This window comes from Cupriavidus malaysiensis (assembly GCF_001854325.1).
GTDB lineage: Bacteria > Pseudomonadota > Gammaproteobacteria > Burkholderiales > Burkholderiaceae > Cupriavidus > Cupriavidus malaysiensis.
This window is the reverse complement of sequence record NZ_CP017754.1, coordinates 3953028-4008155: the sequence shown is the minus strand read 5'-3', so window position 1 is coordinate 4008155 and position 55128 is coordinate 3953028. Positions and strand designations below refer to the sequence as shown.

General features: G+C 67.9%; 55 protein-coding genes (2 of these 55 running past the window's edge). 32 read left to right on the top strand and 23 right to left on the bottom strand.

Annotated elements, in window-relative coordinates:
- Positions 1-482, top strand: the 3' portion of a protein-coding gene (gap, locus tag BKK80_RS18135) for a type I glyceraldehyde-3-phosphate dehydrogenase (protein ID WP_071015427.1). 517 nt of this gene lie to the left of the window's left edge; only the last 482 of its 999 coding nucleotides appear in the window; the start codon falls outside the window, past its left edge; it ends in the stop codon at positions 480-482.
- A 94-nt stretch (positions 483-576) separates the two neighbouring features.
- Here the strand turns inward: gap and BKK80_RS18130 are convergent, their stop codons facing one another.
- Positions 577-1179, bottom strand: a complete 603-nt coding sequence (locus BKK80_RS18130; protein ID WP_071015424.1) for a flavin reductase family protein — start codon at positions 1177-1179, stop codon at positions 577-579.
- A gap of 298 nt (positions 1180-1477) precedes the next feature.
- Here BKK80_RS18130 and BKK80_RS18125 point away from each other — a divergent pair, with 298 nt between their 5' ends.
- Positions 1478-2458 carry a LysR family transcriptional regulator gene (locus BKK80_RS18125; RefSeq protein ID WP_071015421.1) on the top strand — a complete coding sequence of 327 codons (981 nt, stop codon included), beginning with the start codon at positions 1478-1480 and terminating at the stop codon, positions 2456-2458.
- A gap of 103 nt (positions 2459-2561) precedes the next feature.
- Here the strand turns inward: BKK80_RS18125 and fur are convergent, their stop codons facing one another.
- Positions 2562-2993, bottom strand: a complete 432-nt coding sequence (gene fur, locus BKK80_RS18120; RefSeq protein ID WP_071015419.1) for a ferric iron uptake transcriptional regulator — start codon at positions 2991-2993, stop codon at positions 2562-2564.
- A gap of 186 nt (positions 2994-3179) precedes the next feature.
- On the opposite strand from fur, the gene BKK80_RS18115 reads away from it, so the two are divergent.
- From BKK80_RS18115 to BKK80_RS18075, 9 genes are all read left to right on the top strand, one after another.
- Positions 3180-3794 (top strand): outer membrane protein assembly factor BamE, encoded by a 615-nt coding sequence (locus BKK80_RS18115; RefSeq protein WP_071015416.1) that lies wholly within the window; start codon positions 3180-3182, stop codon positions 3792-3794.
- A gap of 113 nt (positions 3795-3907) precedes the next feature.
- Complete coding sequence (gene dapB, locus BKK80_RS18110; protein ID WP_071037896.1) at positions 3908-4705, top strand: 4-hydroxy-tetrahydrodipicolinate reductase; 798 nt, start codon at positions 3908-3910, stop codon at positions 4703-4705.
- Between the two features lie 184 nt (positions 4706-4889).
- On the top strand, positions 4890-7508 hold the full coding sequence (leuS, locus tag BKK80_RS18105) for a leucine--tRNA ligase (RefSeq protein ID WP_071070387.1): 2619 nt from the start codon (positions 4890-4892) through the stop codon (positions 7506-7508).
- A 35-nt stretch (positions 7509-7543) separates the two neighbouring features.
- On the top strand, positions 7544-8059 hold the full coding sequence (locus tag BKK80_RS18100; RefSeq protein ID WP_071015408.1) for an LPS-assembly lipoprotein LptE: 516 nt from the start codon (positions 7544-7546) through the stop codon (positions 8057-8059).
- A 28-nt stretch (positions 8060-8087) separates the two neighbouring features.
- The gene (gene holA / locus BKK80_RS18095) at positions 8088-9137 is read left to right on the top strand and encodes a DNA polymerase III subunit delta (RefSeq protein ID WP_071037898.1); all 1050 of its coding nucleotides are present in this window, start codon (positions 8088-8090) and stop codon (positions 9135-9137) included.
- 100 nt (positions 9138-9237) lie between these two features.
- Positions 9238-10518, top strand: coding sequence for a glutamate-5-semialdehyde dehydrogenase (locus tag BKK80_RS18090; RefSeq protein ID WP_071015403.1), 1281 nt, complete (start codon positions 9238-9240; stop codon positions 10516-10518).
- Between the two features lie 90 nt (positions 10519-10608).
- The gene (locus tag BKK80_RS18085) at positions 10609-11031 is read left to right on the top strand and encodes a CopD family protein (RefSeq protein ID WP_071070386.1); all 423 of its coding nucleotides are present in this window, start codon (positions 10609-10611) and stop codon (positions 11029-11031) included.
- 110 nt (positions 11032-11141) lie between these two features.
- Positions 11142-11747, top strand: a complete 606-nt coding sequence (locus tag BKK80_RS18080) for a 2-hydroxychromene-2-carboxylate isomerase (protein WP_071070384.1) — start codon at positions 11142-11144, stop codon at positions 11745-11747.
- Between the two features lie 126 nt (positions 11748-11873).
- Positions 11874-13118, top strand: a complete 1245-nt coding sequence (locus BKK80_RS18075) for a THUMP domain-containing class I SAM-dependent RNA methyltransferase (RefSeq protein WP_071015395.1) — start codon at positions 11874-11876, stop codon at positions 13116-13118.
- Between the two features lie 37 nt (positions 13119-13155).
- Here BKK80_RS18075 and BKK80_RS18070 read toward each other — a convergent pair whose 3' ends face one another.
- From BKK80_RS18070 to BKK80_RS18050, 5 genes are all read right to left on the bottom strand, one after another.
- A complete protein-coding gene (locus BKK80_RS18070) occupies positions 13156-14202 on the bottom strand; it encodes a response regulator (RefSeq protein WP_071070382.1) in 1047 nt (348 codons plus the stop codon).
- Positions 14203-14393: 191 nt separating this feature from the next.
- Positions 14394-15866 carry an NAD(P)(+) transhydrogenase (Re/Si-specific) subunit beta gene (locus BKK80_RS18065; protein ID WP_071015390.1) on the bottom strand — a complete coding sequence of 491 codons (1473 nt, stop codon included), beginning with the start codon at positions 15864-15866 and terminating at the stop codon, positions 14394-14396.
- A complete protein-coding gene (locus BKK80_RS18060) occupies positions 15863-16195 on the bottom strand; it encodes an NAD(P) transhydrogenase subunit alpha part 2 (protein WP_071015388.1) in 333 nt (110 codons plus the stop codon). Before BKK80_RS18060 ends, BKK80_RS18065 begins: the two co-directional genes overlap by 4 nt.
- A 197-nt stretch (positions 16196-16392) precedes the next feature.
- Positions 16393-16755 carry an aspartate 1-decarboxylase gene (gene panD / locus BKK80_RS18055; RefSeq protein ID WP_071015386.1) on the bottom strand — a complete coding sequence of 121 codons (363 nt, stop codon included), beginning with the start codon at positions 16753-16755 and terminating at the stop codon, positions 16393-16395.
- A 98-nt stretch (positions 16756-16853) separates the two neighbouring features.
- Positions 16854-17978: a Re/Si-specific NAD(P)(+) transhydrogenase subunit alpha gene (locus BKK80_RS18050; protein WP_071015380.1), complete on the bottom strand. Its 1125-nt coding sequence runs from the start codon at positions 17976-17978 to the stop codon at positions 16854-16856.
- A gap of 376 nt (positions 17979-18354) precedes the next feature.
- Between BKK80_RS18050 and BKK80_RS18045 the strand changes: the two genes are divergently transcribed.
- From BKK80_RS18045 to mnmA, 5 genes are all read left to right on the top strand, one after another.
- Entirely contained in the window at positions 18355-19158 is an 804-nt protein-coding gene (locus BKK80_RS18045) for a TorF family putative porin (RefSeq protein ID WP_071038541.1), read from the top strand.
- A 176-nt stretch (positions 19159-19334) separates the two neighbouring features.
- The gene (locus BKK80_RS18040; RefSeq protein WP_071015377.1) at positions 19335-19670 is read left to right on the top strand and encodes a hypothetical protein; all 336 of its coding nucleotides are present in this window, start codon (positions 19335-19337) and stop codon (positions 19668-19670) included.
- A complete protein-coding gene (locus tag BKK80_RS18035) occupies positions 19657-20625 on the top strand; it encodes a 4-hydroxy-tetrahydrodipicolinate synthase family protein (protein WP_084545607.1) in 969 nt (322 codons plus the stop codon). Before BKK80_RS18040 ends, BKK80_RS18035 begins: the two co-directional genes overlap by 14 nt.
- 74 nt (positions 20626-20699) lie before the next feature.
- Positions 20700-21191 (top strand): NUDIX hydrolase, encoded by a 492-nt coding sequence (locus tag BKK80_RS18030; protein WP_071016573.1) that lies wholly within the window; start codon positions 20700-20702, stop codon positions 21189-21191.
- Positions 21188-22267: a tRNA 2-thiouridine(34) synthase MnmA gene (mnmA, locus tag BKK80_RS18025; protein ID WP_071015375.1), complete on the top strand. Its 1080-nt coding sequence runs from the start codon at positions 21188-21190 to the stop codon at positions 22265-22267. Before BKK80_RS18030 ends, mnmA begins: the two co-directional genes overlap by 4 nt.
- A gap of 40 nt (positions 22268-22307) precedes the next feature.
- Here the strand turns inward: mnmA and BKK80_RS18020 are convergent, their stop codons facing one another.
- Complete coding sequence (locus BKK80_RS18020) at positions 22308-22922, bottom strand: glutathione S-transferase C-terminal domain-containing protein (protein WP_071015373.1); 615 nt, start codon at positions 22920-22922, stop codon at positions 22308-22310.
- A 365-nt stretch (positions 22923-23287) separates the two neighbouring features.
- Here BKK80_RS18020 and purB point away from each other — a divergent pair, with 365 nt between their 5' ends.
- The 8 genes from purB (at position 23288) to BKK80_RS17980 (ending at position 32081) form a co-directional block, all read left to right on the top strand.
- Positions 23288-24664, top strand: a complete 1377-nt coding sequence (purB, locus tag BKK80_RS18015) for an adenylosuccinate lyase (protein ID WP_071015369.1) — start codon at positions 23288-23290, stop codon at positions 24662-24664.
- 255 nt (positions 24665-24919) lie between these two features.
- On the top strand, positions 24920-25462 hold the full coding sequence (locus BKK80_RS18010) for a cytochrome b (protein ID WP_071015366.1): 543 nt from the start codon (positions 24920-24922) through the stop codon (positions 25460-25462).
- Between the two features lie 82 nt (positions 25463-25544).
- Entirely contained in the window at positions 25545-26129 is a 585-nt protein-coding gene (locus tag BKK80_RS18005; protein WP_071070380.1) for a YceI family protein, read from the top strand.
- A gap of 67 nt (positions 26130-26196) precedes the next feature.
- On the top strand, positions 26197-26787 hold the full coding sequence (locus BKK80_RS18000; protein ID WP_071015361.1) for a YceI family protein: 591 nt from the start codon (positions 26197-26199) through the stop codon (positions 26785-26787).
- A 387-nt stretch (positions 26788-27174) separates the two neighbouring features.
- Positions 27175-28575, top strand: coding sequence for a class I SAM-dependent methyltransferase (locus tag BKK80_RS17995; protein ID WP_071015358.1), 1401 nt, complete (start codon positions 27175-27177; stop codon positions 28573-28575).
- Between the two features lie 12 nt (positions 28576-28587).
- Complete coding sequence (locus BKK80_RS17990; RefSeq protein WP_071015357.1) at positions 28588-29925, top strand: sensor histidine kinase; 1338 nt, start codon at positions 28588-28590, stop codon at positions 29923-29925.
- Positions 29926-29958: 33 nt separating this feature from the next.
- Entirely contained in the window at positions 29959-31089 is a 1131-nt protein-coding gene (locus BKK80_RS17985) for a hybrid sensor histidine kinase/response regulator (RefSeq protein ID WP_071016571.1), read from the top strand.
- Complete coding sequence (locus tag BKK80_RS17980) at positions 31086-32081, top strand: response regulator (protein WP_071070378.1); 996 nt, start codon at positions 31086-31088, stop codon at positions 32079-32081. Before BKK80_RS17985 ends, BKK80_RS17980 begins: the two co-directional genes overlap by 4 nt.
- A 139-nt stretch (positions 32082-32220) precedes the next feature.
- Here BKK80_RS17980 and secF read toward each other — a convergent pair whose 3' ends face one another.
- The 5 genes from secF to queA form a co-directional block, all read right to left on the bottom strand.
- Positions 32221-33192, bottom strand: coding sequence for a protein translocase subunit SecF (gene secF / locus BKK80_RS17975; protein ID WP_071015351.1), 972 nt, complete (start codon positions 33190-33192; stop codon positions 32221-32223).
- A 65-nt stretch (positions 33193-33257) separates the two neighbouring features.
- The gene (secD, locus tag BKK80_RS17970; RefSeq protein ID WP_071015349.1) at positions 33258-35129 is read right to left on the bottom strand and encodes a protein translocase subunit SecD; all 1872 of its coding nucleotides are present in this window, start codon (positions 35127-35129) and stop codon (positions 33258-33260) included.
- Between the two features lie 223 nt (positions 35130-35352).
- Entirely contained in the window at positions 35353-35679 is a 327-nt protein-coding gene (yajC, locus tag BKK80_RS17965; RefSeq protein WP_071015346.1) for a preprotein translocase subunit YajC, read from the bottom strand.
- A gap of 209 nt (positions 35680-35888) precedes the next feature.
- Positions 35889-37019 (bottom strand): tRNA guanosine(34) transglycosylase Tgt, encoded by a 1131-nt coding sequence (gene tgt / locus BKK80_RS17960; RefSeq protein WP_071037905.1) that lies wholly within the window; start codon positions 37017-37019, stop codon positions 35889-35891.
- Between the two features lie 55 nt (positions 37020-37074).
- Positions 37075-38163 (bottom strand): tRNA preQ1(34) S-adenosylmethionine ribosyltransferase-isomerase QueA, encoded by a 1089-nt coding sequence (gene queA / locus BKK80_RS17955; RefSeq protein ID WP_071037906.1) that lies wholly within the window; start codon positions 38161-38163, stop codon positions 37075-37077.
- A 222-nt stretch (positions 38164-38385) separates the two neighbouring features.
- On the opposite strand from queA, the gene recG reads away from it, so the two are divergent.
- The 5 genes from recG (at position 38386) to ubiA (ending at position 43913) form a co-directional block, all read left to right on the top strand.
- Positions 38386-40551, top strand: coding sequence for an ATP-dependent DNA helicase RecG (gene recG, locus BKK80_RS17950; RefSeq protein ID WP_071070908.1), 2166 nt, complete (start codon positions 38386-38388; stop codon positions 40549-40551).
- Between the two features lie 134 nt (positions 40552-40685).
- Entirely contained in the window at positions 40686-41636 is a 951-nt protein-coding gene (locus tag BKK80_RS17945) for a LysR substrate-binding domain-containing protein (protein ID WP_071015342.1), read from the top strand.
- Positions 41637-42060: 424 nt separating this feature from the next.
- A complete protein-coding gene (locus BKK80_RS17940; protein ID WP_071070376.1) occupies positions 42061-42243 on the top strand; it encodes a hypothetical protein in 183 nt (60 codons plus the stop codon).
- A 114-nt stretch (positions 42244-42357) separates the two neighbouring features.
- Positions 42358-42843, top strand: a complete 486-nt coding sequence (locus BKK80_RS17935) for a Dps family protein (protein ID WP_071015337.1) — start codon at positions 42358-42360, stop codon at positions 42841-42843.
- A gap of 212 nt (positions 42844-43055) precedes the next feature.
- Positions 43056-43913, top strand: a complete 858-nt coding sequence (ubiA, locus tag BKK80_RS17930; RefSeq protein ID WP_071015334.1) for a 4-hydroxybenzoate octaprenyltransferase — start codon at positions 43056-43058, stop codon at positions 43911-43913.
- Positions 43914-44030: 117 nt separating this feature from the next.
- Here ubiA and proC read toward each other — a convergent pair whose 3' ends face one another.
- Positions 44031-44867 (bottom strand): pyrroline-5-carboxylate reductase, encoded by an 837-nt coding sequence (gene proC, locus BKK80_RS17925; protein WP_071015330.1) that lies wholly within the window; start codon positions 44865-44867, stop codon positions 44031-44033.
- A 62-nt stretch (positions 44868-44929) separates the two neighbouring features.
- Positions 44930-45637 carry a YggS family pyridoxal phosphate-dependent enzyme gene (locus BKK80_RS17920; RefSeq protein WP_071015327.1) on the bottom strand — a complete coding sequence of 236 codons (708 nt, stop codon included), beginning with the start codon at positions 45635-45637 and terminating at the stop codon, positions 44930-44932.
- 166 nt (positions 45638-45803) lie between these two features.
- On the opposite strand from BKK80_RS17920, the gene BKK80_RS17915 reads away from it, so the two are divergent.
- The 3 genes from BKK80_RS17915 (at position 45804) to BKK80_RS17905 (ending at position 48648) form a co-directional block, all read left to right on the top strand.
- Positions 45804-46850: a type IV pilus twitching motility protein PilT gene (locus tag BKK80_RS17915; RefSeq protein WP_071015324.1), complete on the top strand. Its 1047-nt coding sequence runs from the start codon at positions 45804-45806 to the stop codon at positions 46848-46850.
- Between the two features lie 81 nt (positions 46851-46931).
- A complete protein-coding gene (locus tag BKK80_RS17910) occupies positions 46932-48071 on the top strand; it encodes a PilT/PilU family type 4a pilus ATPase (protein WP_071070373.1) in 1140 nt (379 codons plus the stop codon).
- A 76-nt stretch (positions 48072-48147) separates the two neighbouring features.
- Entirely contained in the window at positions 48148-48648 is a 501-nt protein-coding gene (locus BKK80_RS17905) for a glutathione peroxidase (protein ID WP_071015318.1), read from the top strand.
- Between the two features lie 100 nt (positions 48649-48748).
- On the opposite strand, the gene BKK80_RS17900 is transcribed toward BKK80_RS17905, so the two are convergent.
- From BKK80_RS17900 to BKK80_RS17865, 8 genes are all read right to left on the bottom strand, one after another.
- Positions 48749-49438 (bottom strand): helix-turn-helix transcriptional regulator, encoded by a 690-nt coding sequence (locus BKK80_RS17900; protein ID WP_071015316.1) that lies wholly within the window; start codon positions 49436-49438, stop codon positions 48749-48751.
- 11 nt (positions 49439-49449) lie between these two features.
- Positions 49450-49830: a VOC family protein gene (locus BKK80_RS17895; protein ID WP_156811314.1), complete on the bottom strand. Its 381-nt coding sequence runs from the start codon at positions 49828-49830 to the stop codon at positions 49450-49452.
- Positions 49831-49915: 85 nt separating this feature from the next.
- Positions 49916-50638: an LrgB family protein gene (locus BKK80_RS17890; protein ID WP_071015311.1), complete on the bottom strand. Its 723-nt coding sequence runs from the start codon at positions 50636-50638 to the stop codon at positions 49916-49918.
- A gap of 2 nt (positions 50639-50640) precedes the next feature.
- The gene (locus BKK80_RS17885; RefSeq protein WP_071015309.1) at positions 50641-51006 is read right to left on the bottom strand and encodes a CidA/LrgA family protein; all 366 of its coding nucleotides are present in this window, start codon (positions 51004-51006) and stop codon (positions 50641-50643) included.
- Between the two features lie 254 nt (positions 51007-51260).
- Positions 51261-52505, bottom strand: coding sequence for a glycolate oxidase subunit GlcF (gene glcF, locus BKK80_RS17880; RefSeq protein ID WP_071015306.1), 1245 nt, complete (start codon positions 52503-52505; stop codon positions 51261-51263).
- 51 nt (positions 52506-52556) lie between these two features.
- The gene (gene glcE / locus BKK80_RS17875) at positions 52557-53651 is read right to left on the bottom strand and encodes a glycolate oxidase subunit GlcE (RefSeq protein WP_071015304.1); all 1095 of its coding nucleotides are present in this window, start codon (positions 53649-53651) and stop codon (positions 52557-52559) included.
- Positions 53652-53709: 58 nt separating this feature from the next.
- Complete coding sequence (locus BKK80_RS17870) at positions 53710-54627, bottom strand: ion transporter (RefSeq protein WP_071015301.1); 918 nt, start codon at positions 54625-54627, stop codon at positions 53710-53712.
- 7 nt (positions 54628-54634) lie between these two features.
- Positions 54635-55128: the 3' portion of an FAD-linked oxidase C-terminal domain-containing protein gene (locus tag BKK80_RS17865; RefSeq protein ID WP_071015299.1), read on the bottom strand. 997 nt of this gene lie beyond the right edge of the window; only the last 494 of its 1491 coding nucleotides appear in the window; its start codon lies off the right edge, out of view — the gene reads right to left on this strand; it ends in the stop codon at positions 54635-54637.

Genomic DNA, 55128 nt, shown 5'->3' with positions numbered 1-55128 from the left:
TGATGACCACCGTGCACGCTGCCACCGCCACCCAGAAGACCGTCGACGGCCCGTCCAACAAGGACTGGCGCGGCGGCCGCGGCATCCTGGAGAACATCATCCCGTCGTCGACCGGCGCAGCCAAGGCCGTTGGCGTGGTGATCCCCGAGCTGAACAAGAAGCTGACCGGCATGTCGTTCCGTGTGCCGACCTCCGACGTCTCGGTGGTCGACCTGACCGTCGAGCTGGACAAGGCCGCGACCTACGCCGAGATCTGCGCCGAAATGAAGGCCCAGAGCCAGGGCGCGCTGAAGGGCGTGCTGGGCTACACCGAGGACAAGGTGGTTGCCACCGACTTCCGCGGTGACGCCCGTACCTCGATTTTCGACGCCGAGGCCGGTATCGCGCTGGACGGCACCTTCATCAAGGTCGTGAGCTGGTACGACAATGAGTGGGGCTACTCCAACAAGGTGCTGGAGATGGTCCGCGTGGTGGCGAAGTAAGCATCATCGCCCCCGGGGCGGCCCATCGCGGCCGCCGTCCAACGAAAAACGCGCCCTCGGGCGCGTTTTTCGTTGGACGTGCCTGGCACGTGACTCATGTCCGGCCGGGCAGGGGACGCGCATCGATCGCATCACCGTCGAGCAGGAAATGTCCGCCGGCCACATGATGGATGGTGCGCAGCGCATCATGCCCTTCGAAATGCCAGCGGCCCTTGCTGAATACGCGGGCATCCGCCCAGGCCGCCACGACTTCCCCCAGGAACAGGTCGTAGCGCTGCTGGATGGCGGGCTCGGGCAGCAGGCGGCAGGCCAGCCAGGCCGCGCAGCCCTCCAGCAGCGGCGCGCTGGTTTCCGCCACGGCGAAGCTTGCCAGGCCATAGGTTTCGAACTTGTCGGCGCCGTCGCGCTCGACCAGTTCGCGCCCGCTGCTCGAACCGAGTGCCTGGGTCAGGTCGACCTGGGCGCGCGTGGGGACCTGGAGGGCGAACTCACCGCTGTCCTCCAGCAGCTCCCGCGTCCACGTGCTCTTGTCGAGCACCACGGCGACCTTGGGCGGGGCGAAGTCGAGTGGCATGGCCCAGGCGGCGGCCATGATATTGCGACGGCCTCCGGCTGCAGCACTGACCAGCACCGTGGGGCCATGGTTCAACAGTCGGTAGGCCTTGGCGAGTTCAACGGGGTGGCGGTGGCTGGGCATGGTGGTCGTCGGGCAGGGAGGGCGGCTGCCGGTCCGGGCTGGCGTGCCGCGCTTCGCGCATTATATTGCGCAGCGCCGGCAGGCGTCGGGGTGCCGTTCCAGACTTATGTCCGTAACAGAAAAGATATTATCCCTACCAAAGCAGGGTTTTCTCGACGTTCAGAATGCGAAATCCGCTTTCCGGAGTGGAAAATTCAACTTACACTGCCAGTGTTTACATTGATTTATTGATATCTGATGTGCAGCTCGTGTAAATGAGGCCGCCATCTGGAAAAAGGGAACCGAGCCGGGCACAACCATGGTGAACGTTGACACCAAGCTGCTGGTGATTTTCACCGAGCTGCTGAGCAAGCGGAACGCAACCTATGTCGCCGAAAAGATGCATATGACGGCGCCAGCGGTTTCGCATTCGCTGGGTCGTCTGCGCGAAATCTTCGACGATCCGCTTTTCATCCGTGTGCCGCACGGCCTCACGCCGACGCCACGCGCCCTGGAACTGGGGCCGAAAATCCGCGACATGCTGGACCTGTGGACCTCGATCAACGAGGGTGACGCGGACAATTTCGATCCGGGCATCGCCACCGGTACGCTGCATATCGGTTTTTCCGCCGAACTTGGCGACACGGTTTTCAATCGCTTCGTGCTGCGCGTCAAGCAACTCGCGCCGGACCTGCACCTGCGCCTGGTGGAGTCCCATTCCTGGGAGGCCGACATCGCCGCGATGCGAGCGAACGAGCTGGACCTGGCTTTCTCGCCGTATCCGACGCGCCATCCGGAAATCGTCGAGGAGATGGTCAGTTCGCTGAACCTGTGGGTCTGCGCGCGCAGCCAGCATCCGGTGCTGAAGGGCGGCTGCACGCTCGACCAGTATCTGGATTGCAGCCACATATTCATGGCGCCATCCGGTTCGACCGGCCGTGCCGCGCCCTCGCTGATCCCGCTCGACTATGCACTGCAGCAGCGCGGCCTCAAGCGTAATGCCACGCTGACTGTGCATTCCTGGCGTGCGCAGGCAGAACTGGCAGCGCAGACGGACATGATCTTCACGGTCAACGCCCTGACCAAGGACATGGCCTGCGAGACCTACGGCCTGAAGGCCTTCCCGCTGCCGGCGGAGATCAACACCACGCTGGGCCTCAACATGTTCTGGCACCGCAGCCGCAACACGCATCCGATGCTGGTCTGGGCGCGCGGCCTGTTCCGCCAGGTGGTGGGCGAGTTCGAGAGCCTGCCGGCGCCGCAGCAGGGCACGCCGGCGGTTGCCGAGCAGGACCTCTGAAGGGGTTGCCCGTCTGGCTTGGCTAAGAAAAAACCGGCGTCAGGCGCCGGTTTTTTCTTGCGATCCGCGCGGCCGCCAGCACCGCGCTCCTACCTTGGGAAGGTCAGCGCTTGGTACGGTGCGGGCAATCGGTCTTGGTGCAGTTGCCGTACAGGGACAGCGCGTGTTCCTGCAGCGCGAAGCCCCGTTCGCGCGCGATGCTCTGCTGGCGCTGCTCGATTTCCGAGTCGAAGAATTCCTCGACGCGACCGCAGTCCAGGCACACCAGATGGTCGTGGTGCTTGCCTTCGTTCAACTCGAAGATGGCCTTGCCGGACTCGAAGTTGTTGCGCGACAGCAGGCCTGCCTGCTCGAACTGCGTCAGCACCCGGTACACGGTTGCCAGGCCGATGTCCATGTGCTCGCTCAGCAGGATGCGATAGACGTCTTCCGCGCTCAGGTGGCGTTCCTCGCTGGTCTGGAAGATCTCCAGGATCTTGAGGCGGGGGACGGTTGCTTTGAGGCCGATGTTTTTGAGGTCCGCCGGACTCGGCATAGGCTGGACTCCCTAGAGTACAATGTGTGGATTCTTGAATCATAAGGGTTTTGGCGACAAAAGTCGCCCTGGCGTACCCGCGCCAGCCCTGGCCGTGCGGCAATGCGCGCCACGGCACACGTGGCCGTCCCGGACGGCCTGGCACGCCGGATTCGGCACATTTCCCTGTTACCCGAAGCGAGACACATGCGTTCTTTCCCTCCGTCTGCCGTTCGCCCGACGCTGGCCATCACGCTGCTGGCCTCGATGCTGCTTGCCGCCTGCTCGACCTACGACACGACTTCCCGCAAGCTGACCAACCTGATCACGCCGTACCGGATCAACATCGTCCAGGGCAACTTCGTTTCGCGCGAGGCGGCGGCGCAATTGCACGAAGGCATGACGCGCGACCAGGTCAAGTTCCTGCTCGGCACGCCACTGCTGACCGATGTCTTCCACACGGACCGCTGGGACTATGTCTTCTCGTTCCGCCGCGGCAACACGCCGGTGGTGCAGCAGCGCCGCTACACGGTGTTCTTCGACGGCGACAAGCTGGTCAAGTTCGGGGGTGACGACCTGCCCTCCGAGTACGAGCTGATCGCGGAGATCGACGGCATGAAGAAGGCACTGAAGGAGCAGACCCCCGGCAAGATCAGTTTCAGCCAAAGTACCGAAGCCGCCGCTTCCGCGCCGGCGGCGGCCGCGCCGCAGACCGCCGCCAGCGCCCCGGCGGCTGCACCTGCCGCGGCACAGCCGCAGGCGGACGCCTCCGCCGCTTCCGCGCTGTCGGCCGACGCCGCCGCCGGCAAACCGGCCAACTGAGCCGTCTTCCCTGGGCGCGGGCGCGCTGCCGCACCGCCCATTTCCCGCCACCCGTCCGCCGCGCGCTTCGCGGCGGGGGCGTGACGGCATCTTCCTTGCATCCTGATATCGCTATGCAAATCGCTATCGCTGGGGCGTCCGGCCGCATGGGCCGCATGCTGATCGAACATGTGCTGAACACCGACGGGGTCGAACTGGCCGGCGCGCTGGACGTGCCGGGCGCGGCCGCGCTGGGCCAGGATGCCGGCCTTTTCCTGGGCCGCCAGACCGGCGTGCAGATCGCCTCCGACATCGAGGCGGTGCTGTCGCGTGCCGACTGCCTGATCGATTTCACCCGTCCTGAAGGCACTCTGGCCCACCTCGAAGTGGCCAAGCGCCTGGGCGTCAAGATGGTGGTGGGCACGACAGGTTTCGACGAGTCCGGCAAGGCCGCGCTGGCCGAGGCCGCCAAGGTCGTCGGCATCGTCTTTTCCGCCAATATGAGCGTGGGCGTGAACGCCACCTTCAAGCTGCTCGACGTGGCGGCCAGGCTGCTGTCGACCGGTTACGACATCGAGATCATCGAGGCCCATCACCGCTTCAAGGTCGATGCGCCCTCCGGCACGGCGCTGGCCATGGGCGAAGTGGTGGCCAAGGCGCTCGGGCGCGACCTCAAGACCTGCGGCGTGTTCGCGCGCGAAGGCCACACCGGCGAGCGCGATCCGGACTCGATCGGTTTCGCCACCGTGCGCGGCGGCGACATCGTCGGCGATCATACCGTCATGTTCGCCGGCATCGGCGAGCGCATCGAGATCAGCCACAAGTCGTCGAGCCGCCAGTCCTACGCGGACGGTGCGGTGCGCGCGGCGCGTTTCCTGGCCGACAAGGCCAGCGGCATGTTCGACATGCAGGACGTGCTGGGCCTGAAGTAAGGCGCGGGACCCCGGCCGGCCGCTGTGGCTTGGCCGACGGTTATAATCGGCCTTTCGCATTCGCAGCATTCGCAGCACCAGATCGAGGCGGGCGCCGCCAGGCCGCCCGCCGCTTACGTTTCCACCATCCGCGCACGCCAGCGCCGGCCCGCAGCCGGGCGCCGCCCAGATCGCCGTCCTGACCATGCAAGACAAATATCTTCCCTCCGCCGTTGAACAAGCCGCCCAGCAGCACTGGCAAGCCATCGACGCCTACCGCGTCTCGGAGCATGCGAAGGGCGCCGACGGCAAGGAGAAGTCGAAGTTCTACGCCTGCTCGATGCTGCCGTATCCGTCGGGCAAGCTGCACATGGGCCACGTGCGCAACTACACCATCAACGACGTGATGGCGCGCTACCTGCGCATGAACGGCCATAACGTGCTGATGCCGATGGGATGGGATGCCTTCGGCATGCCCGCCGAGAACGCCGCCCTGAACAACGGCGTGGCGCCGGCTGCCTGGACCTATGACAACATCGCGTACATGAAGAAGCAGATGCAGTCGATGGGCCTGGCCATCGACTGGTCGCGCGAGGTTGCCACCTGCAGCCCGGACTACTACCGCTGGAACCAGTGGCTGTTCCTGAAGATGCTGGAAAAGGGCATTGCCTACCGCAAGACCGGCACCGTCAACTGGGACCCGATCGACCAGACCGTGCTGGCCAACGAGCAGGTCATCGACGGGCGCGGCTGGCGTTCGGGCGCGCTGGTGGAGAAGCGGGAGATCCCCATGTACTACCTGCGCATCACCGACTACGCGCAGGAACTGCTGAGCGACCTGGACGACCTGGGCTGGCCCGAGCGCGTCAAGCTGATGCAGCAGAACTGGATCGGCAAGAGCTCCGGCGTGCGCTTTGCCTTCCCGCACAGCATCCCCGGCGACGACGGCAAGCCTATCAATGACGGCAAGTTGTACGTGTTCACCACGCGCGCCGACACCATCATGGGCGTGACCTTCTGCGCGGTGGCCGCCGAGCACCCGCTGGCGACCCATGCCGCCGCGGGCAATCCCGAGCTGGCGGCGTTCATCGAGGAGTGCAAGCGCGGCTCGGTGATGGAAGCCGACATGGCGACCATGGAAAAGAAGGGCATGCCGACCGGCCTGCAGGTCACCCACCCGCTGACCGGCGAGCCGGTCGACGTCTGGGTCGGCAACTACGTGCTGATGAGCTATGGCGACGGTGCCGTGATGGGCGTGCCGGCGCACGATGAGCGCGATTTCGCCTTCGCGCGCAAGTATGGCCTGCCGATCAAGCAGGTGATCGACGTCAAGGCCCAGGCGTATTCGACCGAGGCCTGGGCCGAGTGGTACGGCGACAAGGAACATGGCCGCTGCATCCACAGCGGCAAGTACGACGGCCTGGGCTACGAAGCCGCCGTCGACGCCATCGCGGCCGACCTGGCGGCGCAGGGCCTGGGCGAGAAGAAGATCACCTGGCGCCTGCGCGACTGGGGCATCTCGCGCCAGCGCTACTGGGGCACGCCGATCCCGCTGATCCACTGCGAGAGCTGCGGCGTGGTGCCGGTGCCCGAGCAGGACCTGCCGGTGGTGCTGCCGGAAGACCTGGTGCCGGACGGCAGCGGCAATCCGCTGGCCAAGGACCCGCGCTTCCTCAACTGCAGTTGCCCGTCCTGCGGCAAGCCGGCGCGGCGCGAGACCGACACGATGGACACCTTCATCGACTCGTGCTGGTACTACATGCGCTACACCTGCCCGGACGCAGCCACCATGGTCGACGCGCGCAACGATTACTGGATGCCGATGGACCAGTACATCGGCGGCATCGAGCACGCGATCCTGCACCTGCTGTACGCGCGCTTCTGGACCAAGGTCATGCGTGACCTGGGCCTGGTCAAGTTCGACGAGCCGTTCACCAACCTGCTGACCCAGGGCATGGTGCTCAACGAGACCTTCTACCGCGAGGATGCGTCCGGCAAGAAGACCTGGTACAACCCCGCCGACGTCGACCTGCAGACCGACGAGCGCGGTCGCCCGCTCGGCGCCACGCTGAAGGCCGACGGCCAGCCGGTGGTGATCGGTGGCGTGGAGAAGATGTCGAAGTCGAAGAACAACGGCATCGACCCGCAGGCGCTGATCGACCAGTATGGCGCCGATACCGCGCGCCTGTTCGTGATGTTCGCCGCACCTCCCGAGCAGCAGCTCGAATGGAGCGGCTCCGGCGTGGAAGGCGCATCGCGCTTCCTGCGCCGCGTCTGGGCCTACGGCCATGCGCATGCCGAGGCCATCCGCGCCGGCGGCAGGGAGACGGCGGAAGCCGACCGCGCGCTGCGCCGCGAGATCCACAGCGTGCTCAAGCAGGCCAACTACGATTACCAGCGCATCCAGTACAACACCGTGGTGTCCGCCACCATGAAGATGCTGAACGCGCTGGAGGATGCCAAGGCGGCTTCGCCCGCGGCGCGCCGCGAGTGCTTCGGCATCCTGCTGCGCGCGCTCTATCCGGTGGTGCCCCACGTCACCCATGTGCTGTGGCAGGAACTGGGCTACGCCGCGTCCGCCGGCGACCTGCTCGATGCACCCTGGCCGCAGGTCGACGAGTCGGCGCTGGTGCTGAGCGAGATCGAACTGGTCCTGCAGGTCAACGGCAAGGTCCGCGGCAGCATCGTGGTGCCGGCAGGTGCCGATCGCGCCGCCATCGAGGCGGCCGCGGCAGCCAGCGAGACGGTGGCGAAGTTCGCCGCCGGTGCCGCGCCGAAGAAGATCGTCGTGGTGCCGGGCCGCCTGGTCAACGTGGTGCTGTAAGCGGCGCCGCCTATCTTCCAAGGAACGTCAACGACATGGATAGCCCGAGCCCGTCCCGCCGCAAGGCGCTCGCCCTGATCCTCGCCGGCGCTGCTGCCGGCCTGCTGGGCGGCTGCGGCTTCCACCTGCGCGGCCAGAGCGATTTCGCCTTCAAGCGGCTGTACGTAGGGATTCCGGCCAATTCGCCGATGGGCGCAGAGCTGCGTCGCACCATCCGCGGTGGCTCCGACACCGTCGTCGTCGACGATCCGAAGCAGGCCGACGCCCTGCTCGACGTGCTGCAGGACTCGCGCGTCAAGACCGTGCTGTCGCTGACCACCGCCGGCGTGGTGCGCGAATACCGCCTGACGCAGCGCTTCACCTTCCGCCTGCGCGGCGCCGACGGCAAGGAACTGATCGCGCCCTCGCAGATGATGTTGACGCGCGACCTGACCTACAACGAGGCGAACACGCTGGCCAAGGACTACGAGGAGCAGCAGCTCTACCGCGACATGCAGAGCGATATCGTGCAGCAGCTGATCCGCCGCCTGGCGTCGGTCAAGTCGCTCTGAGCGGGGCCGTCCGCGGCGCACGCAAGGCATGCAGATCAAGCCAGACGCCCTCGAAGCGCACCTGCGCCAGGCCAAGAGCAAGGGGCTGGCCCCGCTCTACGTGGTGCACGGCGACGAGCACCTGCTGGTGCTCGAGGCCGTGGACCGGCTGCGCCGCGCCGCGCGCGAGAGCGGCTTCACCGAGCGCGACGTGCTGGTGGCCGAGCGCGGTTTCCACTGGAGCCAGCTGACCGAGGCGCAGCAGTCGATGTCGCTGTTCGGCGACCGCAAGGTGGTCGAGCTGCGCATCCCGTCCGGCAAGCCGGGCAAGGACGGTGGCGAGGCCTTGCGCGCGGTCGCGGCCCAGTCGTCGCCGGATGTGCTGCTGCTGGTGACGCTGCCGCGCCTGGATTTCGCCGCGGCCAAGTCGGCCTGGTTCCAGGCGCTCGAAGGCGCCGGCGTCTCGGTCAAGGTCGACATGGTGGACCGCGCGCGCCTGCCGGCCTGGATCGGTGAACGGCTGGCCTTGCAGCAGCAGCGGGTGGAGGGCGGCGAACCCGGCCGGCGCGCGCTGCAGTTCATCGCCGACAAGGTCGAAGGCAACCTGCTGGCGGCCCACCAGGAGATCCAGAAGCTGGGCCTGCTCTATCCGGCCGGTGAGCTGAGCTTCGAGCAGGTCCACGACGCCGTGCTCAATGTGGCGCGCTACGACGTCTTCAAGTTGTCCGAGGCCATGCTGGCCGGCGATGTGCCGCGCCTGGTGCGCATGCTCGAAGGGCTGCGCGGCGAGGGCGAGGCGACGGTGCTGGTGCTATGGGCGCTGGCCGAGGAAATTCGCGTATTATCCAAGCTCCGGCAAGGACTGGCGGCAGGCAAGCCCGCCGCCGTGCTGGCACGCGAGCTGCGCATCTGGGGTGCGCGCGAGAAGCTCGCGCCGCAGGCCGCACAACGGTTATCGATGGCCCGGCTGGAGGCGGCGCTGGCGCTGGCCGCGCGGCTGGACCGCCAGGTCAAGGGCCTGCCGCCCGGTCCGGGCGAGCCGCTGCCGGCCGAACCCTGGGATGGCCTGCAGCAGCTCGCGCTGATGATCGCGCGCTAGCCGCGGCGCCATGCCCGGCTGGCGCGGGCGACGCGCCGGCGCACCGACTCCAGGTATTAGAAGACAAGCATTGAGGGCAGGGGACGCCCCGGCCAGACATATGAACGAGCTCGATCTCAACCTCTACATGGACCGCGTCGGCCGCCAGGCCCGCGCCGCTTCGCGCGCGATGGCGCGCGCCAGTACCGCCGACAAGAACCGCGCGCTGCTGACCATCGCCGCGGCCATCCGCCGCGACGCCGAGCAGCTCAAGGCCGTCAACGCGCGCGACGTCGAGCGTGCGCGCGCCAATGGCCAGGACGCCGCCTTCGTCGACCGCCTGACGCTGTCGGACAAGGCCATCGCCACCATGGCCGCCGGCCTCGAGCAGATCGCCGCGCTGCCGGACCCGATCGGCGAGATCAGCAATATGAAGTTCCGCCCGACCGGCATCCAGGTCGGCCAGATGCGCGTGCCGCTGGGCGTGATCGGCATCATCTACGAGTCGCGTCCCAACGTCACCATCGATGCGGCGGCGCTGTGCCTGAAATCCGGCAATGCCACCATCCTGCGCGGCGGTTCGGAGGCGATCGAATCCAATACCGCGCTGGCCCGGCTGGTGGCAGAGGGGCTGGCCGCGGCCGGTCTCCCGGCCGAGGCCGTGCAGGTGATCGAGACCACCGACCGCGCAGCGGTCGGCCGGATGATCACCATGACGGAATACGTCGACGTGATCGTGCCGCGCGGCGGCAAGAGCCTGATCGCGCGCCTGATGCAGGAAGCGCGCGTGCCGATGATCAAGCACCTGGACGGCATCTGCCACGTCTTCATCGACGTCGATGCCGATGTCGAGAAGGCGGTGCGCGTCTGCGACAACGCCAAGACGCAGCGCTATGCGCCGTGCAACACGATGGAAACGCTGCTGGTGGCGCGCGATATCGCCGCCACCGTGCTGCCGCCGCTGTGCCGCATCTATCAGGACAAGGGTGTGGAGCTGCGCGTGTGCGCCGACACGCGCGCGACGCTGGAGGCCGCCGGCTTCTCCGGCCTGGTCAATGCCACCGACGAAGACTGGCGGCTCGAGTACCTGGCGCCGGTGCTGGCGATCCGCACCGTCGACGACGTAGATGCCGCCATCGAGCACATCAATACCTACGGTTCGGCGCACACCGATTCCATCATCACCGAGAATTACTCCACCGGCCTGCGCTTCCTGCGCGAGGTGGATTCGGCCAGCGTGATGATCAATGCCTCGACCCGTTTCGCCGACGGCTTCGAGTACGGCCTGGGCGCGGAGATCGGCATCTCCAACGACAAGCTGCATGCGCGCGGCCCGGTTGGACTGGAAGGCCTGACTTCGCTCAAGTACGTGGTGTTCGGCCACGGCGAGATCCGCACCTGAGGCAGGGCGGCCGGCGCCGCGCCGGCCCACCGGTCCGCTGCCCCGCCGCCGCGGGCTTCTTCATCTCCAACCGATAACTCACGCCTGCCGATGCTCTGGGTCAAAGCGCTGCATATCGTCTTCGTCGTCTCCTGGTTCGCCGGCCTGTTCTACCTGCCGCGCATCTTCGTCAACCTGGCGATGGAAACCGACGCGGCCGCCCTGCAGCGGCTGCTGCTGATGGCACGCAAGCTGTACCGCTTCATGACCATGCTGGCGGTGCCGGCGCTGGCGTTCGGCCTGTGGCTCTATCTCGGCTACGGCATCGGGCGCGGGCCCGGCCAGGGCTGGATGCACACCAAGCTCGCACTGGTGCTGGTCCTGATCGGCTACCACCACGGCTGCGGTGTGCTGCTGCGCAAGTTCGAGGCGGGTCGCAATACCCGCTCGCACACCTTCTACCGCTGGTTCAACGAACTGCCGGTGCTGGTGCTGCTGGCGGTGGTGATCCTGGTGGTGGTGAAGCCCTTCTGAGAGCGGCCGCCGCGCGGTCGCCTGTCATCCCGCCCTGATACCCTTGCAGCCAGCTGTACGAACCCGCCGGTGCCCACGGGCCCGGTGCATGACTTAGCGAGACCAACCCGATGAGCAAGCAGGTCGACTACTACTTCACCGCCCCTTCGCCTTTCGTCTACCTCGGCCACGAGCGCTTCGCCGCCATCGCGGCGCGGCACGGCGTCCAGGTCAACCTCAAGCCCTGTGACCTGGGCAAGGTCTTCGCCGTCTCCGGCGGCCTGCCGCTTGCCCAGCGCCCGCCGCAGCGCCAGGCCTATCGCCTGGTCGAGCTGGAACGCTGGAGCCGTTATCTGGGCATGCCGCTGAACCTGCAGCCGACCTTCTTCCCGGTGTCGGGCGACGCCGCAGCCAGGCTGATCATCGCCACCCAGCTCGCGCACGGTACCGCGCGCGCGATGGACCTGACCGGCGCCATCGGCCGTGCGGTGTGGGCCGAGCAGCGCAATATCGCCGATGGTGCCACGCTGGCGCAGATCGCCGGCGAGGCCGGGCTCGACGGCGCGGCCCTGCTCAAGGCCAGCGAGGCCCAGGCCGTGCAGGCAGCCTATGCCCAGCATACCCAGGACGCGATCTCGGCCGGCGTGTTCGGTGCCCCCTGGTATGTCTACGAGGGCGAATCGTTCTGGGGCCAGGACCGGCTCGATTTCCTCGACCGCGCGCTGGCGGCCGACTGATCGCTCCGTCCCACGTCCACCGGCGGCGCACAGGCGGCGCGGGTGTGCTACCGTCCGCCCTGGCGGACGTTTTCATTTGCGCCGGCGCTGTCCGCCGGCGGCGCTCTTCTTCTTTGCAGGAACCTCATGACCCAAGCCTTCTTCGCCCCTTGCCCGCGTGGCCTCGAGACCGCCCTCGCCGACGAGTTGCGCGAGATCGCGGCGCGCCCAGGCATTGCCTCGGTCGCGCCGTTCCAGGTGCACCGCGAGGTGGCGGGCGGGGTCGAGTTCTCCGGCGTGCCGGCGGCCGCCTATGCCGTCAACCTGCATTCGCGCATTGCCAGCCGCGTGCTGATGCGCGTGGCCGCGCGCGGCTACCGGCACGAGGATGACGTCTATGCACTGGCGCGGGCGCAGCGCTGGGAGCAGTGGTTCTCGCCGGACGAGACCCTGCGCGTCGACGTGACCTCCAACAAGTCACCGCTGCGCAGCCTGAACTTCGCTGCGCTGCGGGTCAAGGACGGCATCTGCGACGCGATGCGGGAACGCCTGGGGGGCCGGCCCAGTGTCGATACCGCCAGTCCGGACGTACGCATCTACGCCCACCTGACCGAGCGCGACTGCACGCTCTACCTCGACACCTCCGGCGAGCCGCTGTTCAAGCGCGGCTGGCGCATGGAAAAGGGCGAGGCACCGCTGAAGGAGAACCTCGCGGCCGGCATCCTGCGCCTGGCTGGCTGGGTGCCCGGCCACACCGCGCGGCCCTTCTACGACCCGATGTGCGGCAGCGGCACCTTCATGGTCGAGGCGGCGCAGGTTGCACTGGGCCTGGCGCCGGGCGCCAGCCGCAGCTTCGCCTTCGAATGGCTCAAGGGCCTGGACGGCAAGGCCTGGCAGGCGCTGAAGGCCGATGCGCAGCGCGCGCGCATGCTGGCCGGCGGCGACGGACTGCAGATCGCCGGCAGCGATATTTCAACGGACATGCTGGCGATGGCACAGGCGAACTGGCAGCGCGCCGGCCTGCCCGGCGAGGCACGCCTGAAGCAGGTCGATGCCCGCCATACCCAGCCGCCGTTCGCCGAGCCGGGCCTGCTGCTGATGAATCCGCCCTATGGCGAGCGTATCGCCGTGCGCGGCGCGCGGCGCCAGCCGGAAGAGGTCTTGCCGCGCGACGAGGCGGAGGAAGCGGCGGCCGACCAGTTCGCGGCCGCCTTCGCCGCCACGCTCAAGCAGCAGTTCGCCGGCTGGCAGGCCTGGATCTTCACCGGCGACCTGAGCCTGCCGCGGCGGCTGCGACTGAAGGAATCGCGCCGCACCCCGCTGTACAACGGCAATATCGAGTGCCGGTTGTTCCGTTTCGACATGGTGCGCGGCGGCAACCGCAGCGCCTAGTCCATTGCGCCAGGGAAAGCGCGCCCGGGCGGCAGGCTCAGTCGCGCTTGCGGCCGGTCAGTGCGTCCGGGTCGCGCGCGAAATCGGCCAGGAATGACTGGTAGCTGACCACCGGTTCCTGCAGCAGGTGGCGTGGCAGGTCGAACAGGGCGTAGTAATAGGTCTCGCGGCCTTCGCAGCGCTCGGCAGGCAGGCAGTACTGCTCCCAGTCGATGCAGGCCGGGGTGAACATGCCATTGCCGGGCCAGAAGAACGGGACGATGCGGCCCTCGCGCAGGCCCTCGACCAGCGGCGCCGGCGCATCGTAGGCCTCGGCCGACTCGACCTGGCTCATCAGGCCGGCCTGGGTCTCGATGACCATCAGCGTGGCCTGGCCCTGCGCCGTCAGCATCAGGATGCCGACCGGGTTGGGGTAGAGGTAATACTCGACAAAGTTGTAGCGTGCGGCAATCTGCCGCACCCTGTCGGCCACCGCAGGGTCCGACAGGAAGGAGTACGAGTGGCGCGTCAGCAGGTCGCGCAGCGTGCGCGACAGCACGGTGAAGTACTGTTGCTGCAGTGCATCGATCTCCTTGCACAGGCGTCCCACCATATTGCTTTCGTGCTTCTTGACGTAGCGGTCGATCAGGCCGTGGTTGAAGCCCTCGACTGCGATGCTTTCGTCGGCCGTCCCGGTCAGCAGGATGGTCTTGCACGGCAGGTCCTGCAAGGCCTGGCAGAAGCTCAGCCCGTCCATCTGCGGCATCGAGTAGTCGACCACCACCACCCCCGGCTGCAGGAAGCGGTGGATGTCGTGCATCTGGCGGTAGATGCGGTCGACATCGAGCTGCACGGTGCGCCGCTCGCTGAGGAAGGTCAGGTCGTCGTGCGTCACGCGCACCGGCAGGAAGCCCGGGAATCGGCTCGTGTAGGCATCACGGATCCACTGCAGCGCCTCGCGCGGATCGGTGAAGGACACCACGGCGCGCGAGGCATCCATCTGGAAGGCCAAGCTGTCGATGAACGACTTGCTGTCGTCCACCAGGACCGTCAGGATCGGGTGGTGGAAGACCGACAGGCTCCGGTCGTGCTGGCTGAATGTCATGGCGGTTCGGCGGCCGTGCGGGCCGCACGGCAGGCAAGGGGTTCGGCTTCCGAGGCACAGCCGGGCGCGCGCGAGCCTCGATGGCAAGGCAGTATAGCGCGCCCGCGAACCCGCGCAAACGTGTGCCGCCGGCACGACCCGTGCACGGGCATGCCGGCGGCCTCGGCGGCCGCACGCGCCGCCGGCGCCGCTCAGACCGCCTTGACCATGTCCTCGACCACCTTCTTGGCGTCGCCGAACACCATCATGGTCTTGTCCATGTAGAACAGCTCGTTGTCCAGGCCGGCGTAGCCGGCCGCCATCGAGCGCTTGTTGACAATGATGGTCTTGGCCTTGTACGCCTCCAGGATCGGCATGCCGGCGATCGGCGAGTTCGGGTCGGTCTTGGCCGCCGGGTTGACCACGTCGTTGGCCCCGAGCACCAGCACCACGTCGGCCTGGCCGAACTCGCTGTTGATGTCTTCCATCTCGAAGACCTGGTCGTAGGGCACTTCCGCCTCGGCCAGCAGCACGTTCATGTGACCCGGCATGCGCCCGGCTACCGGGTGGATCGCGTACTTGACCGTGACCCCCTTCTCCGAAAGCATCTCGGTCAACTCCTTCAGCGCGTGCTGGGCGCGCGCCACCGCCAGGCCGTAGCCGGGCACGATGATCACGGTCTCGGCGTTGCCCATCAGGAAGGCCGCGTCGTCGGCCGAGCCGGACTTGACGTTGCGCTGCGCCTGGGCGCCGCCGGCCGAGACGGCCGAGGCGTCGCCGCCGAAGCCGCCCAGGATCACGTTGAAGAACGAGCGGTTCATCGCCCGGCACATGATGTACGAGAGGATGGCGCCGGAGGAGCCCACTAGCGAGCCCGCGATGATCAGCATCGGGTTGTTCAGCGAGAAGCCGATGCCGGCCGCGGCCCAGCCCGAGTACGAGTTCAGCATCGACACCACCACCGGCATGTCGGCACCGCCGATCGGGATGATGATCATCACGCCGAGCACGAAGGCGAGCGCCAGCATCACCAGGAAGGGCAGCCAGGCCTGCGTCAGGAAGAAGCCGACGCCGAAGCCGACCATGGCCAGCGCCAGCAGCAGGTTCAGCCAGTGCTGGCCGGGGAAGACCACCGGCGCGCCCTGGAACAGGCGGAACTTGTAGCGTCCGGCCAGCTTGCCGAAGGCGATCACCGAGCCGGAGAAGGTGATGGCACCGACGAAGCAGCCGATGAACAGCTCGACGCGGTTGCCCATCGGGATCTCGTGCGACTCCGGCGGCGTGATGCCGAAGGCGGCCGGCTCGGCCACCGCCGCCACCGCGATGAAGACCGCGGCCAGGCCGATCAGCGAGTGCATCGCCGCCACCAGTTCGGGCATCTTGGTCATCTCGACCTTGCGCGCCACATAGGCGCCGATGCCGCCGCCGACCACCAGGGACAGCAGGATCAGGCCCAGGCCGGTGGCGATCGAGGACTGGGCCGCGCCGGCGGCGAGGAACTCCGCCTTGAGCTTGGCGATCAGCGCCACCGTGGTGAGTGCGGCGATGGCCATGCCGGCCATGCCGAAGGCATTGCCGCGGCGTGCCGTGGCAGGGTGGGACAGCCCCTTGAGCGCCTGGATGAAGCAGACCGAGGCGAGCAGGTAGAGCAGGGTGACGAGGTTCATGCTGACGAGGCCGCTCATTGCGCGCCCTCCTTGCCCTTGGTGTCGGCCTTGGCCTTGGGCTCCTTCTTCTTGAACATCTCCAGCATGCGCTGGGTCACCAGGAAGCCGCCGAACACGTTGACCGCGGCCAGGGCCACGGCGAGCGTGCCCATGGTGCGTCCGACCATGCCTTCGGTCAGGCCCGCGGCGAGCATGGCGCCGACGATGATGATGGCCGAGATCGCATTGGTCACCGCCATCAGGGGCGTGTGCAGGGCCGGCGTGACCGTCCAGACCACGTGGTAGCCCACGTAGATCGCCAGCACGAAGATGATCAGGTTGATCACCGTGTGGTTCACCATCTCCATCGACTTCTCCTCCGTTTGCTTGAATCCGTGCTACCGCTTCATTGTTGTGGGGCTGTGGCTCGTCACGAATACCGGCGCGGCCGGTGCGGCGCAGCGCGCCAGGGCGGCGCGCCGCCCCGGCCCGCGGGTCGCCCGCGCCATGCCGTGCGGCTGGCGTGGGCGGGATGCGGGGCGAGGCTGGGCATGGGCCGGCGGCCTCAGATCTTCTTGATTTCCTTGATCGCGTTCTTCTCGTTGACCAGGATGACCTTGGGCTTGTAGCTGGCGATCTCTTCGTCGCTCATCGGCGCATAGGTGCAGATGATGAGCTGGTCGCCCAGGTGCGCGCGGCGCGCGGCGGCGCCGTTCAGCGAGATTTCGCCGCTGCCGCGCTCGCCCTTGATGATGTAGGTCGAGAAGCGCTCGCCGTTGTTGACGTTGTACAGCTCGATCTTCTCGAATTCCTTCATGTCGGCCGCGTCGAGCAGGTCCTGGTCGATGCCGCACGAGCCTTCGTAGTTCAGGTCCGCCTGCGTCACGGTGACACGGTGCAGCTTGGCGCGGAGCATGATGCGTTGCATGGGTGATACGTCCTTCTTGGTTGATGCAGGTCCGGCGCGCCTGCGCGCAGCGCGCGGCGCCGGGACCGGGAGAGGGCCCCGCAGGGCCGTGGAAAAGCTCAGGATGCCGACTGGCGCACGACCTCGCCGCCCTTGCACATCAGGCAGGCGGCGACGATGTCGTCAGACAGGTCGATCACCGGCTTGCCTTCCTTGTCGACGATCAGCTTGAGGAAGTCAAGCACGTTGCGCGCGTACAGGGCGGACGCGTCGGCCGCCACCATGCTGGCCAGGTTGGTGTGGCCCACCAGCGTGACGCCGTGGCGCTGCACCACCTGGTCGGGCACCGTCAGCGGGCAGTTGCCGCCCTGCGCCGCCGCCAGGTCCACCACCACGGAGCCGGGCTTCATCTGCTGCACGGTGTCTTCCTTGAGCAGCACCGGCGCCGCGCGCCCGGGGATCAGCGCGGTGGTGATGACGATGTCGGCCTGCCGGGCGCGTTCGTGCACCAGTTCGGCCTGGCGGCGCATCCAGTCGGCCGGCATCGGGCGCGCATAGCCGCCCACGCCTTGGGCGATCTCGCGCTCTTCGTCGGTGAGGAAGGGCACGTCGAGGAACTTGGCGCCCAGCGATTCGATCTGCTCCTTGACCGCGGGCCGCACGTCGGAGGCCTCGATCACCGCGCCCAGCCGCTTGGCCGTCGCGATGGCCTGCAGCCCGGCCACGCCGGCGCCGAGGATCAGCACGCGCGCTGCCTTCACGGTGCCGGCCGCGGTCATCAGCATCGGCATGAAGCGCTGGTAGTGGTGGGCCGCTTCCAGCACGGCCTTGTAGCCGGCGATATTCGCCTGCGAGGACAGCACGTCCATGCTCTGGGCGCGCGTGGTGCGCGGCGCGGCTTCCAGCGCGAAGGCGGTCAGGCCCGCCGTAGCCATGCGCGCGTTGTTGTCTGCGTCGAAGGGATTGAGCATGCCCACCAGTATCGCGCCGGGCTTCATCTGGGCGCGCTCGGCGTCGTCCGGTGCGCGCACCTTGAGCACCAGCTCGGCGCCGAGCGCCTCGGCGGCAGTGCCGATGCGGGCGCCGAGCGCCTCGTAGGCTGCGTCCGGCTGGCTGGCGCGCACACCAGCCTCCGCCTGGACCGTGACCTGGTGGCCCTGCGCCAGGTACTTCTTGACCGTCTCCGGCGTAGCGGCGACGCGCGTCTCACCTGCCCGCGTCTCCTGCGGGATGCCGATGTGCATCGTCAATTTCTCCTTTGGCTGGCTTCCATTCTGTTGGCGGGCGGATTGCCTGGCCCGTTGCGCTCTGCCGGCGACCGGCCGCAGCGCACAATTTTGCCGCAGCTTACAGGAATCTGACGCTCAATGGTGACGCATCGGTCGGGGATTGCAGACGTAGTAATGAGCGCACATTCAGCCTTTATCGAAAGACTTCGCCGCGCCAGCCAATCTTGACGCCGATTTGAGGCGCTGCTCCGTATCGTTGCGCCTGCGCCACTTGGACGCGGCATCACGCGCGCGGCAGTGGCGCTTCCGGCGCAACCACAAGGCATGTGCCGGGATTTCTCGGAGCTTGCAGATGACGTCTTTCTTCCTTCCTTCGGCGCGGCGCGCCGCCATGGCCGGCCTGCTGGCGGCCGGTTGCCTGGGTGCCACGGGCGCTTTTGCGCAGAGCAGCGGCGACGCGGCAGCCACGCCCGCACCGGCGGCGGCCGCGCCGGCAGCGGACGCGGCACCGGCGTCGCCGCACACGTTCACGGCCAATGTGACGCTGGCCACCGAGTACCGCTACCGCGGGCTGATGCAGACCAACCGCCATCCGGCGATCCAGGGGGGCTTCGACTACGCGCACGAGAGCGGTTTCTACGTGGGCAACTGGAACTCGAACATCAGCTGGCTCTCGGACAGCAGCTCGCAGGTGTCGGCGCCGATCGAGATGGACTTCTACGGCGGCTTCAAGAACACCTTCGCGCTGGCGGGGCTGGACTGGAACTATGACGTGGGGGTGCTGCAGTACTACTACCCGGGCGACTACCCGACGGGCTTCACGCGGCCGCACACGACGGAGCTGTACGGCGGGATCGGCAGCGGCCCGGTGTTCCTGAAGTACTCGCACGCGCTGACCAACCTGTTCGGTTTCAACGACAGCAAGAACAGTTTCTACATCGACCTGTCGGCGAACGTGCCGCTGAATTTCTGGGACCTGACGTTCAACGCGCACGTGGGCTACCAGAAGGTGCAGCACGTGACGGACGCGTCGTATACGGACTGGAAGGTGGGGCTGACCAAGGACCTGGGCAAGGGCTTCTCGCTGGCGGTGGCGTACATCGACACCAACGCGAACCGCTCGGTGTACACCAATACCAGCGGGCGCTACGTGGGCCGCGCCACCGCCTGGGCCTCGCTCACCAAGAGCTTCTGACTTTTTCTGATCTTTACGGCATGTTGACGCGCGAGCACGCCAAACCTGCATCAATTTGAGGCCGCCGTCCTTAGCATGGAATCACTCCAACAGACGACCCGCCCAGCGCGGGCCAGCCATCCATGCGACAGCCAAGCCTAGCCGCGGCCTTTGCCGCCGTGCCCCGACGCCGTTCCATGCGCCATGCCGCCAGCCAGGCTGCAGCGCCTGCGCTTGCTCCTGCGCCCCGCCTCGCGGCCGAGACGGACAAGCAGCCCGGCAGCTGGATCCGCTTGCGGCTGGCGCTGGCCTCGGCGCAGGTGCATGCCTTGCGCCAGTCCCTGCACCGTGCGATCGGCGGGCTGGCGCGCGTCTACGTGGTCGAGGTCGATCATCGCCACGGCCTGGCCACGCTGCATGTGGAGGTGGCGCGCGGCGGGCGCGACGCGGCCATGCACGCCATCATGGCGGCGCTGCCCGAGGCCGAGTTCGGTGTGACGACGGCGCTGGAGCCCGACCATGTGGCGCACTGAGGCGGAGACCGGATCGGCCCCTGCGTGCCATGTCAGCGGCGCTGGCGACGACGGCCCGGCCGCCGGGCGCGAAGCGCCGGCGGCCGCGCGCAGCCGGGCGCTGGCGCACGGCCTGTGGCTGCCGATGGTGACGCCGCTGCACGCCGGTGAGCTCGACCTGGCGTGCGCGCAGCGCCTGGCCTTGCATTACGCGGAGGCGGGCGTCGACGGACTGATCCTGCTCGGCACGACCGGGGAGGGCGGCCTGCTGCGCCCATGGGAGCGCCTCGCGCTGGTGGCGGCCGTCACGCAGGCACTCGACGGCGCCGTGCCCGTGATGGCAGGCGTGGGCGGCGTGGATACCGCCGCCGTGTGCGAGCAGGTGCGCCAGCTGGACCGCTGCGACGTGGCCGGCTACCTGGTGCCGCCGCCCTACTACCTGCGTGTCGGCGATGCCGGCATGGCCTGGCATTTCGAGCAGGTGGCCGCTGCCACCTGGCGCCCGCTGATGCTCTATAACGTACCCGGGCGCACCGGCTGCAGCCTGTCGGCGCCGCTTATCGCCCGGCTCGCCGTGCACCCCCGCATCGTTGCCATCAAGCAGTGCGAAGCGCCGGCGCTCGGCGGCGCCGGCACTGCACCGCTCGACGTCTTCTGCGGCGAGGATGCCGCCATGCTGGTGCACCTGCTGGCCGGCGGCGCTGGCGCCGTGCCGGCTTCGGCCCACGTGCGTCCCGACCTGTTCGTGCGGCTTGCGCGGCTGGTGCGCAGCGGACACCACGAAGCGGCCCGCGCCTTGTTCGCGCAACTGCAGCCGCTGGTCGGCCTGCTGTTCTCCGAGCCCAATCCGGTCCCGGTGAAGGCCGCGCTGGCGCTGTGCGGGCTGGTGCGCGCGGAAGTGCGGCGCCCGCTGCAGCCTGCCAGCGCGGGCCTGGTCAAGGCGCTCGAGCAGGCCCTGGCAGACCTGCCGGCTTGAAGCGGTCGCCGCTGCCTTCCTGCATGATGCCCCGGCAACCGGTAAAATGCCGGATTGCCTAAATATTGAGCATCATGTCAAACGATTGGAAGGCCAGCGTCACCGTTGCCGCCGTCATCGAGCGCGGCGGCCGCTTCCTGCTGGTGGAAGAAGAGACGCCGGAGGGCCTGCGCCTGAACCAGCCCGCCGGCCATCTCGAAGAGGGTGAGAGCCTGATCCACGCCGTCATCCGCGAAACGCTGGAGGAAACCGCGCACGCCTTCGAGCCGCGCGCCTTGCTCGGCTGCTACATGGGTCGCGCCAGGTCTTCGCGCACCGGCAAGGACGTCACCTATGTGCGCTTCGCCTTTACCGGCGAGCTGGGTGCCCTCGAGAGCGGCCGCAAGCTGGACACCGGCATCGTGCGCACGGTGTGGATGAGCGCGGACGAGGTGCGCGCCTGTCCCGAACGTCATCGCACGCCGCTGGTGCAGGCCTGTGTCGACGACTACCTGGCCGGCAAGCGCTTCGCGCTCGACGCGCTGTTCACGCACAGCTCGGCGCTGGGCAAGGCAGGGCAGCCATGAGCGGCAAGCGCGTGGTGGTCGGCATGTCCGGTGGCGTCGATTCCTCGGTCACGGCCTGGCTGCTCAAGCAGCAGGGCTATGAAGTCATCGGCCTGTTCATGAAGAACTGGGAGGATGACGACGACGGCGAGTACTGCTCGACGCGCCAGGACTGGCTCGATGTGGTGTCGGTGGCCGACCTGATCGGTGTCGACGTGGAAGCGGTGAACTTCGCCGCCGAGTACAAGGACCGCGTGTTCGCCGAATTCCTGCGCGAGTACTCGGCCGGCCGCACGCCCAACCCGGACGTGCTGTGCAACGCCGAGATCAAGTTCAAGGCCTTCCTCGACCACGCCATGTCGCTGGGCGCGCAGACCATCGCCACCGGCCACTATGCGCGCGTGCGCGAGGCGGCGGGCGGGCGCTTCGAACTGCTCAAGGCCTTCGATCACACCAAGGACCAGAGCTATTTCCTGCATCGCCTGAACCAGGCGCAATTGTCGCGTACCCTGTTCCCGCTGGGCGAGATGCCAAAGACGCGCGTGCGCGAGATCGCGGCCGAGATCGGCCTGCCCAACGCGAAGAAGAAAGACTCGACCGGTATCTGCTTCATCGGCGAGCGTCCGTTCCGAGACTTCCTCAACCGCTACCTGCCGACCCGGCCGGGCCCGATGAAGACCGCGGACGGCAAGGTGGTGGGCGAGCACATCGGCCTCGCCTTCTATACGCTGGGCCAGCGCAAGGGCATCGGCCTGGGCGGCAGCCGCGATGGCAACGGCGATGCCTGGTATGCGGCACGCAAGGACATGGCTGCCAATACGCTCTATGTCGTGCAGGGGCATGACCATCCCTGGCTGCAGACGACGGAGCTGGCCGCAGCCGACCTGTCGTGGGTGGCCGGCGAGCCGCCCGCGGCGGGCCGGCGGTTGTCGGCCAAGACGCGCTACCGGCAGAGCGATGCACCCTGCATGGTGGCGCAGGCGGGGGAGGACACGCTGGAGCTCGCCTTCGACGAGCCGCAGTGGGCGGTGACGCCGGGTCAATCGGCCGTGCTGTACGACGGCGACGTGTGCCTGGGCGGCGGCATCATCCAGTAGGGCGCAGGGCTGTGCGCTGGGGCACAGCCCGCTCCGGGTGTCAGCCGCGCGGCGGCTCGGTATCGAGGAAGGACTGGCGCTTGGCCAGCTTGTCCTGGTAGGCCGCCAGGTTCGGATGCCGCTGGCGCCAGGGGATCTCGGGGAAGCGGAAGTCCAGGTAGCCCAGCGCGCAGCCCACCGCGATATCGGCCAGCGAATAGTGGTTGCCCGAGCACCAGGGGCGATCCGCCAGGCCGTTGGCCATGGCGACCAGCGCCGCGTCGATCTTGCCGAGCTGGCGTTGGACCCAGCGCTCGCTGCGTTCTCCGGGCTCGCGCTGGGTGCCTTCCAGGCGCACCAGCTGCGCGGCGTCGAGCACGCCGTCGGCCAGCGCCTCCCAGCAGCGTACTTCCAGCCGTTCGCGTCCGCCCTGCGGGATCAGGCGGCTGACCGGTGTCAGCGTGTCCACATACTCGACGATGACACGGGAGTCGAAGATCGCGCCGCCGTCTTCCATCATCAGGCAGGGCACCTTGCCGAGCGGATTGAACTGGCCGATGGTGGTGTCGGGCGACCAGACGTTCTCTTCGACGAGCTGGTAGTCGATCTTCTTCTCCGCCATTACCACGCGCACCTTGCGCGCGTAAGGGCTCGTCTGCGATGCAATCAGCTTCATATGCTCCCCTTGAGCTTGTTATGAAGTGCATCGGCGCTCGTGGCACGGCCGGCCGGCGTTGGCGTCCGTGCCCGATGCACTTCGTAACAGGCTAATGGATCGGCGAGCGCGAGTATACCCGCGCAGCCCGCGCGCCGCGGCCGAGCGTGCGGCCGCGCACTTTGCGTTGCGGGGCGGGCACAAGGGCGCGTCCGGTGTCTCCGCGGCTGCTGCACAGCGGGGCGGGGCCGATGGTAAAATCGCGCGTTGCGTCCGGCCGCTGCGGTCCGGCGCGTGCCCGATCCGTGCCGGATCCGTCTCATGCGGCCTGCGCCGTGGAGCCGGAACGGCGCTCCCCTCCCAACTCCCCCTTTGCGGTTTCCAGCATGTCCACCACCTCCCTTTCGCCACTCACCGCCCTGTCTCCCATCGATGGCCGCTATGCCGCCAAGGCCGACGCGCTGCGCGAGTGGCTTTCCGAGGCGGCCTTCATGCGCAACCGCGTCAAGGTCGAGGTGCACTGGCTGATCGCGCTGGCGCGCACCGGCCTGCCCGACATGCCGAAATTCTCGCCGGCCTCCGAGGCGGCGCTGCTGGCCCTGGTCGACAAGTTCTCCGAAGCCGACGCCGCGCGCATCAAGGAAATCGAGGCGGTCACCAACCATGACGTCAAGGCCGTCGAGTACTGGCTCAAGGAGCAGGTCAAGGGCAATGCGGAGCTCGAGGCGGCCAGCGAATTCATCCACTTCGCCTGTACCTCGGAAGACATCAACAACACCTCGCACGGCATGATGCTGAAGGGCGCGCGCGACGAGGTGGTGGTGCCGGCGCTCAAGCGCGTGCATGCGCGCCTGGTCGAGCTGGCCCGCGCCAACGCGGCACAGCCGATGCTGTCGCGCACCCATGGCCAGCCGGCCAGCCCGACCACGCTGGGCAAGGAGATGGCCAACGTGGCGGCGCGCCTGGCGCGCGCCATCGAGCGCATCGAGCGCGTCGAGCTGCTGGGCAAGATGAACGGTGCGGTGGGCAACTACAACGCGCACCTGTCGGCGTATCCTGCCTTCGACTGGGAAGCCTTCTCCAGCCAGGTCATCGAGACCCGCCTGGGCCTGACCTTCAATCCCTACACCATCCAGATCGAGCCGCACGACTACATGGCCGAGCTGTTCGATGCCATCGCGCGCGCCAACACCATCCTGCTGGACCTGGACCGCGACGTCTGGGGCTACATCTCGCTGGGCTACTTCAAGCAGCGCACCAAGGCCGGCGAGATCGGCTCGTCGACCATGCCGCACAAGGTCAACCCGATCGACTTCGAGAACTCGGAAGGCAACCTCGGCCTGGCCAATGCCGTCCTGCGCCACCTGTCGGAGAAGCTGCCCGTCTCGCGCTGGCAGCGCGACCTGACCGACTCCACGGTCCTGCGCAATATCGGCGTGGCCTTCGGCTACAGCCTGCTGGCCTACGAGGCCTGCCTGCGCGGCCTGGGCAAGCTGGAAACCAATCCCGAGCGCCTGAACGAAGACCTCGATAACTGCTGGGAAGTGCTGGCCGAGCCGGTGCAGACCGTGATGCGCCGTTTCGGCGTGCCCAATCCGTACGAGCAGTTGAAGGAGCTGACGCGCGGCAAGGGTATTTCGCGCGAGGCGCTGCAGACCTTCATCACCGGCCTGGCGATTCCCGACGACGCCAAGCAACTGCTGCTGGCGATGACGCCCGCCAGCTACATCGGCAAGGCCGTGGCGCTGGCCGAGCGGATCTGAGCGGCCGCGCCCCGCTGCGTCGAGAAGCCACCCGCGAGGGTGGCTTTTTTCATGGCGGCCGATATGTTGCCGTGCGCCGGGTCGCCGGCGCGCTCAATTCAAAAATATTGAATAACTGAATTAAGTTCGGCCTGCTCATGATCCCCCCGGGCGCTCAATAATGCGAGAATCCAAGGCGCTGCCAGGAACGGTTTCCGGCGGCCCTTCTCAAATTCTCAAAGATCGTGCAACGCCCGCCACGGGCAGGGAGAGTCCATGCGTTCCAAAGCTGCCTACGGCCCCATCGCCATCAGCCTGCACTGGCTCGTGGCCTTGCTGATCTTCGCGGCTTTCGCCCTGGGTCTCTACATGACGGGTATTCCCGGGCTGACCCCGACCAAGCTCAAGCTTTTTTCCTGGCACAAGTGGATGGGCGTGACCATCTTCGCACTGGCGCTGGTCCGTGTGCTCTGGCGGGGCGCCAAGGGTGCGCCGGCCCCGGCCGCGGGCACGCCCGCGTGGCAGGTCAAGGCCGCCGCCGGCGCGCACCACCTGCTTTACCTGCTGATCCTCGTGGTGCCTCTCACCGGCTATTTCTACAGTTCGGCGGCGGGCGTACCGGTGGTCTTTCTCGGCCTGTGGCACATGCCCGCGCTGATCGAGCCCAATGACGCGCTGAAGGCCGCGCTCAAGCCGGCCCACGAATGGCTGAACTACCTGATGGCCGCGATCGTCGTCGTCCATGCCGCCGCCGCCGTCAAGCACCAGTTCGTCAACCGGGACGGCACGCTGGCCCGCATGCTGCCGTTTCTCAAGTAGGCGTCGGCCGTTTCCCGGTCACGTCCTCGCATTGCCAACGCAGAATGGCGCGTAGCGCCACGATTTTGACAGGAGTCATTCGATGAACCGCAATTTCCGTCCCCGTGCGCTGGCCCTGGCAGGCGCGGCAGTCCTGGCCGCCGCCGGCGCCGCGATTCCTTCCGCCTGGGCCCAGGTCGATGCGGCCAAGAGCTCGGTCACGGCGGTCGCCCGCCAGATCGGCGTACCCATGGAGGGCAAGTTCAAGAAATTCGATGCGACGGTCGCTTTCGATCCCGCCAAGCTGGCCAGTTCGTCGGCCAAGATGGAGATCGACGTCGCCAGCTTCGAGATCGGCGATGCCGAGACCACCAAGGAACTGAAAGGGCGCGACTGGTTCGACGCCGCCAAGTATCCGAAGGCCGTCTTCCAGTCCACCAGCATCAAGGGCGGTGCCGCCGGCAAGTACGACGTGGCCGGCAAGCTGACCATCAAGGGCAAGACCGTCGACATCGTGGTGCCGGCAAGCTATCGCCAGGAGGGCGGCGTCCAGGTCTTCGAAGGCGTGCTGCCGATCAAGCGTAACGCCTTCAATATCGGCGACGGCGAGTGGAAGGACACTTCGGTGGTCGCCGACGAAGTCCAGGTCAAGTTCCACATCGTCACCCCGGCCAGGAAGCAGGGCTGATCCGCCCGCGGCCTGTTCCCCATTCCAACCCGTCCAACCCGTCTTATCCGTCCTGCAGGGAGAACCCATGAAACTGCGCACCATCCTCGCCGCCGTCGCGGCCCTGTCCGCCACCGCCGCCGTCGGCGTGGCCTCCGCCGCCAGCGTGACCTACAACCTCGACCCGACGCATACCTACCCGAGCTTCGCGGCCGACCACATGGGCGGCGTATCGACGTGGCGCGGCAAGTTCACCAAGTCGAGCGGCGTGGTCACCCTGGACCGCGAGGCCAAGACCGGCTCGGTCGACGTCAAGATCGACCCGGCCTCGATCGATTTCGGCAACAGCAAGCTGAACGAACACGTGAAGAGCCCCGACATGCTCAACGTGCAGGCCTTCCCGGAGGCCAGCTACAAGGGCAAGTTCATCAAGTTCAACGGTGACGTGCCGACCGCGATCGATGGCGTGCTGACGCTGCATGGCGTGTCCAAGCCGGTGCAGCTCAATATCAGCGATTTCAAGTGCATCCAGCACCCGATGCTCAAGCGTGAAGTCTGCGGCGCCGACGCCGTGGGCACCTTCAGCCGCGCCGACTTCGGTGTCGACTACGCGCTGAAGATGGGCTTCAAGCCGGAAGTGAAGCTGGCCATCCAGGTCGAGGGCGTGCGCGCGGACTGAGTCCGGATCCATTGCGCCAGAAACGGGCCGGCTTTGCCGGCCCGTTTTTCGTTGGCGGTCCTGGTCGGAACACGGCGGGCAGGCACGCCGCGAGCACGCTACGAGGTGGCCTCGGCACCCCTCGCCAGGTCGGTTGTACGCCACCCGTCGCCACAGTACAATGGTCCGCTGCAATTTCCCTCCGGGCTGCAGGCCTGCGGCAGGCTAGCGGACATTCGCCGCGCGGCTGCACCCGGCAAAGCCGAAGGCTATCCCTATGCGTTCCTGACGTAGCGTCGGACAGCGGCGCGCAAGCCGCGCGTCCGTCTCGCCCATGTGCTGTGCCGGGTCGGCCCGACCTGAAGCGGCCGGCCCACAGCGTTTCTCGGATTTCCCTGGCGCAATACCGTGTACTCCCAAACGCAAATCGATCCGGTGGTCAGCTTCCGCAACTCGCAGGGCGAGCAGGTGCGAGGCACGATCATCAATCTCCAGAGAAAGTCTCTGGTGATGGAAATCTACAATCCCTATTCGATCGTCCAGGTCAGTGAGGTGCTGTCCGACCTGTCGGTCAAGATGGGGACCAAGAACGCTTATTTCGGCAAGGCCGTGGTGATCAGCCTGGTCAATACCGGCCTGACGGCGGTCGTGTCGGTGACCCTGATCGAGGAGTGGCGCGAGCTGTCCGAGATGACGGGCGAGCCCGCCTCGGTGGGCCAGGAATCCCGTTCCTTCGTGCAGGAATGGACCGAGCGCTTCCGCATCCGCCGCGACTACCAGATCGTGGTCAACGAGATGCGGGCCTTTCTCTCCGACGTCTCGCGCTGGGTCGAACAGGTCGACATGACCACCGTGCTGCCGAAGGAAGGCGAGACGCTGCGCATGGACGTGTTCCTGGAACTGGCCCAGCCGATCGGCGACAGGATCCGCCACTATTCCGCGATGCTGGAGGGCGAGGCACTGCAGGTGGAGCCCGAACTCGCACCGATGCACCGCACCTTCACGCAGTCTGCGCTGCATCCCTTGCTGCTGCGCGCCCCTTTCGTCTTCCGCACCTACACCAAGCCGCTCGGCTACGCGGGGGACTACGAGATGGTCAACCAGCTGCTGTCCGATCCGCGCCAGGGGCCGAGCACCTATTTCCAGATCGTCAACGCCACCTTCCTGCAGTCGGCGGTGGCGGCCGCGCACCGCAACCGCATCGAGCTGCTGATCGAATACCTGAACGGCATGGCAGAGAAGGCGCGCGCCGCCGGGCGGCCGTTCCGCCTGCTCAATGTGGGCTGCGGACCGGCGGTCGAGATCCAGCGCTTCATCGAGACCTACCCGAATCCGGAACTGCTGTCGTTCCAGCTGGTGGATTTCAGCGAGGAGACGCTGGCCTATACGCGCGAGCGCATCGAAGGCGCCGCCGCCCGTGCCGGCGCGCGCGTGCAGGTCGAGTACGTGCACCAGTCGGTGCACGATCTGCTGAAGCGGCGCATCGCGCCGGACCCCAACCTGCAGGAGTTCGACGCCGTCTACTGCGCGGGCCTGTTCGACTACCTGTCCGACAAGGTGTGCTCGCGCCTGATCAGCTACTTTGCCTCGCGTACCTATGAAGGCGGCTCGGTCCTCGCCACCAACGTGCATGCGAGCAACCCCGAGAAATTCAGCATGGAACACATGCTCGAGTGGTACCTGATCTACCGCGACGAGGCCAATATGCTGTCGTTGCTGCCGCCGAACTGCCAGGACCCCAAGGTCTATTGCGACAGCACAGGCGTCAATGTGTTCGTGCAGGCGACCGTGCACCACCCTTCCGCCTGAGCCGGGGCCATCATGCTCAGACGGGTCGTACACCGGTACACCAACTACGAAGCCGAACTGCGCGAGTTCCGGCTGGCAAGCAGCAAGGCTGGCGCATTGACCGCCGTCGTGCTGGTGATGGCGGGGGTGCTGCTGGACTACGGCATCTATCCGCAGGAGCAACTGCGCTTCTTCCTGGCGCGCTCGTTCATCGCGCTGCTGATCGGCGGGATCTACGCGCTGCTGCCCACGCCCTTCGGCCGGCGCCATGTCCAGCCCTTGACGCTGGCCTGGCTGATCCTGCCGCAGATGATGATCGCCTGGATGATCGGCGTGACCGAAGGGGCTTCGTCGATCTACTATGCCGGGCTCAACCTGGTCATCTTCGCCGTGGGCATCGCCTTGCCGATGGGGCTGTGGCAGACCATCGGCTTCGGCGCGGTCACCTATCTGTTCTATGTGATCGCCTGCCTGGCCCATCCGCTGGGGCTGGCGGATCGCGGCCACTTCATCGTCAACTCGATCTTCATCGCCTTTTCGATCACCGCCAGCGCCGTCTATACCTTCATGAACGAGCGTGGCCATTTCCACCTCTTCCGCCTGAAGGAGCAACTGGCGGAGAAGAACCTGGAACTGGCGGAAATCAACCGGAACCTGGCCGAGATCAAGGGCCAGATGCTGCAGCAGGAGAAGATGGCGGCCATCGGCACGCTGGCGGCCGGGCTGCTGCACGAGGTCAACAATCCGGTCAACTTCTGCCTGATGGCCATCGAGGTGGCCATGGAGGAACCGGTCGCCAAGGCCAATGCCTCGCTGGAAGAGTGCCTGGTGGATGCGAAGCAGGGCATGCAGCGCATCCAGCATATCGTTTCCGACCTGAAGACCTTCGCCTACCGCAAGCCGGGCGCCGAAGCCGAGGGGGTGCCCTTCCTGTTCGAGAAGGCACTGGATTCCTCATGCCGGCTGACGGCGCACGAACTGCGCGGCGTCGCGCTGACGCGCGAACTGCCCGCCGATACGCTGGTGCTGGGTGACGAGGCGGCGATCATCGGCGTGCTGATCAACCTGTTCTCCAATGCCGCGCTCGCCATGCGCAAGGCGCAGACGACCAAGCCGGCCATCCATACCTCGGCGTACTGGGAGGATGGCCGCCTGCACGTCAGCGTGCGCGACAACGGCCCGGGCATCGCGCCGGAGAACCTCGCCCGCGTGTTCGAGCCGTTCTTCACCACCCGGGAGGTCGGCCAGGGCCTGGGGCTGGGCCTGTCCATCAGCTATGCTGTGATCGAGCGCCACCGTGGCACGCTCTACGCCGAGAGCGAACTGGGCCAATGGACGGCATTCACCTTCGATCTGCCGCGAGCCGAGTGAGGATGCCGAGTGAGGATGCCGAGTGAGGATGCCATGAGCAGCGACTCCGGCCAGGCGAAGGCCACGATCCTCTACGTCGATGACGAGGACATGGCTCGCAAGTACTTCGCTCGCGCCGTCGGCGGCGAGTACGAGATCCTGCTGGCCTCCGGCGCCGAGGAGGCGATGGAGCTGCTGTGGGGGCAGGGCGCGCGCATCGCCATCCTCGTCACCGACTTCCGCATGCCGGGGCGCAATGGCGGCGACCTGCTGCGGCAGGTGGCGCGCGAGTTTCCCACGGTGGTGCGCATCCTGGTGACGGCCTATGCCGACAAGGACATGCTGCTGGATACGGTCAATTCCGGCGAGGTCTTCCGCATCCTCGAGAAACCGCTCGGCCTGGCACAGGTGCGTGACGTGCTGCGCGCGGCGGTCGAACGCCATCGCGAGCGCGAGGTGCGCCACCAGCGGCTGACCGCGATCGACGAGACCCTGGCGTTCCTGGCACATGAGTTGAACACACCGCTGGCGGCCATCGCCAACTTCGCGCAGGGCGTACAGAATCGCAGCGAGGCCGACTACAGCGTGCAGCGCCAGGGCGAGATCGGCCAGGCGGCCGCGGCGATGTACAGCAATGCCCAGTACTGCCTCGCCGTGATCTCGTCCTTCCTGCAGTCGGTGCGCAACACCGCGGGCGGCGCGCCGGCCAAGACGGCGCCGGACATCAACGCCGGCGCCCTGATCATGGCGCTGCTCGATACCTATCCCTTTGCCGAGGGGCAGCGAGCCTGGGTGCAGGTCGAGACGCCTGGAGACTTTCCCGTCTACACGCTGCCGAACTGCGTGGCCCTGGTGCTGTCCTCGGTCATGAGCAATGCGCTGCGCGCGCTCGCCGACGTTCCGGCACCGTCGCTGCGCTTCGTGGTGGAAGCGGTTCCGCGCCCAAGGATCCGTATCTGCGACAACGGCCCGGGCATTCCGCCCGAGGTCATGGAGCGGCTGCTGGTCGATCCCGTGACGACATACGCGGAAGCGGGCGGCAGCGGCCTGGGCATGATTTTCTGTAATCGCGTCATGCAATCTTTCGGCGGCGGGATCCAGATCGACTCGCAGTCGGGCGCCGGCACGATCGTGACGCTTGAATTTCCCAATACCAAAAGTCGAATGCATAGGAGTGATCGATGAGCGATCCGATTGCCACGCAGGCCCCTCCACCGGCGATTCTGTTCGTCGATGACGAGGCGACGGCGGTCAAGTACTTCCAGCGCGCCATCGGGCAACTGGCGCCGGTGGTGACCGGCGCATCGGTGGAAGAAGGCAAGGCGTTGCTCGATGCGCATGCCGACAGCCTGGCCGTGCTGATCTCGGATCAGCGCATGCCGGGCGAGTTCGGCAACGAACTGCTGCGCTATGCGCGCGAGCGCTATCCGCATATCGTGCGGATCCTGACCACCGCGTACTCGGAGCTGGAACAGACCGTCGAGGCCGTGAACCAGGGTCAGATCCACCGCTACATCCGCAAGCCCTGGGATATCACCGCGCTGCGCATGGAGCTCAAGCAGGCGCTCGAACTGGCCGGCCTGCGCAAGGAGCGCGACCAGCTGGTGCGCGAGAAGCTGGTCGTGCTGCAGAAGCAGACCACCGCTTCGCGCGTGGGCATGGTCCATGCCCTGTGCGCCAGCCTGCTCGGTCCCGGCCGTTTCCAGCCGGTGGAGACCTACCTGGCCGGTGCGGTGCTGGGCGGGGCGAGCAATATCGAGCCGGACTGGCTGCTGATGGATTACGCCGACCTGATCAGCGCCGAAAGCCGCCGCTGCGGCGACTTCGGCCATGCGCTGACGGCCCGGCTCGGTGCGCTGCGCACGCAGCTGGCGGGCCGTGGCGGCGCCGATGCCATCGCGGTGCTGGCCGAGGTGCTGGGCGATGCGGCCGTGCGCCGCGAGGGCGAGGCCCTGGTCTGGACCAGCCCGCAGTTTCTCGCCGAGTTCCTCAGCCTGCCGGTGGGAGAGGCAGTGTCGGTGCAGCACGTGACCTGGCTGGCCAGCCTGCTGTGGCTGGAAGAGACGGGCGGGGCGCTGCAGTTCGTGCGCGAAGGCGATGCGGTGCTGTGCCGTGTCGGCGCGCGTGCCGACAGCTTCGCGGCGGACCGGCTGGCAGTCTGGATCGAGCAGTTCTGAGCCAGGCCTCGGCCGGAAAGCGAGAGGGGCGCCCGCGGGCGCCCCTCTCGCTTTCCGGCGCCAGTCGGCAAATGAAAAAGGCGCCCGTGGGCGCCTTTTTCATTCCCGAAGCCCGACGCCGGGCCCGGGGCTCAGCCGCTCACGCCTGCGCACCGAAATTCGGATCGCCGCGATCCGTGCCGTCGGTCTTCTTCTCGCTCTTGACCAGGTCTTCGCGCTTGACGCCCAGCCACATGGCCAGCGCCGCGGCGACGAACACCGAGGAGTAGATGCCGAACAGGATGCCCACCGTCAGCGCGAGGGCGAAGTAGTGCAGCGTCGGGCCGCCGAAGAAGAACATCGACAGCACCATCATTTCGGTCGAGCCGTGGGTGATGATGGTCCGCGACATGGTGCTGGTGATCGCGTTGTCGATGATCTCGTGGGTGGTCATCTTGCGGTACTTGCGGAAGTTCTCGCGGATCCGGTCGAAGATCACCACCGATTCGTTGACCGAGTAGCCCAGCACCGCGAGGATGGCCGCCAGCACCGACAGCGAGAACTCCCACTGGAAGAAGGCGAAGAAGCCGAGGATGATCACCACGTCGTGCAGGTTGGCGATGATGCCGGCCACCGCGAACTTCCATTCGAAGCGGAAGGACAGGTAGATGACGATGCCGATCACCACGCACAGCAGCGCCAGCAGGCCGTCGGTGGCCAGCTCCTTGCCCACCTGCGGGCCGACGAACTCGACGCGCTGCAGCTTGACGTCGGGCGAGGCCGCGCTCAGCGCGCCCATGACCTGCTCGCTCTGCTGGGCGGAGGTGACCTGCTTGCCGTCCGGGCCCTTCTGCAGCGGCAGGCGGATCATCACGTCGCGCGAGGTGCCGAAGTTCTGCACCTGGACGTCGGCGTAGCCCAGCTTGCCCACCTGGCCGCGGATCTTCTCCAGATCGGCGGCTTGCTGGTAATTGACTTCCATCACCGTGCCGCCCGTGAATTCGATCGACAGGTGCAGGCCCTTGTGCCAGAGGAAGAACACGGCTGCGGCAAACGTCAGGAAGGAGACGACGTTGAAGACCAACGCGTGCTTCATGAACGGAATGTCGCGCCGGATGCGGAAGAATTCCATATCGGATCCTGTTGTGTCCTGCTTTTATCTGCTGGCGGTCCCGCGCGCCGCGCGGGACCTGCCGATTACTTGGCCGTGCTGCCGCCCTGGTCGGTGTCCGGCTTCCAGATCTGGCCGATGGCCAGGCCCTGCAGGCGCTTCTTGCGGCCGTACCAGAGGTTGACCAGGCCGCGGTTGAAGAACACCGCCGAGAACATCGAGGTCAGGATGCCAAGGCAGTGCACCACGGCGAAGCCGCGCACCGGGCCGGAACCGAAGGCCAGCAGTGCCAGGCCGGCGATCAGCGTGGTCACGTTGGAGTCCAGGATGGTGGCCCAGGCACGCGAGAAGCCGGTGGCGATCGCGGTCTGCGGCGCGGCGCCGGCGCGCAGTTCCTCGCGGATGCGCTCGTTGATCAGCACGTTGGCGTCGATCGCCATGCCCAGCACGAGGGCGATGGCGGCGATGCCCGGCAGCGTCAGCGTGGCCTGCAGCATCGACAGCACGGCCACCAGCAGCAGCAGGTTGATCGCCAGGGCCGCCACCGAGAACACGCCGAACAGCATGTAGTACAGCATCATGAAGACGGCGATGCCGGCGAAGCCGTAGGCCACCGAGTCAAAGCCCTTCTTGATGTTGTCGGCGCCCAGCGACGGGCCGATGGTGCGTTCCTCGATGATGTCCATCGGCGCGGCCAGCGAACCTGCGCGCAGCAGCAGCGCCAGGTCGCTGGCGGCCTCGGTCGAGTAGGAGCCGGTGATCTGGAAGCTCGAACCCAGTTCGGACTGGATGGTGGCCACCGTCAGCACTTCGCCCTTGCCCTTCTCGAACAGCACGATGGCCATCGGCTTGCCGATGTTCTCGCGCGAGATGTCGCGCAGCACGCGGCCGCCCTGCGCATCGAGCTTGATGTTGACCGAGGGGCGCTGGTTCTGGTCGAAGCCGGCCGAGGCGCTTTCGATGCGGTCGCCGGTGAAGATCACCTGCTTCTTCAGGATCACGGGGGCGCCATTGCCCTGGGTGAACAGTTCGCTGCCATAGGGCACCGGATCGCCCGGACGCGGCAGGCGGGGCGCGTTGGGGTCGACCAGGCGCGCTTCCAGCGTGGCCGTGCGGCCGATGATGTCCTTGGCCTTGGCGGTGTCCTGCACGCCGGGCAGCTGCACCACGATGCGGTCGGCGCCTTGCTGCTGGATCACCGGTTCGGCCACGCCCAGTTCGTTGACGCGGTTGTGCAGCGTGGTGATGTTCTGCTTGACGGCGGCGTCCTGCACGGCTTTGCGCGCCGCATCGGTGAACAGGCCGACCACGTCGTTGCCATCCACGTTGAAGGCCAGCTCGCGCAGGTTGTCCGACAGCATGCCGCGGGCCTTGCCGGCATCGTCGGCGTTGCTGAAGTGGATGGTCAGCTTCTCGCCGTCGCGGTCGACGCCGCCATGGCGGATATTCTTGTCGCGCATCAGGGTGCGCGCATCGGTGGCCAGGCTGTCTAGCTTCTTGTCGACGGCGCCCTTCATGTCGACCTGCAGCAGGAAGTGCACGCCGCCGCGCAGGTCCAGGCCCAGGTACATCGGCAGCGCGTGCAGCGCGGTCAACCAGTGCGGCGAGCCCGACAGCAGGTTCAGCGCGACGATGTAGGTGGGATCGCTCGGGTCAGGGTTGAGCGAGCGGTTCAGCACGTCCTTGGCCTTGAGCTGGTCGTCGGGGGTGCGGAAGCGCGCCTTGACGGAGCCAGACTGACCCGAGACGTCGAAGAAGACGCCGTCGGGCTGCAGGTTGTTCTGCGCCAGGACCTGCTCGACCTGCTTCTGCATGGCGAGGTCGACCTTGACGGTGGCCTTGCCCGACGAAACCTGCACGGCGGGCGCCTCGCCGAAGAAATTCGGCAGCGTGTAGATGATGCCGGTGGCCAGCGCCACCAGGATCACGAGGTATTTCCAAAGCGGATAACGATTCATCTTTGGCCAGTCATTCTGCGGTCGGCGGGGCCGGCGCCGGGTTCAGGGGCGCTGCGGCGTGGGCCGATCCGGTTGGCAAACAGCCGCCTGGCCTCCGCGGGACGTCCCGGGCTGGATCAGGCGGCTGCTTGGGCATGCGTCCGGGCCGTGTGGCCCGGACCTGCCGGAAGTGGCGAGAAGTGGCGTGCAGCGGCACGGCGCCGGGGCGCCGTCGCCAGGGGAATCAGAGCGCCTTCAGCGTGCCCTTCGGCAGGACCGTGGTGACGGCATTCTTCTGCACCGTGATCTCGGTGCCTTCCGCCACTTCGACGCTCACGTACTGCTCGCCTACCTTGGTGACCTTGCCGAGGATACCGCCGGCGGTCACCACCTCGTCGTTCTTGGCCAACGCTTCGAGCATGGCCTTGGTTTCCTTCTGGCGCTTCATCTGCGGGCGGATCATGATGAACCACAGCACCGCGAACATCAGGATGATGGGCAGGAAACTCATCAGGCCGCCTGCCGCGCCACCGGCACCTGCGGTCTGGGCAAATGCGTTGGAAATGAACACGTTGCTTCTCCGTCACAAAATAGATTTGATGAATCGGGCATTCTACCACCCGACTATGACCGTTCCGGCGCCGCCTGCGGCGCCCTAGGGGTTTGTGCGGGGTGCCCGCCGGAGCGCGTCTCGGACGCGGCGGGACCCAGGCATTCGACCAGCCCGGCGCGGAAAGTTCGCCCGGCCCGTACCGGGCAGCGGCGCTGCGCCGCCCGTGCTCAGCGCGCGCCGCGCGCGCGGTCCGCCGCGAACTGGAGGCGGAAGGCGTCGAAGCGGTGCTGCTCGATCGCCTCGCGCATCTCGCGCATCAGCTGCAGGTAGTAGTAGAGATTATGGATGGTGTTCAGGCGTGCGCCGAGGATCTCGCCGACCCGGTGCAGGTGGTGCAGGTAGGCGCGCGAGAAATTCCTGCAGGTGTAGCATTCGCAACTTTCGTCCAGCGGCCGCGGATCGTTGCGGTGGGCCGCATTCTTGATCTTGACGTCGCCGAAGCGGGTGAACAACCAGCCGTTGCGCGCATTGCGGGTCGGCATCACGCAGTCGAACATGTCGACGCCGGCGGCGACGCCGGCCACCAGGTCCTCGGGCGTGCCCACGCCCATCAGGTAGTGCGGCTTGTCGGCCGGCAGGCGCGGGGCCACGTGCTGCAGCACCCGCATCATGTCTTCCTTGGGCTCGCCCACCGACAGGCCGCCGATGGCGAAGCCGTGGAAGTCCAGCTCCGACAGGCCTGCCAGCGACTCGTCGCGCAGGTCTTCGAACATGCCGCCCTGGACGATGCCGAACAGCGCGTTGGGGTTGGCCAGGCGCTCGAACTCGTCGCGCGAGCGCTTGGCCCAGCGCAGGCTCATGCGCATCGAGGCGGCGGCTTCGGCGTGGGTGGCGGGGCGGCCTTCGATCTCGTAGGGCGTGCACTCGTCGAACTGCATCACGATGTCCGAGTTCAGTGCGCGCTGGATCTGCATCGAGATCTCGGGCGACAGGAACAGCTTGTCACCGTTGACCGGCGAGGCGAAGGTCACGCCTTCCTCGGTGATCTTGCGCAACTCTCCCAGCGAGAACACCTGGAAGCCGCCCGAGTCGGTCAGGATGGGCTTGTCCCAGCCGACGAAGCGGTGCAGGCCCTCGTGCGCGCCGATCACGTCCAGGCCCGGACGCAGCCACAGGTGGAAGGTGTTGCCGAGGATGATCTGCGCGCCGATCTCGTTCAGTTCGAGCGGCGACATGGCCTTGACCGAGCCATAGGTGCCCACCGGCATGAAGATGGGCGTCTCGACCACGCCGTGGTTCAGTTTGACGCGGCCGCGGCGTGCGTTGCCGTCGGTGGTGAGGAGTTCGAATTCGAGCATGGCAGGTTCGGGGCGGGTCGGTTTCCGGGAGGTGGCGCGGCGCGCGGGCGGCCGCTCAGTTAGCGTCCCGGGCGGCGTCGGCCGGTGCGGCGGCCGCGTCCTGGCGGGTCAGCAGCATGGCGTCGCCATAGCTGAAGAAGCGGTAGTGCTGCGCGATAGCGTGGCGGTAGGCAGCGCGGATGGTCTGCACGCCGGCCAGGGCCGAGACCAGCATCAGCAACGTGGATTTCGGCAGGTGGAAATTGGTGATGAGCGCGTCGACCAGGCGGAAGCGGTAGCCCGGCGTGATGAAGATGTCGGTGTCGCCGCTGCCGGCACCCAGCGTGCCGTCCTCGCGCGCGGCCGATTCCAGCGCGCGCAGCGAGGTGGTGCCGACGGCGATCACGCGGCGGCCGGCGGCACGTGTCGCGCGCACCGCCTCGGCCAGCTCCGGCGAGACCGCGTACCACTCCGAGTGCATCTTGTGCTCGGCCAGGTTCTCGCTGCGCACCGGCTGGAAGGTGCCGGCGCCGACGTGCAGGGTCAGGAAGGCGCGCCGCACGCCCATGGCGTCGAGCCGGGCGAACAGCGCGTCGTCGAAGTGCAGGCCGGCGGTGGGCGCCGCCACCGCGCCGGGGTTGCGCGCATAGACCGTCTGGTAGCGGGTCTCGTCGTAGGCGTCGGGATCGTGCGTGATGTAGGGCGGCAGCGGCAGCCGGCCATAGCGCTCGATCAGGTCGAGCGCCGGTTCGGGGAAGCGCAGCGTGAAGAACTCCCCGGCGCGCGGGCCGACCGTGACCTCGAAGGCATCCGCCAGGCGCAGCGTGCTGCCCTCGGCCGGCGTCTTGGAGGCACGCACCTGGGCCAGCGCGGTATGGCTGTCGAGCAGGCGCTCGACCAGCGCCTCGACCTTGCCGCCGCTGGCCTTGTGGCCGAAGAAGCGCGCCTTGATCACGCGGGTGTCGTTGAAGACCAGCAGGTCACCGGGGTGCAGGGAGTCGACGATGTCGGCGAAGGCGCGGTCCAGCAGGCGGGTGGCCTCGGGGCCATCTCCCGCGGCGACCCGCTCCACCACCAGCAGGCGGCTTGCGCTGCGCTCGGGCAGGGCGGTCTGCGCGATCAGCTCGGGTGGCAGCGGGAAGTCGAAATCGGACAGCGTCAGCATGGTGGAAGCGGCAATGCGGAAGCCGCCGCACGGTGGCGGCGGCAGGCATGGGTACAATCGGCGAATCCGATATTGTAAGGCTTGCACGGCCAAGGCCGTTCCGGTGCGCGTGATATTGCCCATTTGCCCCGGCCCCGCGCCGGGCGAAGGGGCGCGCCCGACGAGCGTCCATGGCCAGCCGACCGTCTTCCACCGTCCTTGACCGCGATCGATCGCCGCCCGATGCCAGGCACCGCTCCGACCCCTGACACCGAACCCGCCGCCGCTGCCCGGCCCTCCCGGCCAGCCCGGCCGGCGCCGGCCGCCGCCGGCGGCAAACCATCCTCGGCGATGGCACGCCTGGCCAAGATGGGCCTCAAGCGCGACGTCGACCTGGTGCTGCACCTGCCGCTGCGCTACGAGGACGAGACCACGCTGCTGCCCGTGTCCGAGGCCATCGCCCGCGCCGGCCTCGGGCTGCCGGTGCAGGTCGAGGGCGTGGTCACCTCCAGCGAGGTCACCGTGCGCCCGCGCCGGCAACTGGTGGTCAAGCTGGCCGACGACAGCGGCGAACTGGTGCTGCGCTTCCTCAATTTCTACGGCAGCCAGGTCAAGCTGATGGCCGAGGGCGCGCGCCTGCGCGTGCGCGGCGAACTGCGCGGCGGCTTCTTCGGCGCCGAGATGGTGCACCCCACGGTGCGCACGGTGGGCGAGGGCGAGGCGCTGCCGGACCGCCTGACCCCGGTCTATCCGGCCACCGCCGGCATTTCCCAGGCCTACCTGCGCAAGGCCATCGGCGGCGCGCTCGGCCGCACGCCCCTGCCCGAGACGCTGCCGCAGCCGGTGCTGCAGGGCCCGCTGGCACGCCTGCGCCTGCGGCCGCTGAGCGAGTGCCTGCGCCTGCTGCACGCGCCGCCGCAACAGGTGGACGAAGCCGCGCTCGCCGAGCGCAGCCATCCGGCCTGGCAGCGCGTCAAGTTCGACGAACTGCTGGCCCAGCAACTGTCGCTCAAGCGCGCGCAGGCGGCACGCCGCGACAAGAATGCGCCGGCCATGCCGCGCCGCGAGGGCGGCCTGCTGACACGCTTCCTGGCCGCCTTGCCGTTCCAGCTGACCGGTGCCCAGCGGCGCGTGGTCGAGGAGATCGGCGGCGACATGGCCGCGCCCCATCCGATGCACCGCCTGCTGCAGGGCGACGTGGGCAGCGGCAAGACCATCGTGGCCGCGCTGGCGGCCTGCCAGGCGATCGACGCCGGCTACCAGGCCGCGCTGATGGCACCGACCGAGATCCTGGCCGAGCAGCACTACCGCAAGCTCTCGGCCTGGCTGGAGCCGCTGGGTGTGCCCGTGGTGTGGCTCGCCGGCAGCCTGAAGGCGCGCGCCAAGCGCGAGGCGGTGGCGCGCGTCGAAGCCGGCGAGGCGCAGCTTGCCATCGGTACCCACGCGCTGATCCAGGACACGGTGCGCTTTGCCCGCCTGGGCCTGTCGGTGGTGGACGAACAGCACCGCTTCGGCGTGGCGCAGCGCCTCGCCCTGCGCGGCAAGGCCGACGGCGCCGCCGATGACGGGGCGGGGGCCGCGGCGGCGGTGCCGCACCAGCTGATGATGTCGGCCACGCCGATCCCCCGCACCCTGGCCATGACCTACTACGCCGACCTCGACGTTTCGGTCATCGATGAACTGCCGCCGGGGCGCTCGCCGGTGGTCACGCGGCTGGTCAACGACGCCCGCCGCGACGAGGTGATCGCGCGCGTGCACTACGCGGCCGCCGAGGGCCGGCAGGTCTACTGGGTCTGCCCCCTGATCGAGGAAAGCGAGGCGCTGCAGCTGCAGACGGCGGTCGAGACCTATGAGACGCTCGCGGCCGCCTTGCCCGACCTGAAGGTGGGCCTGGTGCACGGGCGCCTGCCGCCGGCCGAGAAGGCCGAGGTGATGGCGGCGTTTTCCGCCAACCGGCTGCAGGTGCTGGTGGCCACCACCGTGATCGAAGTGGGCGTGGACGTGCCCAATGCCTCGCTGATGGTGATCGAGCATGCCGAGCGCTTCGGCCTGGCCCAGCTGCACCAGTTGCGCGGCCGGGTCGGGCGGGGCAGCGCCGAGTCGGTCTGCCTGCTGATGTACCAGGCGCCGCTGTCGCCCACCGCGCGTGAGCGGCTGGGCACCATGCGCGAGACCACCGACGGTTTCGAGATCGCCCGGCGCGACCTGGAGATCCGCGGTCCGGGCGAATTCCTCGGCGCACGCCAGTCGGGCGAGGCGATGCTGCGTTTCGCCGATCTCGAACGCGATGCCTGGATGGTCGAGTACGCACAGGAAGCCGCCGAGCTGATGCTGGCGCGCCATCCCGAAGCGGTGGAGGCCCATCTGGCGCGCTGGCTGGGCGGGCGCGAGCAGTTCCTGAAGGCCTGAGCCGGTGGCGCGTCGGTGGCGTGGATGACCGGATCGCCACATTCCTGCCGCCTCCGCCGCGCGCCGGCCGCCAATCTGACAAGGCGGGCAATCGAAGGTAAAATCTATCGCATACCCAGATTTAATTGATTGCCATGACGCTCACCGAACTCAAGTACATCGTCGCCGTCGCGCGCGAGCGCCATTTCGGCCGGGCGGCCGAGGCCTGCTTCGTGTCGCAGCCGACCTTGTCCGTGGCCATCAAGAAGCTGGAGGACGAGCTCAACGTGCAGATCTTCGAGCGCGGCACGTCCGAGGTGTCGGTGACGCCGGTGGGCGAACAGATCGTGGCGCAGGCGCAGCGCGTGCTCGAGCAGACCATGGCCATCCGCGAGATCGCCAAGCAGGGCAAGGACCCGCTGGCCGGTCCGCTGCGCGTGGGCGTGATCTACACCATCGGGCCCTACCTGCTGCCCGCGCTGGTCAAGCAGATGATCGAGACCGTGCCGCAGATGCCGCTGATGCTGCAGGAGAACTACACGGTCAAGCTGATCGAACTCCTCAAGCAGGGCGAGATCGACTGCGCCATCATGGCCGAGCCCTTCGCCGATTCCGGCCTGACCGTGCAGCCGCTGTATGACGAGCCCTTCGTGGTGGCAGTACCGCGCGGCCACCAGCTGGCCCAGGTGTCCCAGGTCGATCCGGACGAACTGAAGCAGCAGACCATGCTGCTGCTGGGCAGCGGCCATTGCTTCCGCGACCATGTGCTGGGCGTGTGCCCCGAGCTGTCGCGCTTCTCGCAGGCGGCCGACGGCATCCAGAAGACCTTCGAGGGTTCGTCGCTCGAGACCATCCGCCACATGGTGGCCAGCGGCGTGGGCATCACCGTTCTGCCGCGCACTTCGGTGCCCGACATGAAGCCCAAGAGCGACATGCTGGCCTACGTGCCCTTCGCCGACCCGGTCCCCGACCGCCGCGTGGTGCTGGCCTGGCGCAAGAGCTTCACGCGCCTGCCCGCGATGCAGGCGCTGTCCGCCGCGGTAGCTGCCTGCGAGCTGCCTGGCGTGCGCAAGCTGGTCTCCAAGGAACTGGCCGAGGCCGCCTGAGCCCGGTCCCGGCGCGGCGCCATCCTGCCGGCGCCGCCGGCACGCGCGCATGTCCCGGCATCTCGTCGGATAGCCGTCGGCATCCCGCCGGACTGGATTCCGGCGGCTTCGCTTCTTTCCCGGCTCTCACGGGTTTGTGACGCGGCGGGCCTCGGCCCGGCCGGAGCGGGTCGGATGTGTTTTAGTTTTTTACTATTGATTCAAGGTAAATATTCAAATTTACCAATCATGCGGGTTTCCTTAGACTTCCTCCATCGACACCGCCAGCGCAAGCCGGCCTCAGGAGCCCGACATGAACCGCTTCCACCTGCCTTCCTTGCGTGCCATCGGCCGCGGACTGGCCGCCTGCCTGGCCAGCTATGCCGCGGCGAAGTGAGCGTACGCGCCGCGTACCACCATCGTGGTCGCCAACTGGAGGAACCTCATGATTGCCACTTTCATCGATACCTGGCGCGGGATGCGCGTTGCGGCCATGCCGGGCGCCACGGAGGCGGCGCGCCTGCGCCGCAAGCTCTGGCGCAAGGAGATCGGCCTGGCCGTCTCGATGCTGGGTGCGGCGGTGGTGCTGCACGACGCGGCCCGGGCCCTGCACGGTGTGCTGAGCTAGCAGCACCGCCCCCGGGCCTGCCATCGAGTAGTGCCATAATGCACGGGCGATGCCGCCCGCCGCCAGCCGGCGGCATCCGCGTGACCTTACCGGAATGATGGAGCGAAGCAAACCATGGCAAAGAAGAAAGAGATGAGCGTGAACATCGGTATCGCCGACAAGGACCGCAAGAAGATCGCTGAAGGCTTGTCCAAGCTGCTGGCCGATACCTACACCCTCTACCTCAAGACGCACAATTTCCACTGGAACGTCACCGGCCCGATGTTCAACACGCTGCATCTGATGTTCGAGACGCAGTACAACGAGCTGGCGCTGGCGGTGGACGCCATCGCCGAGCGGATCCGTGCGCTCGGCTACCCGGCGCCCGGCACCTACAAGGAATACGCGCGCCTGTCCTCGATTCCCGAAGAGGAGGGCGTGCCCGACGCGACCGACATGATCCGCAAGCTGGTGGAAGGCCAGGAAGCGGTGGTGCGCACGGCCCGCTCGATCTTCCCGCTGGTCGATGCCGCTGCCGACGAGCCCTCGGCCGATCTGCTGACCCAGCGCATGCAGACGCACGAGAAGACTGCGTGGATGCTGCGTTCGATGCTGGCCTGACGGCCAGGTCCCGGCCGGCGCCCGCACGCCGGTCTCCCGCCCCGCTGCCGCTACGGCCGCGGGGTGCCGGCGTTGCGGCGCGGTGCCCTGGCTGGCACCGGCCGGGCGCGCCGATCTGCTTTTCCTGTCGGCCCTGCTAGGGTCTGCTTCCGCCCCTGCGGCACTCCTTGTCGTTTCCACCCATGTCTTCCGCCATATCCTCCCAGCCTCCCATGCTCGAACGCCTTGCCCTCTATATACGGCTGGTCCGCATCGACAAGCCGATCGGCACGCTGCTGCTGCTGTGGCCCACGCTGTGGGCCCTGTGGATGGCGGCCGACGGCTGGCCGGGCTGGCAGTTGTTCTGGATCTTCACCGTCGGTACCTTCCTGATGCGCTCGGCCGGCTGCGCGGTCAACGATTGGGCCGACCGGGATTTCGACAAGCACGTCAAGCGCACCAGGGAGCGGCCGCTGACCGCGGGCCGCATCGCGGGATGGGAGGCGCTGATGGTGGCCGGCGTGCTGTCGCTGCTGGCCTTCCTGCTGGTGATCCCGCTCAACGGCCTGACCAAGTGGCTGGCCGTGGTCGCGCTGTTCATCGCGGGCAGCTACCCCTTCTTCAAGCGCTTCTTCGCCATCCCGCAGGCCTACCTGGGCATCGCCTTCGGCTTCGGCATCCCGATGGCCTTCGCCGCCGTGCAGGGCCAGGTGCCGGTGCTGGCGTGGGTGATGCTGGTGGGCAATGTGTTCTGGGCAGTGGCCTACGATACTGCCTACGCGATGGTCGACCGCGACGATGACCTGCTGATCGGCATCAAGACCTCGGCCATCACCTTCGGCCGCTTCGATGTGGCGGCGATCATGATCTGCTACGCGGTCTTCCTCGGCCTGATGGCCTGGGCCGGCCTGCAGCTTGCGCTCGGCTGGCCCTACTGGGCAGGGCTGGCGGCGGCGGCGGCCTGCACGGTGTACCACTACACGCTGATCCGCGGACGCGAGCGCATGCCGTGCTTCGCCGCCTTTCGCCACAACAACTGGCTGGGTGCGTGCGTGTTTGCCGGGGTGGCGTTGTCGTACTGCCTGCGCTGAGGCAATCGTCACCATCGGGGCAGTGCCGATGCCAGTACGTGGCGCCTGCGCCTGCGCTCTCTCCCGGCCCCTCTTCCGCAAGCGGGGGAGGGGAGACAAGCAGTGCGGCGCGAGTCCTCAATCCTTGCCGAACTCCGCGCCCATCTCCGCGCCGCGCGCAGCCGCCGCGTGCATGGCGCGCACGAAGGCGTCGGCGATGCCGGCGCCTTCCATGGCCGTCAGCGCCGCGTAGGTGGTACCACCCTTGGACGTGACCCGCTCGCGCAGCGTGCCGACCGGTTCGGGCGACTGTCCCGCCAGCGTGGCGGCGCCACGGAAGGTCTCGACCGCCAGCTGGCGGCCCTGCTCGGCCGACAGGCCGAGTTCGGTGGCGGCGCGCTGCATGGCTTCGATGAAGTAGAAGACGTAGGCCGGGCCGCTGCCCGAGATGGCGGTGACCGCGTCGATCCGGGCGTCGTCCTCCACCCACAGGCATTGCCCGACGGCCTCGGCCACCGCGGTGGCGATGGCGCGTTCCCGCTCGCCCAGGCCGGCCGCGGCGGCCAGGCCGGTCATGCCCATGCCCGACAGCGCGGGCGTGTTGGGCATCGCGCGTACCAGGCGGGTGCGGCCGCCCAGCCAGCGCTGCATGTCCTGCAGGCGGATGCCGGCGGCCACGCTGATGATCAGGGGATCCTTGCCGCCGGCCTGCAGCAGGTCATGCAGCGGGGCGGTGGCGTCGCGGAACTGCTGCGGCTTGACCGCCAGCACCAGCACGTCGCTGGCGGCGAAGGCCGCGTCGGGCGCTGCCGCCGTGTGTACGCCGAAATCGCGCGCCAGGCGCGCCTGCGCCTCCGGGAAGGGATCGGCCACGCGGATGGCGCCGGCTGGCACGCCGCGCGCGACGAGGCCGCCGATCAGCGCGCTGGCCATATTGCCGCCGCCGAGGAATCCGAAGCTAAGGGTGTCGAGCATTGCTGTGTCTCGCGAAGAAAAGTGGGGAAGCGCAGGGGGCGCCGAAATTGCGCGGCCCGTCCTCAGCCGTGCGGCGCGGGCGCGGGGCGCGAACCGAAGATGGCCGTACCGATGCGGACCAGCGTGGCACCTTCGGCAATGGCCGCTTCCATGTCGCCCGACATGCCCATCGACAAGGTGTCCACATCCAGGCCGGCCTCGCGCAGCGAGCCCAGCAGTGCGCGCAGGGCGGCGAACGGCAGGCGCTGGGCCGCCGCATCCGCCGCCGGTTCCGGGATGGCCATCAGGCCGCGCAGCCGCAGTCCGGGCAGGGCCGCCACCGCCTGCGCCAGCGCCAGCGCCTGTTCCGGCGCCACGCCGCTCTTGCTGGCCTCGTCGCTGATATTGACCTGGATGCAGACCTGCAGCGGCGCCATCCCGGCCGGACGCTGCGCCGAGAGCCGCTCGGCGACGCGCAGGCGGTCGATGGCGTGGACCCAGTCGAAGTGCTCGGCGACCAGCCTCGTCTTGTTGCTTTGCAGGGGACCGATGAAGTGCCAGGCGATCTGTTCGCGCAGGTCGGCGAGTGCGACCACCTTGGCCACGCCTTCCTGCACGTAGTTCTCGCCGAAGGCGCGCTGGCCGGCAGCGAAGGCCTCGCGCACGGCCCCGTCGGGGAAGGTCTTGGAAACGGCCAGCAGCGCGACTGCGCCGGCCGGTCGGCCGGCTTGTTGTGCGGCCGCCGCGATGCGTCCGTTGACGTCTTGCAAGTTGGCGGCGATTACAGACATAATCCGGCGGACATGGCAGGGAGAAGCGGGCGGCGGAAGTTCAAGTCGGCAGGACCTGTCAGCATAAAAACACGAAAAAGCTGTATCAAAGAATGCAGTTCCGGGCGCGGGGCGCTGACCCGCAGGCGCGTGCCGGCACGCAAATTTCCGGGTGGGGTCATTATAGATGGACATCGCGCAGCTATTGGCTTTCGCCGTCAAGAACAAGGCCTCCGATCTCCATCTGTCGGCCGACATGCCGCCGATGGTGCGGATCCACGGCGACATGCGCCGCATCAATGTCGCCGCGATGGCGCACAAGGATGTGCACGCCATGGTGTACGACATCATGAGCGACACCCAGCGCAAGGCCTATGAAGAGCGCCTCGAGGTCGATTTCTCCTTCGAGATCGCCGGCCTGTCGCGTTTCCGCGTCAACGCCTACAACACGCAGCGCGGCGCTGCCGCTGTGTTCCGCACGATTCCGTCCAAGGTGCTCACGCTGGAGGACCTGCGCGCGCCCGCCGTGTTCGCCGACCTGTGCATGAAGCCACGCGGCCTGGTGCTGGTCACCGGCCCGACCGGCTCGGGCAAGTCGACCACGCTCGCGGCCATGGTGGACCACCGCAACGAGCACGACATGGGCCACATCCTGACGGTGGAAGACCCGATCGAGTTCGTGCACCACTCGAAGAAGAGCCTGATCAACCAGCGCGAACTCGGGCCGCACACCCATTCCTTCGCCAATGCGCTGCGCTCCGCGCTGCGCGAGGATCCGGACGTGATCCTGGTCGGCGAGCTGCGCGACCTGGAGACCATCCGGCTGGCCTTGACCGCCGCCGAGACCGGCCACCTGGTCTTCGGCACGCTGCATACCAGCTCCGCGGCCAAGACCATCGACCGCGTGGTCGACGTGTTCCCGCCGGAGGAGAAGGACATGGTGCGCACCATGCTGTCGGAATCGCTGGAGGCGGTGATCTCGCAGACGCTGCTGAAGACGCGCGACGGCAATGGCCGCACCGCGGTGCACGAGATCATGATCGCCACACCCGCCATCCGCCACCTGATCCGCGAGAACAAGATCGCGCAGATGTATTCGATGATGCAGACCAGCAGCGGGCTGGGCATGCAGACGCTGGACCAGGGGCTGACGGACCTGATCAAGCGCGGCGTGATCCACTACGGCGACGCGCGCGCCATCGCCAAGAATCCCGACGCCTTCACCGGCGGCTGAGGCCGGCGGGAGGACGTGCCGCCGAGGCACCTGCCGCCCGCCTTACGCAACACGTACCACGCACAACCGCAGGACTGCGCCATGCTCGATCGCGAATCCGCCGCCAAGTACATCCACGAGCTGCTGGTGCTGATGGTAGGCAACCGCGGCTCGGACCTGTTCATCACCGCCGATTTTCCGCCGGCGATCAAGGTGGACGGCAAGATCACGCCGGTCTCGCAGCAGCCGCTCAACGCCACCCAGGCGCTCGGGCTGGTGCGGGCCATCATGAACGAGCGGCAGATCGCCGAGTTCGACGACAGCCACGAATGCAACTTCGCCCTGTCGGTGCCCAACGCCGGGCGCTTCCGCGCTTCGGCCTTCATCCAGCAGGGCAAGGCCGGCATGGTGCTGCGGACCATCAATACGCGCATCCCCACCGTGGCCGAACTCGACCTGCCGGCCACGCTGCACGAGATCGTGATGTCCAAGCGCGGCCTGGTGATCGTCACCGGCGCCACCGGCTCGGGCAAGTCGACCACGCTGGCGGCCATGCTGGATCACCGCAACGCGCAGTCCTACGGCCACATCATCACCATCGAAGACCCGATCGAGTACGTGCACGCCCACCAGAACTGCATCGTCACGCAGCGCGAGGTGGGCATCGATACCGAAAGCTGGCACGTGGCGCTGAAGAACACGCTGCGCCAGGCGCCCGACGTGATCCTGATCGGTGAGATCCGCGACCGCGAGACCATGGAGTACGCGATGCAGTACGCCGAGACCGGCCACCTGTGCCTGGCCACGCTGCACGCCAACAACGCGAACCAGGCCATCGACCGCGTGGTGAACTTCTTTCCCGAGGAAAAGCGCCAGCAGTTGCTGATCGACCTGTCGCTGAACCTCAAGGCGATGATTTCGCAGCGCCTGCTGCCGCGCAAGGGGCGCAAGGGCCGGGTGCCGGCGGTGGAGATCATGATCGGCACGCCGCTGGTGGCCGACCTGATCTTCAAGGGCGAGATCCACGAGCTCAAGGAGGTCATCAAGAAATCGCGCGAGCAGGGCATGATCTCTTTCGACCAGGCGCTGTTCGACCTGTACGAGGAAGACAAGATCAGCTACGAGGATGCATTGCGCAATGCCGACTCGCTCAACGACCTGCGGCTGATGATCAAGCTGCACAGCACCAGGAACCGCGACGGCGACCTGGCCGCCGGCACCGAGCACCTGAACGTGATCTGAGCTGCCGCGCGCACGCGGGGCGCGGCCGCGCTATGCTGTGGCCGTCTTTATCCCGACAACTTCCCGAGTCCCCGTCATGAGCCATGTCTACCAGTTCGAGGCCGAATCGCTGGCCGGCCGGCCGGTGCCGCTGTCGCAGTTCCGCGGCAAGGTGCTGCTGATCGTCAATACCGCCAGCGAATGTGGCTTCACGCCGCAGTACGCCGGCCTGCAGGCGCTGCAGGAAACCTATGCCGGGCAGGATTTCGACGTGCTCGGCTTCCCCTGCAACCAGTTCGGCAAACAGGAGCCGGGCGACGCAGAACAGATCGCGCAATTCTGCGACACGCGCTTCCGCGTCAGTTTCCCGATGTTCGCCAAGATCGACGTCAAGGGGCCGGCTGCCCACCCGCTGTACCGCTGGCTGACGTCGGAGAAGCCCGGCGTGCTGGGCACCGAGGCCATCAAGTGGAATTTCACCAAGTTCCTGCTGCGCCGCGACGGCAGCGTGTTCAAGCGCTATGCGCCGACCACCAAGCCGGAGGAACTGAAGCGCGACATCGAGGCGCTGCTGGCGGAACCGGCTCCGGCAGCCTGACGAAGCGAGGGTCCTGAAATCCCGGATTCGGCATGCCGGCACCGCCGGCCTGCCTCCGGCGCTGGCTGGCGCCCCCGCCGCTCCCCGCTGCTACCCGCCGCTACCCGCCGCTGGCCTGCACCGCCCGCAGGAAGCCGTTCAGCGAGCGCTCGGGCGTTTCGTGGAAGCGCGCTTCCAGCATGCGGATGGCGCGGCAGCGGTCCAGGCGGAAGCTGCGGTAGTCCGTGCGCGCCGTGCACCAGGCGGCCAGCAGCCAGGCGTTGCCCCAGAAGAAGAGGCCGAGCGGCTGCACCACGCGCTCGGTGATGCGTTGCTGGGCGTCGCTGTAGTCGAGCTCCAGCAGGCGCTGTTCGCCCAGCGCCGCATGGACCACGTCGAAGGTGTCGCGCACGTGCGCCGGGTTGACGAATTCCGGCGCGAAGATGCGGCTCTGCTGCGCCGCGATGCGGCGCGCCGGCGGTAGTGCCGCCACCAGCTTCTCCAGCGCCGGGTCGGCCGCCGCCGCCAGCGCGCCGCCGCCCCAGGCCTTCAGCAGGCGCAGGCCGGCCACCATGGCCTCGACCTCGAGCGCGCTGAACATCAGCGGTGGCACGTCGAAGTCGGCGCGCAGCCGGTAGCCGATGCCGGCCTCGCCCTCCACCGGCACGCCCGACAACGACAGCGCCTGGATATCGCGGTAGACGGTGCGTTCAGACACGCCCAGCCGCTGCGCCAGCAGCGCCGCCGTGGTCAGGCGGCGCCCGCGCAGCACCTGGACGATCTGGAAGAGACGGTCGGCGCGTCGGCTCATGCGGCAGCCGTTCAGCCTTGTGCGGCGCCCGCGGGCGGCTCGTGCACGCCGATGCGGTTGCCTTCGCTGTCGGCGAAGTGGGCGATGCGGCCGATGTTGTCGGGCAGCAGCAGCGGTCCGAACACCACCTCGCCGCCGGCCTCGCGCACGCGCGCCAGCAAGGCGTCGAGGCGGGGTGCGTGCAGGTAGGGCAGGGGACCGCCGGTGCTGGGGCGGAAGCCCTCGCCGGCCACCAGGGCGCCGCCCGGGTCGGTATTGGGGAAGATCGCCATGTCGAGGTCGCTCATCGACTCGCGCTTGAGGCGGACGTCGAGCACCTGCTCGTAGAAGCGCACGGCGCGCGCCATGTCGTTGACCGGGATCTCCAGCCAGTTGATCAGACCGTGTTGCATGATGCCTCCTGAGGTCGGCGGTTGTGGAGTTCGCATCATGCGCGGCGGCTCCTGACAGCGTGCTGTCAGTATCGTGCGCGCCGCTTCAGCGTGGCATCCATGCCGCCAGGATGGGGACCAGGATGGCCGTCAGCACGCCGTTCAGTCCCATTCCCAGCGCCGAGAAGGCGCCGGTTTCCTGGTTCACCTGGAAAGCGCGCGCGGTGCCGATGCCGTGCGCCGCCACCCCGGTGGCGAAGCCGCGCACGCTGTCGTCACGCACGCCCAGCAGGTCCAGCACGCCGGAGGCGCTGACCGCGCCGATGATGCCGGTCAGCATCACCAGCACGGCCGTCAGCGAAGGCAGGCCGCCGATCTTCTCGGCCACGCCCATGGCGATGGGGATGGTGACCGACTTGGGCGCCAGCGACAGCAGCGTCTGCGGCGAGGCGCCGAGCAGCCAGCCGATGCCGACCGCTGACACCACCGCCATCAACGAGCCGGCGAACAGGCCGCCCAGCAGCGGCAGCACATGGGTGCGCAGCTTGGGCAGCTGCAGGTAGAGCGGTACCGCCAGCGCCACCGTGACGGGGCCCAGCAGGAAGTGCACGAACTGGGCGCCGTCGAAATAGGTCTGGTAGGGCGTGCCGGTCACCGTCAGCACGGTGACCAGCAGTGCCACGGCGATCATCACCGGATTGGCCAGCGGCGAGAAGCGCGCGCGCTCGTAGATGCGGTGCGCGAAGACATAGGCCAGCAGCGTGGCGGTCAGCCCCAGCAGCGGCGTGGCGGCCAGATAGACCCAGATCTCGTTCAGGCGCGGCGTCATGGTCATGGCTGCTTCCCTCCCTCGGCGCGCGCGGCACGGCGCATCAGCATGCGCGTGACCAGCGCGGCGGTGGCGATCGCCAGCCAGGTCGACAGCACCAGGGCGACGGCGATCGGCAGCCACTCGCCCTCGATGCGCCGCGCGTGCACCATGATGCCGACGCCGGCAGGCACGAACAGCAGCGACAGGTGCTTGAGCAGTTCGCCGGTGGTGGGTTGGATCACGGGCAGCAGCCGGTCGTCGAAGACCAGCCAGCCGAACAGCAGGATCATGCCGATCACCGGGCCGGGCACGGGCAGGTGCAGCGCGTAGCTGATCACCTCGCCGATGGATTGGAAGATCAGCAGGATGGCGAAGGTCTGGAGCATGAAAATTCTGGCCGGCCGGAAGCCGGAGGGACGCGATCGGCGGATATGGTACTCCAGGGGGGGAGGGCTGGGCCTCGTTCCTGTGCCAATCGGTTGGCTTCGTCATGCGTGGCGCCTTGCTGGACCACCCCTCTCCCCAAGCCGCTCCTCGTACGGGGAGAGGGAGCCAAGACCTCGTGCTTGGCGCGTGGTGTTGGCGTATCTCGACGGCTTCGTCCCGCGTAACGGGCTTCGCGCCGCGCCGCCGTTTTCGCCTACCCCAGCACCCGGTCCACCAGCTCGATCCAGTGCATCACCGGCGTCCCGGTCCCACCTTGCAGGTGCGTGATGCAGCCGATGTTGGCCGAGACGATGGCTTCCGGTTCGCAGGCCTGCAGCTTGGCCAGCTTGTCATCGCGCAGGCGCAGGGACAGTTCCGGCTGCAGCACCGAGTAGGTGCCCGCCGAGCCGCAGCACAGGTGGCTGTCCGCGCATAGCCTGACCTCGATGCCGAGCCGGCCCAGCAGCGCTTCGACCTTGCCGCGGATCTGCTGGCCGTGCTGCAGCGTGCAGGGTGGGTGGTAGGCGACGCGCCGGCCTGCGCGCGGCACGGTGCCGGCCTGGGCCTGCAGTTCGTCGGCGAAATCGGGCAGGACCTCGCTGAGGTCGCGCGTCAGCGCGGAGACGCGGCGCGCGCGCTCGGCGTAGCGCGCGTCGTCGCGCAGCAGGTGGCCGTATTCCTTGACCAGCGCGCCGCAGCCCGAGGCGGTCATCACGATGGCTTCGGCGCCCGCTTCGATGTGTGGCCACCAGGCATCGATATTGCGCCGCATATGGTCGAGGCCGCCGGCGTGGTCGCCCGTGTGGTAGCGGATCGCGCCGCAGCAACCGGCTTCGCGCGCCGTCACCAGTTCGATGCCGAGGCGGTCGAACACGCGCGCGGTGGCGGCATTGATATTGGGCGACATGGCGGGCTGCACGCAACCTTCCAGCAGCAGCATCTTGCGTGCGTGGCTGCGACGCGGGCGCACGCCGGCGTCCTGCAGCGGCGGCACCTTGGCGCGCAGCGCGGCGGGCAGCAGCGGCCGCGCCATCTGCCCCAGCCGCAGCGCGGAGCCGAACAGCGCGGGACGCGTCAGGCCTTCGCGCAGGACCCAGCGCAGCGCACGCTCGCCGGCCGGGCGCAGCTTGCCGGCGGCGGCCAGCCGTTGTTCGACCACCTCGCGCCCGATATCGACCAGGCGGCCGTAGCGCACCCCCGACGGACAGGTCGACTCGCAGTTGCGGCAGGTCAGGCAGCGGTCCAGGTGCAGGCGCGTCGATTCGCTGACCGGCTGGCCTTCGAGCACCTGCTTCATCAGGTAGATGCGGCCGCGCGGCCCGTCCAGCTCGTCGCCGAGCAGCTGGTAGGTGGGGCAGGTGGCGGTGCAGAAGCCGCAGTGCACACACTTGCCGACGATGGACTGGGCTTCCGTGCCCTCGGGTGTGTCGCGGAGAAAATCGGCCAGGGTGATTTGCATGGTCTCGGTGCCGTGTGGGTCGGGGTCGGGCGCTTGCCGTCGGCGCGGGCCTCAGAGCCCGGGGTAGAGCCGCTGCGGATTGAAGATGCCGGCCGGGTCGAAGGCAGCCTTCAGGCGCGCGTGGATCGCTGCCAGCGGCGCCGGTTGCGGCGTGAACACGCCGACCGACTTGTCGCCGTTGCGGAACAGCGTGGCGTGTCCGCGCGCCGCCTGCGCGGCCGCGCGCACATGGGCTGCCGTGTCCGCGCTGTCATCGTCGGCCAGCCACCAGCGCTGCCCGCCGCCCCATTCCACCAGTTGCGCGCCGGGCAGGGCGAGTGGCGCGGCGGTGCCCGGTACGGCGATGCGCCACAAGGCGCGGCCAGCGGCGACAGGGGCGAAAAAGGCATGGCTCTGTTCGCGCAGTGCCTGCCACAGTGCGGCCGACTCGCTCTCGGCCACGGTCTCGCCGCCGAGCTGGGCGCAAGCCGCGCGCAGCGCCGCCTCGGCGCCCGACAGGCGCACGTGCAGCGCACCGTCGTGCCAGGCCGAGGCCGCGATCGGCAGCGGGCGGCCGCCCCAGGTATTGAGTGCATCGAGGGCTTGCTGCTGGTCGAAGGCGAAGCGCAGCGTGGTATCGGCGAAGGGGATCGGCAGCACCTTCAGTGAGACTTCCAGGATCAGGCCCAATGTGCCGAGCGAGCCGGCCAGCAGGCGCGAGACGTCATAGCCGGCCACGTTCTTCATCACCTGGCCGCCGAAGTTCAGCACCTCGCCGCGCCCGTCCATCAGCTGGGCGCCGAGGACAAAGTCACGCAGCGCGCCGACCGATTGCCGGCGCGGCCCCGACAGGCCGGCGGCCACGGCGCCGCCCACGGTCGCCAGCCCGGCGCCGGCATCGAGATGCGGCGGCTCGAAGGCCAGCATCTGCCGCTTTTCCGCCAGCGCCGCTTCCAGCTCCGCCAGCGGCGTGCCGCAGCGCGCCGTGACCACCAGCTCGGCCGGATCGTATTCGACGATGCCGCGCCATCCGCGCGTGTCGAGCAGCGTGCCGGCGGGGGCCTGGCCGTAGAAGTCCTTGCTGCCGCCGCCGCGCAGCCGCAGCGGAGTGCGCTGGGCGGCGGCCTGGCGGATGGCATCGCGGAAGGCGTCGAGCGAGGTATCCATGTGGGGTTGTCTCTGGTCTGGCTGTTCTGTTCTGAATGATGTGGTCGCCGCCGCGCCGCTAGGGCTTGCGCCCGGCACCGGCACCCGGCGGCGCCTGTATCCCGGCGTCATTCTGGTGCGGTGCCATCGCGCTGCCGCAGTGCTTGCAGAAATGCGCGTCGGCATCGTGTCCCTCGCTCAGGCAATGGGTGCAGGTGCGCGTGGTGAGGGGGCGCCGGATGATGGTCGCCGCCAGCTCCGCGCCGACGATGCCGGTGGGGAAGGCGATGATGCCGTAGCCGAGCAGGATGGTGAGCGAGGTGATGAGCTGGCCCAGCGGCGTCTTGGGCACCATGTCGCCGAAGCCGGTGGTGGTCAGCGTGACCACTGCCCAGTACATGCTGGTCGGGATGCTGGTGAAGCCGTGCTCCGGGCCCTCCACCACGTACATCACGGTGCCGAGGATCACGGTGATGATGCAGACGGTGCACAGGAACACACCGATCTTGCGGCGGCTGTTGGCCAGCGCCAGGTAGAGGACCTGCGCCTCCTCGAAGTAGACGGTCAGCTTCAGGATGCGGAACACGCGCAGCAGCCGCAGCAGCCGCACGTCGATCAGGAAGGCCAGCTCCGGCACGAAGAAGGCCAGCCAGGTCGGCAGGATGGAGATGAAGTCGATGATGCCGAAGAAGCTGAACACATAGCGCAGCGGCCGCCGCACCACCAGCACGCGCATGGCGTACTCGATGGTGAACAGCAGCGTGAACATCCATTCCAGCACGGTGAAGAAGGTGCCCAGGCGCTGGTTCACGGCCGCCAGGCTGTCGAGCACCACCACCAGCACGCTGGCCACGATGGCGCCCAGCAGCGCGATGTCGAACAGGCGCCCGGCGCGCGTGTCGGCCTCGAAGATGATGGTGTACCAGCGCTGGCGCCAGCCGGCCTCGGGCCTGCCCAGGCGCTGGCGCAGCATTTCCTGTTGCAACGGTCGGGACATGGTGGCGTCAGAAGCGCGGCAGGTCGGGGTGGGGCAGCAGCCCGCGGCGCACGTGCATCTTGCCGTACTCGGCGCAGCGCGCCAGGGTCGGGATGGCCTTGTCGGGATTGAGCAGGCGCGCCGGGTCGAAGGCCGCCTTGACGGCGAAGAAGGCTTCGCGCTCGGCCGGAGCGAACTGCACGCACATCGAATTGAGCTTCTCCACGCCGACGCCGTGCTCACCGGTGACGGTGCCGCCCAGTTCCACGCAGGCTTCCAGGATGTCGGCGCCGAACAGCTCGGCGCGGTGCCACTCGTCCTGGTCCGCGCCGTCGAACAGCACCAGCGGGTGCATATTGCCGTCGCCGGCATGGAACACATTGATGCAGCGCAGGCCGTACTTGCCCTCCATCTGCTCGATGCGCTTGAGCAGGGTGCCGATGTGCTTGCGCGGGATGGTGCCGTCCATGCAGTAGTAGTCGGGCGAGATGCGGCCGGCGGCGGGGAAGGCGTTCTTGCGTC

Coding starts and splice junctions, on each gene's coding strand:
- purB (WP_071015369.1), top strand. CDS start 23,288: ATGTCCACCACCTCCCTTTCGCCACTCACCGCCCTGTCTCCCATCGAT.
- dapB (WP_071037896.1), top strand. CDS start 3,908: ATGCAAATCGCTATCGCTGGGGCGTCCGGCCGCATGGGCCGCATGCTG.
- secF (WP_071015351.1), bottom strand. CDS start 33,192: ATGGAATTCTTCCGCATCCGGCGCGACATTCCGTTCATGAAGCACGCG.
- BKK80_RS18100 (WP_071015408.1), top strand. CDS start 7,544: ATGGATAGCCCGAGCCCGTCCCGCCGCAAGGCGCTCGCCCTGATCCTC.
- mnmA (WP_071015375.1), top strand. CDS start 21,188: ATGAGCGGCAAGCGCGTGGTGGTCGGCATGTCCGGTGGCGTCGATTCC.
- panD (WP_071015386.1), bottom strand. CDS start 16,755: ATGCAACGCATCATGCTCCGCGCCAAGCTGCACCGTGTCACCGTGACG.
- BKK80_RS18010 (WP_071015366.1), top strand. CDS start 24,920: ATGCGTTCCAAAGCTGCCTACGGCCCCATCGCCATCAGCCTGCACTGG.
- BKK80_RS18125 (WP_071015421.1), top strand. CDS start 1,478: ATGGTGAACGTTGACACCAAGCTGCTGGTGATTTTCACCGAGCTGCTG.
- leuS (WP_071070387.1), top strand. CDS start 4,890: ATGCAAGACAAATATCTTCCCTCCGCCGTTGAACAAGCCGCCCAGCAG.
- fur (WP_071015419.1), bottom strand. CDS start 2,993: ATGCCGAGTCCGGCGGACCTCAAAAACATCGGCCTCAAAGCAACCGTC.
- queA (WP_071037906.1), bottom strand. CDS start 38,163: ATGCTGACGCTGTCCGATTTCGACTTCCCGCTGCCACCCGAGCTGATC.
- secD (WP_071015349.1), bottom strand. CDS start 35,129: ATGAATCGTTATCCGCTTTGGAAATACCTCGTGATCCTGGTGGCGCTG.
- BKK80_RS17915 (WP_071015324.1), top strand. CDS start 45,804: ATGGACATCGCGCAGCTATTGGCTTTCGCCGTCAAGAACAAGGCCTCC.
- BKK80_RS17870 (WP_071015301.1), bottom strand. CDS start 54,627: ATGTCCCGACCGTTGCAACAGGAAATGCTGCGCCAGCGCCTGGGCAGG.
- BKK80_RS18035 (WP_084545607.1), top strand. CDS start 19,657: ATGTGGCGCACTGAGGCGGAGACCGGATCGGCCCCTGCGTGCCATGTC.
- BKK80_RS17905 (WP_071015318.1), top strand. CDS start 48,148: ATGAGCCATGTCTACCAGTTCGAGGCCGAATCGCTGGCCGGCCGGCCG.
- BKK80_RS17895 (WP_156811314.1), bottom strand. CDS start 49,830: ATGCAACACGGTCTGATCAACTGGCTGGAGATCCCGGTCAACGACATG.
- ubiA (WP_071015334.1), top strand. CDS start 43,056: ATGCTCGAACGCCTTGCCCTCTATATACGGCTGGTCCGCATCGACAAG.
- glcE (WP_071015304.1), bottom strand. CDS start 53,651: ATGGATACCTCGCTCGACGCCTTCCGCGATGCCATCCGCCAGGCCGCC.
- recG (WP_071070908.1), top strand. CDS start 38,386: ATGCCAGGCACCGCTCCGACCCCTGACACCGAACCCGCCGCCGCTGCC.
- BKK80_RS18005 (WP_071070380.1), top strand. CDS start 25,545: ATGAACCGCAATTTCCGTCCCCGTGCGCTGGCCCTGGCAGGCGCGGCA.
- BKK80_RS18085 (WP_071070386.1), top strand. CDS start 10,609: ATGCTCTGGGTCAAAGCGCTGCATATCGTCTTCGTCGTCTCCTGGTTC.
- BKK80_RS18115 (WP_071015416.1), top strand. CDS start 3,180: ATGCGTTCTTTCCCTCCGTCTGCCGTTCGCCCGACGCTGGCCATCACG.
- BKK80_RS17910 (WP_071070373.1), top strand. CDS start 46,932: ATGCTCGATCGCGAATCCGCCGCCAAGTACATCCACGAGCTGCTGGTG.
- BKK80_RS18020 (WP_071015373.1), bottom strand. CDS start 22,922: ATGAAGCTGATTGCATCGCAGACGAGCCCTTACGCGCGCAAGGTGCGC.
- BKK80_RS18080 (WP_071070384.1), top strand. CDS start 11,142: ATGAGCAAGCAGGTCGACTACTACTTCACCGCCCCTTCGCCTTTCGTC.
- holA (WP_071037898.1), top strand. CDS start 8,088: ATGCAGATCAAGCCAGACGCCCTCGAAGCGCACCTGCGCCAGGCCAAG.
- BKK80_RS17885 (WP_071015309.1), bottom strand. CDS start 51,006: ATGCTCCAGACCTTCGCCATCCTGCTGATCTTCCAATCCATCGGCGAG.
- BKK80_RS18000 (WP_071015361.1), top strand. CDS start 26,197: ATGAAACTGCGCACCATCCTCGCCGCCGTCGCGGCCCTGTCCGCCACC.
- BKK80_RS18090 (WP_071015403.1), top strand. CDS start 9,238: ATGAACGAGCTCGATCTCAACCTCTACATGGACCGCGTCGGCCGCCAG.
- BKK80_RS17900 (WP_071015316.1), bottom strand. CDS start 49,438: ATGAGCCGACGCGCCGACCGTCTCTTCCAGATCGTCCAGGTGCTGCGC.
- tgt (WP_071037905.1), bottom strand. CDS start 37,019: ATGCTCGAATTCGAACTCCTCACCACCGACGGCAACGCACGCCGCGGC.
- BKK80_RS18070 (WP_071070382.1), bottom strand. CDS start 14,202: ATGACATTCAGCCAGCACGACCGGAGCCTGTCGGTCTTCCACCACCCG.
- BKK80_RS18065 (WP_071015390.1), bottom strand. CDS start 15,866: ATGAGCGGCCTCGTCAGCATGAACCTCGTCACCCTGCTCTACCTGCTC.
- BKK80_RS17990 (WP_071015357.1), top strand. CDS start 28,588: ATGCTCAGACGGGTCGTACACCGGTACACCAACTACGAAGCCGAACTG.
- BKK80_RS17890 (WP_071015311.1), bottom strand. CDS start 50,638: ATGACGCCGCGCCTGAACGAGATCTGGGTCTATCTGGCCGCCACGCCG.
- BKK80_RS17940 (WP_071070376.1), top strand. CDS start 42,061: ATGATTGCCACTTTCATCGATACCTGGCGCGGGATGCGCGTTGCGGCC.
- BKK80_RS17935 (WP_071015337.1), top strand. CDS start 42,358: ATGGCAAAGAAGAAAGAGATGAGCGTGAACATCGGTATCGCCGACAAG.
- BKK80_RS18045 (WP_071038541.1), top strand. CDS start 18,355: ATGGCCGGCCTGCTGGCGGCCGGTTGCCTGGGTGCCACGGGCGCTTTT.
- BKK80_RS18050 (WP_071015380.1), bottom strand. CDS start 17,978: ATGCACATCGGCATCCCGCAGGAGACGCGGGCAGGTGAGACGCGCGTC.
- BKK80_RS17985 (WP_071016571.1), top strand. CDS start 29,959: ATGAGCAGCGACTCCGGCCAGGCGAAGGCCACGATCCTCTACGTCGAT.
- BKK80_RS17945 (WP_071015342.1), top strand. CDS start 40,686: ATGACGCTCACCGAACTCAAGTACATCGTCGCCGTCGCGCGCGAGCGC.
- BKK80_RS18130 (WP_071015424.1), bottom strand. CDS start 1,179: ATGCCCAGCCACCGCCACCCCGTTGAACTCGCCAAGGCCTACCGACTG.
- glcF (WP_071015306.1), bottom strand. CDS start 52,505: ATGCAAATCACCCTGGCCGATTTTCTCCGCGACACACCCGAGGGCACG.
- BKK80_RS18030 (WP_071016573.1), top strand. CDS start 20,700: ATGTCAAACGATTGGAAGGCCAGCGTCACCGTTGCCGCCGTCATCGAG.
- BKK80_RS18060 (WP_071015388.1), bottom strand. CDS start 16,195: ATGGAGATGGTGAACCACACGGTGATCAACCTGATCATCTTCGTGCTG.
- BKK80_RS17980 (WP_071070378.1), top strand. CDS start 31,086: ATGAGCGATCCGATTGCCACGCAGGCCCCTCCACCGGCGATTCTGTTC.
- BKK80_RS18075 (WP_071015395.1), top strand. CDS start 11,874: ATGACCCAAGCCTTCTTCGCCCCTTGCCCGCGTGGCCTCGAGACCGCC.
- BKK80_RS18040 (WP_071015377.1), top strand. CDS start 19,335: ATGCGCCATGCCGCCAGCCAGGCTGCAGCGCCTGCGCTTGCTCCTGCG.
- BKK80_RS17920 (WP_071015327.1), bottom strand. CDS start 45,637: ATGTCTGTAATCGCCGCCAACTTGCAAGACGTCAACGGACGCATCGCG.
- proC (WP_071015330.1), bottom strand. CDS start 44,867: ATGCTCGACACCCTTAGCTTCGGATTCCTCGGCGGCGGCAATATGGCC.